We start from the raw sequence: 57,072 nt of genomic DNA, 5'->3' as shown, positions 1-57,072 counted from the left end.
GAACATGACCGCCGTCGAGATGACCCGCATGGCCGGGCCAATTGGCGAACCTATGCAGATGGGCGGACCAGTCGTCTGGTCCCTGCCCTACACCATCCTGATATTCCTCATGTGGTGGGTCATGATGATCGCGATGATGACGCCCAGCGCCGCCCCAACCGTGCTATTGTACGCCGCCATCAAGCGTATGGGGCCGGATAAGAAGCGCACGACATGGCTCAGCCTGGTTTTTCTAAGCGGCTACCTCGTCGCTTGGGCTGTGTTCAGCGCGCTTGCGACTGGTGGGCAATGGGGGCTGGAGCAGATTGGTTTGTCGGACGGTCCTATGATGACGATCCGGTCCAAGGTGTTTGCCGGGTGTGTTTTGCTGGCAGCGGGTCTGTATCAATTGTCCGGTCTGAAGTCCGCATGTCTTCGACACTGCCGCAGCCCGGCCCAGTTTCTGGCCGAGCACAACCGACCCGGCGCAACGGGTGCCTTTCGCGTGGGCGCAGTGCACGGGGCATATTGTCTGGGCTGCTGCTGGGCGTTGATGCTGCTGCTGTTCGTCGGAGGCGTGATGAACCTCTACTGGATTGTCGGTATTGCTATTTATGTGGGGCTGGAAAAGCTCCTGCCGCGTGCGCGATGGCTAGGCCCCGCAACCGGGATTGCCCTGATCGTTGCGGGTCTGTGGCTGATTGGAAGCGCAATTGCTGTGGGGACTTAAAGGAAGAATACGCGCGGAGGGCCTGTAAGCCGGATCTTGTTCCAGGGTTGCCCCCTTCGATGACCATTCCTCTAGGCCGTGCATTGCTGCGCGGCTCAAGCTGCCAACCCGGTCCCTCTCGGCCAAGACGCGCTTAGCGGCGGTATCGGCTTGCGCCGACCGGCCCGCGCGGGGACCCTATTTGGCATTGCTCCCGGTGGGGCTTGCCGTGCCGCCCCTGTTACCAGGGGCGCGGTGGGCTCTTACCCCACCGTTTCACCCTTACCTTTGACCGAAGCCGCAGGCGGTCTGATTTCTGTGGCGCTTTCCGTCGGGTTGCCCCGCCCGGGCGTTACCCGGCACCGTTGTCTTGTGGAGTCCGGACTTTCCTCTCGGGCCTAGGCCCCAGCGGCCATCCGGCCCTCCGCGCAGTGCGGTGGGTATGCTTTGGGTTGGGTGGCGTCAAGGGGTTAGGACGTGAAGGGGCCAGCCCCTTCTTGGCCTGCGGCCAATTCAACCCCGGGATATTTTTGGCCAGATGAAGAGCGGATCAGCTTGATCCGGTCTTCTCTATTAGCGGAGTGAGGTCGTCGGGTGTCAGAGGTCCCCTGGCCCAAGGTCGATATCGAAGGCGAACTGTATTTAGAAGTTTCTCATCGTCGACGTTTGCGGTGAAACCAGCCGCGCGCGCCGAGCTTATGAACTCTTGCATTTCAGCGATCTGTGGGGGCTGACCTTTACCGCGCGGCTTTGCTAGCCCCTGATGCTCGAGGCGTTGCCAGTCAAATCGGGAACCCGGGTCCAGCTTGCGGCCGGGCGCCATATCAGAATGGCCGATGACGCCATTGGGGGGGATCTTCCATCTATGTAAAAGAGCGGTCAGAAGACGCTCAAGAACCATCATCTGCGGCTCAGCGAACGGATGGTCGCCGCGATTATCGAGTTCGATGCCGATTGACCGAGAGTTGATGTCGGACTGACCATGCCATTCTCCTGCTCCGGCGTGCCAGGCGCGATCCTTTTCGCGCACCATCTGCCAGAGTTTACCGTCTGAACCGATCAGGAAATGGGCGGAAACTTCGTGTTGCGGATCGCATAGGCGCTTTAAGGCGTCCTGCGCGCTGTCCATTGCGGTGTAGTGGATAACCACCATCGACGGCTTCAAACCGCCCCGGCGTTCCCCGAAATTGGGTGACGGGTGCCAGATTGGGTTAAGGTCAGTTTTTGACGGCACTGCGGAACGCGCTTGGGTCCCAACCACATGCGTAGCCGTCCCCGTCCGGGTCCAGCCCTTTGCGATCGCGCTGGGGGCCGCCGCTTGCGAGGAATTCGATCTGTGCCTGATCTGACGACGGATACCGGGCGCAATTACGTTGTGCCTTGGCCTGCAAGTTAAACCCCGCGCGGCTGTAAAGCTGTGTGCCAACCGGGTTCGAAGTATTCAGAGCGTATTGCACGATATTGGGCTGACCATCCGTGCCCCGTTGCGGCACGGCGGTCGGTGCCACAACTTCGTAGGTTTGGCGATTTTGCTCGATCCGGGCCGCGTCGGATTCAATGGTACGGCGCCCGGACACGGCCTCAAAATCCTGCTCGTCCGAAATCGCGTTATTGCTTGCGACTGGCGTCGTCGCAGGAACCGAGGTGTTGGCCAGGGCCACAGCAGTTGCCGACGCGATATCCGCGTTCTCTCCGGTTGGTGGAAGCGGATCGCCGGGGGCGCCAAGCTGTTGTTCGGTCACATCAACCGGTCCCAGCAAGGGGTTACCGGTCAGCCCTTGCCCAGCCAATTCAGCCTCGCGCTGCGCCTGATATTGCGGCGTATTGAAGCTTGTGCTCTGTATCGGGGCCACCGTATTGCAGGCGGCCACCAAGCCAATGGCGGGAATCAGAAGCGTAATGCGCATTCGGCTGCTCCGTTTTAAGTCGTCTTGCCTGAACCGAGATTTACCACCATTTGCCCGGCTTGGCTACAAAACCCGCCGCGTTTTCCAGCGCGTAAGCCGTGTTCAGCAGATCGCCTTCGTCCCATGGACGACCGATCAGCTGAAGGCCAAGCGGCAAGCCCTGCGCATCCAGACCCGCAGGTACCGAAATGCCCGGAAGACCAGCCAAGTTTACGGTCACGGTAAAGACGTCGTTAAGATACATCTGCACCGGATCGGCCTCGGTCATCTCACCAAGACCAAACGAGGCCGACGGGGTGGCCGGGGTCAGTATCGCGTCGACACCTGCGGCAAAGACGTCTTCGAAGTCTTTTTTGATCAGGGTGCGAACACGGCGGGCGCGGTTGTAATATGCGTCGTAGAAACCTGCCGACAGTACGTAGGTGCCAACCATCACGCGGCGCTGGACCTCGTGGCCGAAACCTTCGGCGCGGGTTTTCTCGTACATCTCGGTGATGCCGTCGCCCTGCGCCAGCGTCGCGCGGCGGCCATAGCGGACACCGTCATAGCGCGCGAGGTTCGAGGACGCCTCGGCCGGGGCAATCACGTAGTAGGCTGGCAGCGCGTATTTGGTGTGCGGCAGCGAGATATCGACGATCTCAGCCCCCGCGTCCTTGAGCATTGCCGCGCCGTCGGACCAGAGCTTTTCGATCTCGGCAGGCATACCGTCCATGCGGTATTCTTTCGGGATACCGATTTTCTTGCCCTTGATATCGCCGGTCAGCATCGCCTCAAAGTTCGGCACGGCCAGCTCGGCGCTGGTGGAATCCTTTGGGTCGTGGCCGCACATGGTTTCCAGCATGATTGCCGCGTCGCGCACGTTCTTTGTCATCGGACCAGCCTGATCCAGCGAGGACGCAAAGGCCACGATGCCCCAGCGTGAGCAGCGCCCGTAGGTGGGCTTGATGCCGGTAATCCCTGTGAAGGCCGCAGGCTGACGGATCGAACCGCCGGTATCTGTACCGGTCGCGGCCAGACACAGATCAGCGGCCACAGCCGAGGCCGACCCACCGGACGAGCCGCCCGGTGTCAATTGCGCATCGTCATTGCCGCGTCGCCACGGGCTGACGGCATTGCCGTAGACCGAGGTTTCGTTGGACGAGCCCATGGCGAATTCATCCATGTTCAGCTTGCCCAGCATCACAGCGCCCGCATTGGCCAATTGCTGTGAAACAGTTGATTCATACTCGGGCTTAAAGCCTTCCAGAATCTTCGACGCCGCCTGCGAAGGAACACCCTTGGTGCAGAACAGATCCTTGATGCCGATCGGCAGACCGCACATGGCATTCGCGTCGCCTTCTTTGATTCGGGCATCCGCAGCCTTGGCGCGCTCCAGAGCAATCTCAGGTGTTTTGTGGACGAAGGCGTTCAGCGCGTCTGCGTCATCAATGGCCTTCAGGCAGGATTCGGTCAGCTCGACCGAGGTCACATCACCCTTGCGCAGCGCGTCGCGGGCCTCGGCCAGACCCAGTTTATTCAGATCGCTCATGTCTTACTCCACCACTTTGGGGACTGCGAAAAAGCCCTCGCGCGCGTCGGGGGCGTTGGCCAGAACTTTGTCCTGCTGATTTCCGTCGGTGACCACATCCTCACGACGTTTCAGGCGCATCGGCTCGACCGAGACCATCGGCTCTACGCCTTCGACATCCACTTCGTTAAGCTGTTCGATAAACCCAAGGATGGTGTTGAATTCGGATGCCAGCGCAGGCAGCGCATCATCCTCGACCTTGATCCGGGCCAGTTTAGCCACCTTTGCGGCAGTGCTTTGGTCAATCGACATCGGAAAACCTCATATGCGTTAGGGGGCGTTTACCTGTCTGATGCTTCGGTCGCAAGGGCACCGCTTAGCTGATCTGAGACTACGGCGCAGAGTTTTCCAGGGTGATCATTCATTTTTGCATATCGGGTATGTGAAAAAGTGAACCGATTAGTTCACTTTTGATCTTGAACAAGTAAACTGAACTGTTCATTTCAATAACACGACACAGCCATCACCGGAGTAAGACGATGAAAACCCTCATGACTGCCTTTGTATTGGCAACCACGGTTCTTGCCGCGCAAGCCCATGCGTTTGGGCCAACAATGGACAGCATGTTTCCAGATCTGAGCTTCCCCGATCAGGTCTCGGAACCGGTATCACAAGATAAGGCGAAGCCTGCCAGCTAATTTGCCCGCTTCGTCCGGGCCGGGTACTCCTCTCCCCGGCCCGAAAATTCATTTGGCTGCTGCACGCAACGCGGCAACTCGATAGGGTAGCTTTGGATATACGGCCAGACATGACCGTTGAACCGGCACAACAACGGAGCACCCAATGAGCCCCCGCAAGCAAGCAGTACTGGACGCAATAGATGCGGCCAACGCCAAGGACCCCAATCTGGAAGACGGCCAGCCCGCCGCCCTGCTCTATGGTCAGCGCATGAGTGCCGAGCTGGACCGGTTATTTCCGGACGCCTCGGATGCGCTGACAATTGCCGCACGCGGTCAGCACGTTGAACGCTGGAAACTGGCGCGTACCGAATTCCCGGAAGGGCGTGCAGGATATTTGGCCTGGCGAAAAGCGCAGGGCGTGCATCATGCCGAGACTGTCATGGGCCTGATGGAGCTGAGCGAATATGGCGCCGAAGATACCGAAGCGGCCGGTCGGATGCTGCGCAAACAGGGACTCAAGCGCGATGACGAGGTTCAGGCACTTGAGGATGTGATCTGCGTCGTTTTCCTAAAATGGTATTTTGCCCCTTTCGCTGCCAAACATTCGGCTGAAAAAATTCAAAGCATTGTCGAAAAGACAGCCCGCAAGATGTCAGCCGAAGGCCGCTCACGTGTGCTGGAAGAATTTGACCTGCCCCCAAACTTTGCCACTGCTTTTCAGGCCTGAGACGTTCGTTTCAGGTGCCTGCGATATACTTCGATCATCCAGCCCAACATGGTCGCGTTCAAGATGTGCCACATGAAATGCGTTCCAGTTTCGAATTGAACGCAGATCGGTTCATCCAGTGCGCGGAACGTAATTGAGGCAATCAGGATCACAGCACCAAACGCCAGCCCTGCTGCCGTCTCGGGAAACCTACGGCGCAGGAAAACTGCGTAGATCAGGATCAGCAGCGGAACCGGCGCGTAAGCCGCCGACCCGCCCAGACCGGGCACCAGTTGAAAGACCGGGATTGTCGCAGTGGAATAGGGTACAAACAGCGCGGTGGCGACACCGGCATAAAGCGGACGCATTTGCCAGACGTCGCGATTGATCGCGTATATATAGACCAGAATATACAGCAGGATTGGCGCCACGTCCGCCAGTGCTGCCCAAACCTGCGCATGGGTGTGAAACAGGTAGCTGCCCAATCCGATCGCGGCCAGAATAACCACCAATGCCACTGCCAGCGGCATCCCCTGCCCGCGCACCCGCCTCCACATGATGAAAGCGGCGACGATAAATGCGGCGTTTGTTACGGCATTGACCGGCTCTGCCCAATAGTCGGGCGACAATCTCTCGCAATATCCGTCAATTTCCTGAAACCAATCCATGAAATTTTACATAGCCGATGCTAGGTTAATGCCAACAGTCTGTTTCGGAGGATTTTTTCATGAATATCATTTGGCTGGGCCACGGCAGTTTCCGCATCGAGACCGGAGGGCAAGTGCTGCTGATCGACCCTTGGCTGACCGGCAACCCCGTTCTGCCCGAGGATCAGCACGACGCGGCCCTTGACGGCGCGACGCATATCCTTCTGACACATACGCATTTCGACCACGTGGCCGATGTAGTCTCGCTGGCCAAACACCTCAAGGTTCCGGTTGTGGGTCAGTACGACCTGATGGGGTACTGGAGCGAGTCCGAGGGGATTGAGACCGTAGGCTTCAACAAAGGCGGCACTGTGAACTTGAACGGGGTGATGGTGTCGATGGTTCCAGCCTCGCACAGTTCGACCTTTTCCACACCCGACGGACTGCGTACCGGCGGCAGCGAGGTCGGGTTCATGATCGCGGGGGATGGTCACATGCTCTATGTGTCAGGCGACACAGATATCATGGCCGACATGGACTGGATGGGGGATTATTACAAACCCGACATCGGCATTCTGTCGGCAGGCGGACACTTTACCATGGACATGAAGGGCGCAACTTACGCCGCCAGGCGCTATTTCAACTTCAAGACCGTGATCCCCTGCCACTACAAGACTTTCCCGATTCTGGAACAATCGGCGCGGCCTTTGGTCGAGGGCTTGCCCGGCATCGATGTAATCGAGCCCGAAGTGATGCAGCCCATCAAGTTATAAAAAAACCTATAGGCCGGGCTTCAGCCCGGCACATCCCCCCGACGCGCCGCGAAGAATGCCTTTAGCAGTTCGGCAGCTTCCTGCGCTGCGATACCATCATAGACTTCGGGCACATGGTGCGCCTGCGAATGGGTGAAAACCCGCGCGCCATGGGCCACGCCACCCGATTTCGGGTCAGCCGCGCCGTAGTAGATCCGCCGGATACGCGCCGCAGCTAAAGCCGCCGCACACATCGCACAAGGCTCCAGCGTGACGTACAGGTCATGATCCGGCAAACGCTCAGACCCAACAGCGGCGCAGGCCGCGCGCAAGGCAAGGATTTCGGCGTGTGCAGTCGGATCATTCATCTCGCGCGTGCGGTTGCCTGCAGCGGCCACGACGCGATCGCCTGCGACAATCACGGCCCCCACCGGAACCTCGCCCCGGTCTGCTGCGGCGCGCGCCTCTTGCAGCGCGATATTCATGAACGATCTGAACTCCATGCCTTTGACTGCATCAGAAACGCGTCTTTCGCAAGGCAACGGGATGCGCTATGGGCTGCGGATGAGTAAAACCCCTCCTCCCGGCGACCGTATCGCCAAAGTGCTTGCCCGCGCGGGCGTTGCCTCGCGCCGTGAAGCCGAACGCATGATCGAAGCCGGTCGTGTGAGCGTGAATGGCAAGACCATCACCAGCCCCGCCCTGAACGTCACCGGCAAACACAAGATTACCGTGGACGGCAAGCCGGTGTCCGAACCCGAGCCGTCGCGCCTGTGGCTTTATCATAAACCACCGGGTCTGGTGACGACGACACGGGACGAAAAGGGCCGCGCGACGATCTTCGACAACCTGCCTGAGGACATGCCCCGCGTCATGAGTGTCGGACGGCTGGACCTGAATTCAGAAGGGTTGCTGCTGCTGACGAATGACGGCGGCATCAAGCGTAAGCTGGAGCTGCCCTCGACCGGCTGGCTGCGCAAATACCGCGTGCGGGTGAATGGTCGCCCCAAGGACGAAGACTTCGCCCCCCTGCGCAAGGGTCTGGTGATCGACGGCGAACGGTTTCTGCCGATGGATGTCTCGCTGGACCGTCAACAGGGCGCAAACGCATGGCTGACAATCGGTCTTCGTGAAGGCAAAAACCGCGAAATTCGCCGCGCGATGGAGGATATCGGCTATGCCGTGAACCGGCTGTTGCGCGTATCTTATGGCCCATTCCAACTGGGCAATCTAAAGCCCGGCGAAGTCGAAGAAATCCGACGCCGCGTGATGCACGACCAACTTGGTTTAGACGCTGATCCCGCAACTCCGGCCAAACGCCCCGCGCGGCCGCAAAGAAAACGTGCGCCCATCGGCAAGAAACCTCGCAAGTGACGCCAGTTAAACAACCTTCCCCCTAGCTTCGCAGGGTCTCTTGCCCTAGATTTTCCAGTAGGAAAGTCTTTGGGGGGCGTCATGTCCGGGACCGGAGTACAAAAACTGGCCTATGTGGTCCTACTTGTACTGCTCTTCGGTGTTTGCACCGGCGTACTTGGGGGCTTGTGAGCAGATGGCCAAACGCTATGGCGGAAAATTTAGTCCTCAGGGCGACGCTTCTCAGCCAGACCAACCCGCGCGCGGTCAATTCGACGGCGCGCGCGTAGAACCTGCGGGCGCGCGCGCAAACCTGCTTTTCCTGCCTGCCGTGCCGCTGGTGTTTCTGTCGCTCAACGATGGCGCGGTTGGAATGACGATCGGATTGATCGCGGCGGGCGTTCTGACTGCGGCAGCGTTCCTTTTGCGTGAAGGCTTGCGCGCCGAAGCCGCGTATAACGCGCGCCGCGTTGCGCGAAAGCCCGCATTTCCACGAAAAATTTTCGCAAGTATTCTCACTGGCCTCGGCACAGTGCTGGCCTCCTATCGTTCCGAATTTCTGGACGCGGCCTCTGCGTCTGAGGTCAGCTTGATCGCGCCAATCCTGTTTGGCTGTGTGGCGACGGTATTGCATTCGGCTTCCTTCGGGTTTGATCCGCTTTCAGACAAAGGGATGGAAGGCGTCGACACATTCCAGCAAGACCGCGTTGCGCGGGTTGTAGAAGATGCCGAACAGCACCTGACTGAGATGACAGACGCCATTAAGCGCGCTGGCGACCGAAGGATCGAGGCCCGCGTGGAACAGTTTCAGGACACCGCCCGAGATTTGTTTCGAACCGTCGAAGAAGACCCCCGCGATCTGGCCGGGGCGCGCAAATACATGACTGTATATTTACAGGGCGCGCGGGATGCGACGATTAAGTTTGCTGATGTGTATGCACGTACCCGCGACGCGCAGGCATTGGCTGACTATTCGGCCCTTTTGGATGATCTTGAACAGAATTTCGCGGCGCGAACCCGTAAATTGCTTTTGGATGACCGCAGCGACCTGACTGTTGAAATTGACGTGCTGCGCGAAAGGTTGCAGCGCGAAGGGGTTCGGTTGGATTGACCGGCCATTTTTTGAGAAAGGATTTCAAATGTCCAATGAGATCAAGAACAAGGCGGTAGAAGCAGAAACGCTTGTGCAGGAAGTAACGGCCGTCGCGCTGCCCGAACCCGCAGCCGAAGTGGTTTCGCTGGAAGAAGCGGATGAACCCGTCAGCGCGGAAATTCGCAAACGCATGGACGAGATTGACATGGACAACACGAATTCGATTGTCGCGTTTGGTTCATCCGCCCAGGCCGAGTTGCAGGAAATCAGCCAGGCGATGCTGGCAGACGTACGAAACAAGGACGTCGGCCCAGCCGGAGACAGCCTGCGCAATATCGTCACCACGATCCGGGGATTCTCGGTTAGTGAATTGGATGTGCGCCGTGAAAGAAGCTGGTGGGAAAAGCTGATCGGAAAAGCGGCCCCATTTGCAAAGTTCACCGCGCAATACGAAGAGGTCCAGGGCCAAATCGACAAGATCACCGACGACTTGCTGGGGCATGAACACACGTTGCTCAAGGACATCAAGTCGCTGGATTTACTGTATGAAAAGACGCTTAGTTTCTATGACGAACTTGCGCTTTACATCGCCGCTGGCGAAGAAAAGCTGACCGAGCTGGACAGCCATGACATTCCTGAAAAGGAAGCCGAAGTTAACGCCGCGCCCGAAGAAGAACAGGTGATGAAGGCGCAGGAATTGCGCGACATGCGCGCTGCCCGTGACGATCTGGAGCGCCGGGTCCACGACCTTAAGCTGACGCGGCAGGTGACGATGCAATCTCTGCCCTCGATCCGGTTGGTGCAGGAAAACGACAAGTCGCTTGTAACCAAGATCAACTCGACATTGGTAAACACCGTCCCGCTGTGGGAAACTCAACTGGCGCAGGCCGTCACCATCCAGCGCAGCGCGGAAGCTGCCTCGGCTGTGCGGGATGCGAATGATCTGACCAACGAGTTGCTGACATCCAACGCGGCCAACCTGCGGCAATCGAACAAGATGATCCGCGAGGAAATGGAACGTGGCGTATTTGATATCGAAGCGGTCAAACAGGCCAATGCCGACCTGATCGGGACGATTAACGAAAGCCTGGCAATTGCAGACGAAGGCAAAGCGCGACGCGCAGCCGCGGAACAAGAATTGCAAAAGATGGAGGCCGAGTTGCGCGATACTTTGGCCTCGGCCAAAGCACGCAAGGACGGCACTGGCGACAACGCCGGCAACGCTGTGCCGGGATAACCGAATGCGGAGACCGGGATTTCCAAAAGCTGTTCTGGGCATTGTTTCGCTGTTGGCGCTGGCCAATTGTGATGAGACACTGACGTCTTCCGTCGTCCCAGAAACGCGGCCTGCGCCCCCAGCACCTGCGGCGAATGCCTATGTCGCTCCGTCTGCCGCAAGCCAGGACCTTGCGCGTTTTTATGAACGGGTTGAGCGTGATCTGCTGACACGCGGTTTGCTGCGCACAGATGGCGGCGGGCCGGACACCCCGTTCGATGCAGACGACTTGGCGCGGAACTTTGAAGCTATCGCTTTCTACAGCGAATATCCCGATCACGCGGTCGCAGCATCGTCCCGGCAGACCGACGGGCAACTCAGTCGCTGGTCGGGGCCTGTGAGGGTACAGACAGAGTTCGGTCCCTCGGTCTTGCCTGCCACACGCACGCAAGATGCAACCGAGGTTGAATCCTTTACCGCACGGCTGGCAAAACTGACCGGGCACCCGATCTTGGTCGTGAATCGCCGCGCAAACTTTCACGTCTTTTTCGCAGGCAAGGATGACAGCGCCTACGTCGTGACCCGTCTGAAAGAACTGATCCCGAATATCAGTCAGGCCTCGCTGGAACTGGTTGCCAATCCGCGCGCGAATATCGACTGTTTCGTCTTTGCCTCAGCCACAAGTTCTTCACCATATAAATACGTGCGTGCCGTCACCTTGATCCGATCCGAGTTGCCGGAATTGCTGCGTCGTAGCTGCATCCACGAAGAAATTGCACAAGGGTTGGGATTGTCGAACGACAGCCCTGCAGCGCGGCCTTCGATTTTCAACGATGATGATGAATTTGCGCTGTTGACCAGCCATGACGAAAAGCTTCTGAGCATGTTGTATGATCCGCGCCTCGAACCCGGCGTGACGGTAGATAGCGCGCGCCCGGTGGTCCGGATTATTGCACGCGAATTAATGGGCCAGCCGCTCTGAACCCCCTGAAAGGAGACCCCAAATGGGTATTTTCGATTTTCTGACCGGCGAATTTATTGACGTCATTCACTGGGTCGATGACACCCGCGACACAATGGTTTGGCGGTTCGAGCGTGAAGGTCATGAGATCAAATACGGGGCCAAACTGACCGTGCGCGAAGGTCAGGCCGCCGTGTTCGTGCATGAAGGACAATTGGCGGATGTGTTCACGCCGGGCCTTTATATGCTTGAGACCAACAACATGCCGATCCTGACAACCCTGCAGCATTGGGATCACGGGTTCCAGTCACCGTTCAAGTCCGAGATCTATTTCGTCAACACCACCCGGTTCAACGACCTGAAATGGGGCACCAAAAACCCTATCATGCTGCGCGACCCCGAATTCGGACCAACCCGCATCCGCGCGTTCGGAACCTATACGATCCGCGTCAAGGATCCGGCGAAGTTCATGGTCGAGATTGTCGGCACAGATGGCGAATTCACGATGGATGAGATCAGCTTTCAAATCCGCAACATCATCGTGCAGGAATTCAGCCGCGTGATCGCCGGATCGGGAATTCCGGTCCTGGACATGGCCGCCAACACCGCTGATCTGGGCAAGCTGATCGCAGCCGAAGTCTCACCGGTATTGGACAGCTACGGGCTGGAGATGCCCGAGTTTTACATTGAAAACATCTCGCTTCCGCCTGCGGTCGAGGCGGCGCTGGATAAGCGCACGTCAATGGGGCTGGCGGGCGATCTGGGTAAGTTCACGCAATATTCAGCGGCCGAGGCAATGACAGCGGCTGCCAACAATCCCGGTCAGGGCGGCGGTATGGGCGCAGGTCTTGGAATGGGCGTGGGAATGGCGATGGCCCAGCAGATGTCGAACATGGCAGCGGGTCAACAGAGCGGCCCGTGGGGAAGCCCCGCCCCCGCTGCCCCGCAACCGTCGGCGCACGCGGCACCGCCGCCCCCGCCACCCGTCGAACATGTCTGGCATATCGCCGTGGATGGGCAGACCAGCGGACCATTTTCGAAAGCTAAGATGGGACGCATGGCCGCCGAGGGTGAAGTCACACGCGACACCCACGTTTGGACAGCAGGTCAGGATGGGTGGAAAAAGGCCGGCGATGTTCAGGAGCTTGCTCAGTTGTTCACCATCCTGCCACCACCTCCGCCGGGGACCTGATCCGGTCCGCGTTTGTTTTTGATGAACGAGGGGGCAACATGACCAAAGAGCACAGATTTCCCTGCGATCAATGCGGTGCGGACTATCGGTTCAATCCGGGCGACGGAACGCTGACGTGCGATCATTGCGGCCATTCCCAGAGCATCGCCGCCGGTCCTTGGGGCGGCGCAACCCTGAAGGAACTGGATTTCAACGCCGCCCTGTCAGAAAACCTGCCGGAAGGTGAAATCGAAGAAACCCGCGTTCTGACCTGCCCCAATTGCGCAGCCCAAGTCGAGTTTGACCCCGACACCCATGCAGCGGAATGTCCGTTTTGCGCCACCCCAGTGGTCACAGGTACCGGCGTCAGCCGACATATCAAGCCACGCGGTGTTCTGCCCTTTGCATTGGACGAGCGTTCCGCGCACAAAGCGATGGGGGATTGGCTTGGTCGTTTGTGGTTCGCGCCCAATGGTCTCAAGGACTATGCCCGCAAGGGGCGCAAGATGCAGGGTATCTACGTACCCTACTGGACATTCGACGCGGATACGCAATCCTCTTACCGGGGCGAGCGCGGGACGGTTTATTACGAAACCCACACGGTGATGCGCGACGGAAAGCGGGTGCAGCAGCAGGTCGCCAAGATCCGCTGGTCACCAAAATCGGGGCGGGTCGCGCGCTTTTTCGATGACGTTCTGGTCCTGGCTTCTCGATCCCTGCCCAAAAGCTATACCGATGCGTTGGAACCGTGGGACCTACCTGCGCTGGAACCTTATCAACCCGAGTATCTGGCGGGCTTTCGTGCTGAGGCTTACACCGTTGAACTGAACGAAGGTTACACTGAGGCTCGGGGGTATATGGCTCGAGTGATTGAGCGTGATGTTCGGTTCGATATTGGTGGTGATCGCCAACGCATTCATTCGGTCGATACGGACGTTCGGGATGTGACCTTCAAGCATATTCTGCTGCCGGTCTGGATGGCCGCCTACAAGTACCGTGGCCAGACCTATCGGTTTGTTGTCAACGGACGTACCGGTCGGGTTCAAGGTGAGCGTCCATGGTCGGCGATCAAGATCACGATCGCGGTTGTTGTCGGCCTGCTGGTCGCGGCAGGGGTTGGGTATCTGCTGGCGACTGGGCAACAGTGATCGGGCGAACGGCATCAGGACCGGTTTCGCCGTTTAAGCGCTTGAACATCCTCAAACCACACGCCATCCTCGCCCCGTCGACGCCGATGGGGAGGCCAGTGTGACGTTATCGGACCTGAACACGCTATTGGCTGCGCGCCACTCCTGTCGGGCATTCCGCCCCGATCCGGTTCCACGGGAACACATCGAGCAAATCCTGATCAGCACAGGGCGTGTGCCCAGTTGGTGCAATGCACAACCTTGGAATGTCGTCGTCACCAGCGGCACTGAAACCGAGCGTTTTCGCAATGCCCTGCGAGAGGAGGCAATGTCCGGCGCGCCAGCCCCTGACATGCCCTTCCCCACATCCTATTCGGGCGTCTACAGGGATCGCCGCCGCGAATGCGGGTGGGCCCTTTATGAAGCCGTCGGCGTGGAACGTGGCGACCGCGCGGCTTCGGCACGACAAATGATGGCGAACTTCACTCTGTTTGATGCGCCGCACTGTGCGATCTTGTCTAGCCCGGCTGAGCTTGGGCCTTATGGGGCGATGGATTGCGGCGGGTTCGTCACCGCCTTTACGCTTGCGGCCCAAAGCCTTGGCGTGGCCACCATTCCGCAAGCGGCAGTTGCAAGTTATGGCCCGTTCCTGCACCGCTATTTTGACATCCCGGAAGACCGTCTGATCCTGTGCGCGATATCCTTTGGCTATGCCGACAAAGACCACCCGGCTAACGGTTTTCGTACGGATCGCGCCAGCCCGGACGCTTTTGTCGACTGGCTCGGCTAAGAACATTTTGGAGAAACAGATTGCGCGCAGTATTACAACGGGTCTCTCACGCCAAGGTTTCGGTGGATGGCGACGTGATTGGTCGAACTGGCCCCGGCCTCATGGTGCTTGTTTGTGCAATGCAGGAAGATGACGAGGCGTCTGCACAGCGGCTTGCGACCAAAATCTCCAAGCTACGCATATTCAAGGATGATGCAGGCAAGATGAACCGGTCCGTTCTGGATATTAGCGGATCCGCTCTTGTGATCAGTCAGTTCACGCTGGCCGCTGACACATCGCGCGGAAATCGCCCCGGGTTCTCAGAAGCTGCCTCGCCTGAGCCTGGTAAGCATCTGTACGAGGTGTTCGCTGCACAGTTGAGTAGTCTCGGGATTCCTACGGAAACAGGGCAGTTCGGGGCGGATATGGCAGTGGAGCTGGTCAATGATGGCCCCGTCACGATTTGGGTAGAAAGCTGATGGATCAAAAACAACGTGCAATTCGCATCTGGCAAGCCGGTGTGGATGCAGTCGGCGGGCACGCGGCGACCACAGCAGTCTTGGACAGCATTGCGGCACCCGATCAAATTCTCGCCGTTGGGAAACCCGCCGCAGCGATGGCGCGAGCCGCGCTGGAACATTTTGGGCCTAAACCGACATTGGTTGTCACCAAAGATGATCACGGACGCTATCTGCCTGACCATGTGACGATTATAGAAGCCGCACACCCCGTGCCGAATTCTCGCAGCCTTGACGGGGGCCGCGCCCTACGTGAGGCGGTAGAAGCGATGGGCCCTGCCTCGCATTTGCTGCTGTTGGTGTCAGGCGGCGCATCCTCGCTTGCCGAGGATCTTGTTCCCGGCAAAACGCTGGCTGATTTGGAGCAGTTGAACCAAAAGCTGCTGTCTGAAGGGCTGGACATAACGGCCATGAACGCCGAGCGTCGCAAGCTGTCGCGCATCAAGGGCGGTGGGCTTCTCTCGCATTTTCGCGGCGACACGGCGACTGTACTTGCGATTTCTGACGTGCCCGGCGATGACCTGAATGTCATCGGGTCGGGAATTGGTGCATTGCCCGACGCACCAAAGTTTCAAGCCTCGACTCAGATCGTGGCCTCTAACGCCATTGCCCGGGCTGCTGCGGTTGCTGCCGCAAAGTCAGAATGCTGCGATGTGATTACGAATGAAGAATGCTTGCACGATGACTATCTGAGCGTCGCAAGTCAGTTGGGACAACGTCTGCGCGACATGCCGAAAGGCGTCATGGTCTTTGGCGGAGAACCAACGGTTGTTCTGCCCAAAAAACCCGGACGCGGTGGGCGCAATCAGGCGCTGGCGCTGGCCTTGGCCAAAGAGGTTTCGGGCATTCCTGGCATAACGATAGTGGTTGGTGGCACTGATGGAACGGACGGCCCGACAAACGCAGCGGGAGCCGTGATTGATGGGGCCACCTGGAATCCAACAGCGGAAGAATTTCTGAAAAACGCCGATAGCGGCAGCTATCTGGATCAGGTTGGGGCCTTGCTGGTTACGGGTCCGACCGGGACAAACGTAATGGACTTGCTTGTCGCAATCCGCACGTAGTTTGACGATTTTCAATGGACCGAAAAAATCAAAGACGCTGAGACTGAGACAATGACGCCCAATCCCAACACGCTGTACGATATTAAGGATCTGCCGGATGTTGGCATTCACATGCCGGACGGTTGCCGCCTTTCGGCGCGAATCTGGATGCCCGAAAAAGCTACCGAGACCCCCGTTCCCGCCATTCTGGAATTTTTACCGTATCGCAAACGCGACGGGACCGCGACACGCGACGCGCTGACCCATCCCTGGTTTGCCAAACGCGGTTACGCCTGTATTCGTGTCGACACGCGCGGCAATGGCGACAGCGAAGGGCTGATGGAAGATGAATATACCCAGCAGGAACTGGACGATGCAGTCGCGACGATCGAATGGTTGACGAAACAGCCTTGGTGCACGGGCAGCGTCGGCATGATGGGTATCAGTTGGGGCGGCTTCAACGCGCTACAGGTCGCGGCCATGCAGCCCGAGGCGCTGAAGGCGATCATCACGCTCTGTTCGACGGCTGATCGCTATGCGGATGACATCCATTACAAGGGTGGTTGCCTGCTGAATGAAAACCTCGGATGGGGCGCGACAATGTGGTCCTATTCTTCGCGCGCGCCAGATCCGGCCTTGCGTCCGAATTGGCGTGAACTGTGGCTGGACCGGCTTGAGAATGAACCGTTCCTGCCCTCGGTCTGGCTCCGCCATCAGACACGGGATGCGTATTGGCAGCATGGCTCGGTTTGCGAGGATTTCAGCGCGATCCAAGCTGCGACTTTGGCCGTCGGGGGCTGGGGCGACGCGTACAAAAACACGGTTCCCTTGCTCGTTGAGCAGTTGAAGGCCCCGGCCAAAGGCATTGTTGGGCCTTGGGTTCACAAGTACCCGCATTTCGCCGTGCCCGAACCCCGGATCGGGTTTCTACAAGAAGCGTTGCGCTGGTGGGACCACTGGCTGAAAGATGCAGATACCGGGGTTGAGAGCGACCCGGATTACCGCGCATATCTGATGGACGGGGTTCGCCCGCAACGCTGGTACAACGACCGCCCCGGGCGCTGGATCGCTGAGAATGAAGGCGCCACATCCCATTTGCCGACGCAAGATTGGCACCTGACCGATTCCGGAATGGGCGCGTCGGGTCCTATGGATGTCAGGGTCCGTTCGCCTCAGACATGCGGCATGGAAAGCGGTGAGTATTGCGCCATCTGGCTTGGTCCGGACATGCCAGGTGACCAGCGTACAGACGATGCCATGTCCGCCTGTTTTGACGGCGAACCATTTAGTGCGGATCTTGATATCGTCGGTGCACCCCGCATTCGGTTGCGGATCAGCGCAGACCGACCTCAGGCGCAGGTTGCCATACGTCTGAATCACCTGCACCCGGACGGGGCCTCTACGCGCATCACATATGGCGTGTTAAATCTGTCCCATCGCGACAGCCATGCCCAACCTGCCCCCTTGTCCCCCGGCGTCGCGTATGATGTCACGCTGGATCTGGACCACATCGCCTATCGGGTTCCGAAAGGTCACCGCCTACGCGTGGCTGTTTCAAGTGCCTATTGGCCCTTGATCTGGCCGTCGCCGGAGCCGGTTGAACTACATCTGACTAAGGGCGAAGTCTCGATCCCTGTTCGTCCGACAGAAACAGATGAATATGTTTTCCCGCCCCCCGAATCCGAGGCGCCGCGTGACGCCACCATCCTACGCAAGGCCCAAAACAACAGACGTGTCGAAACGGATATGAACACCGGTGAGACCCGCCTGATCATCGAAGATGACTTTGGCCTGACAAAGGACAATCACCACGGCCTGACAAATGGCGGAACCGCTTACGAATGCTGGTCGATCCACCCGGATGACCCTCTTTCAGCCAAAGGGCATTGCCTCTGGACGCAGGAATTGCAGCGGGACGGTATTGAATTGCGAACCGAAACATCCTGTCAAATGTGGTCAGATCACACTAGTTTCTTCCTCAGGGCGAAATTGACAGCCTATGAGGGGGAGGTTGAGGTGTTTTCGAAGGAACTGGAGGATACCATACCGCGCAACCAGATGTGATTTTTCGGGCTGAAAAGGTAAGACATTTATCCTTGCTCAGAAGCGCGAATTGCGCCTAACTTGACTCATGCGTCAATAAAAGCCCGCAAAGGGCCAAAAATATCCAACCAATTGGGAGATCATTGGATGAACGAACAACTCACTCACATGACCAAAGAGGTCACAGCGGGCAAGCTGACCCGCCGCGAATTCATGGGGAAAGCTGCGGCCTTGGGTGTATCGACAGCGATGGCCAGCACACTGTTCGCAGATGCTGCACGCGCGGCAGGCCCGAAAAAAGGCGGTGATCTGAAATTTGGTCTGCAAGGCGGCGAATCGACCAACTCGCTTGATCCGGCAACCTATGCAAGCTCGGTTCCGTTCCAAAACGGCAAGCAATTCGGCGACCAACTGGTCGAAGTTGCGCCTGACGGCTCGATCGAACCGCGCCTTGCTGAAAGCGTTGAAGGCAGCGCCGACGCTAAGGTCTGGACCTTCAAGCTGCGTCAGGGCGTGGAATTCCACAACGGCAAAACCATGACCAGCGAAGACGTGCTGAAGACCATGGAGCGCCATTCGAACGAGGACTCCAAGTCCGGTGCTTTGGGCATCATGAAGGGCATCGAGTCGATGAAGGCCGATGGCGACAACTTCCAGGTCACGCTGACCGAACCGAACGCCGACCTTCCTTACCTGATGGCCGATTATCACCTGATCGTTCAGCCCGATGGCGGCATGGACAACCCAGGCGCGGGTATCGGCACCGGCCCCTACCAGTTGGAAGTCGACGAGCCCGGCGTACGCCATGTGTTCAAAAAATTCGCCAACCACTGGAACCCGGATTTCGGCAATTTCGATAGCGTCGAAGTGGTCGTCATCAACGATGCCACCGCGCGTACCGCTGCGTTGCAATCCGGTCAGGTTCACGCGATCAACCGCGTCGAGCCCAAAGTCGCAGACCTGCTGGGTCGTGCGCCCAACCTGACCGTACACTCGACGGCCGGTCGTGGGCACTATGTGTTCATCATGCATTGCGACACTGCACCGTTCGACCAGAATGAGCTGCGCCTGGCACTTAAGCACGCAATCAATCGTCAGGAACTGGTGGACAAAGTTCTGCGTGGCTATGGCACCATCGGGAACGACATGCCAATCAACGCGGCCTATCCGCTGTTCGATGGTTCGATCCCGCAGCGTGAATTCAGCCTCGAAAAAGCGGCCGAGCACTACAAGAAGTCCGGCCATGACGGCTCGCCGATCATTCTGCGTGTTGCAGACGGCGCCTTCCCCGGTGCTGTCGACGCGGCGGCGCTGTTCCAGCAGACCGCAGCGCAAGCTGGTATCCCGCTGGAAATCAAGCGCGAGCCCAATGACGGCTATTGGTCCGAAGTCTGGAACGTACAGCCTTTCTGCGCATCGTACTGGGGTGGCCGTCCGGTGCAGGATCAGATGTACGCAACCGCGTATCTGTCGACAGCGGATTGGAACGACACGCGCTTCAAGGTCCCGGCCTTTGACGAGATGCTGTTCCAGGCCCGTGCGGAACTGGACAACGACAAGCGTAAGGACATCTACAGCCAGATGGGTCAGATGGTCCGCGACGAAGGCGGCCTGATCTGCCCGATGTTCAACGACTTTGTCGAAGGCATCAGCAACCAGCTTGCCGGGTGGGATTCCGATCCGACCCAAGAGATGATGAACGGCAACGTTTCTCGTAAGATGTGGTTCGCCTGATACGGGTCACGGATTTATGCATCCTATATTGAAACTGGTTTCCCAGCGCCTGGCGCTGGGACTCCTTTTGCTGCTCGGCGCTTCGGCCCTGATTTTTGGCATGACCGAAGCCCTTCCCGGAGACGCCGCGCAAGCCGTCCTGGGGCAGTCCGCAACCCCAGAAGCCCTTGAAAACCTACGCGAAGAGATGGGCCTGAACCGGCCTGCGCTGACCCGCTATTTCGAATGGCTGGGGGGCCTTGTTCAAGGTGATCTGGGACAATCCCTGACCAACAAGCTCGACATTGCCGAATCCGTCGGTGGCCGTCTGAGCAATACCCTGTTTCTTGCATTCTGGGCGGCGGTTATTTCCGTCCCGCTTGCTATCTTTCTGGGCCTGCTGGCCGTGCGCTACCGCAACCGCTGGCCCGACAAGCTGATCTCGGCGGTCACCCTAACCACGATCTCGATCCCCGAATTCCTGATCGGCTACGTTCTGGTCTATTTCGTGGCTGTGAAGCTGGGCATGTTCTCACCGCTTGCGATGATCAATGACAGCATGACACTTGGTCAAAAGCTGAACTCGATCGCATTGCCTGTTATCGTTCTGACGCTGGTGGTCCTTGCGCATATGATGCGAATGACACGCGCAGCGATCCTGAACGTGATGCAGTCGGCCTATGTCGAGACTGCTGAACTGAAGGGGTTGACCAACTTCAAGATCATCTACCGCCACGCGCTGCCCAACGCGGTTGCGCCAATTGTCAACGTGGTGATGCTGAACCTGGCCTATCTGGTGGTCGGCGTCGTCGTGGTCGAGGTGGTGTTCGTCTATCCCGGCATGGGACAGTACCTTGTAGACCACGTGACCAAGCGTGATGTTCCGGTGGTTCTGGCCTGCGGCGTGATCTTTGCCGCGATCTATATCGGGTTGAACATGGTTGCCGACATCGTTGCCATTCTTGCCAACCCAAGGCTGAGGCATCCGAAATGAAGAACATCCCAATCTCTGCAATGATCGGGCTGGCCTTCACAGCCCTCTACTTCATCATCGCTCTACTTGCGCCCCTGTTGGCCCCTTATGGCATGGCCGAGGTCGTGGGCGACGTGTGGGAGCCTTCGAGTTCTCAGTTCTGGCTTGGCACCGACAATATCGGGCGCGACCTTCTCAGCCGCATGATCTATGGCGGGCGGACGACGATCTTTATCGCTACGGCTGCGACGATCCTCAGCTTTGTAACCGGCTCAATCCTTGGGTTTCTGGCCGCCGTACTGGGTGGCTGGGCCGATCAGGTCATGTCGCGGACCGTCGATCTGATCATGTCGATCCCGACGTTGATCAGCGCGCTGGTCGTTCTGGCGATGGTCCCCGTGACCATCCCGGTTCTGATCCTGGTTATGGGGCTGCTGGATTCCACCCGCGTCTATCGTCTGGCCCGTGCGGTCGCGGTAGATATCGCTGTGATGGACTATGTCGAGGCCGCAAAACTGCGCGGTGAAGGCCAATCGTGGATCATCTTCCGCGAAATCCTACCCAACGCTTTGTCACCGCTGGTTGCGGAACTAGGTCTGCGCTTTATCTTTGCGGTTCTCTTTGTGTCGACACTGTCGTTCCTTGGCTTGGGTGTTCAACCACCCTTGGCCGATTGGGGCGGGATCGTGAAGGAAAACAAGGACGGTATCGTCTATGGCATCGGCGCGGCGCTATACCCGGCTGTGGCCATCGCAACGCTGGCGATCTCGGTCAACCTGGTGGCTGACTGGGTCTTGAACCGCACCACATCGCTGAAAGGAGGCCGGGGATGAGTGATACCCTTCTCAAGGTCCGCGACCTCAAGATCGGCGCGACCGTTTATCCGCCGGGTGAAAAACCCCATGACATCGAGATCGTGCACGGGGTCAGCTTTGACCTCGAACGCGGCAAGGTGCTGGGGCTGATCGGAGAATCCGGCGCTGGTAAGTCAACCATCGGTCTGGCCTCGATGGCCTATGGCCGGGGCGGTGTGCAGATCACAGGCGGTGAGGTTTGGGTCAACGGGCGTGACATCCTGAAGACCTCATACGGCGATATCCGAAAGCTGCGCGGGGGTGAGGTTACTTACGTGTCTCAATCTGCAGCGGCGTCCTTCAACCCCGCCAAGAAGATCATGGATCAGGTGGTCGAAGCTGCGGTGGAACAGAAGAAGTTCAGCCGCAAAGAAGCCGAAAAACGCGCGCGCGAGCTGTTCGCCAAGCTGGGTCTGCCCGACCCCGACAATATCGGTGAGCGTTATCCGCACCAAGTATCCGGCGGTCAGCTACAGCGCTGTATGACCGCTTTGGCGCTGTGTCCCGAACCCGATCTGGTGGTGTTTGATGAACCCACCACGGCGTTGGACGTGACCACCCAGATCGACGTTCTGATGGCCATCAAAGAAGCCATCGCGGATACCGGTGTTGCCGCGCTTTATATCACGCACGACCTTGCCGTGGTCGCGCAGGTCAGCGACGACATCATGGTTCTGCGCATGGGCAATACGGTCGAGTACGGCAATACCGACCAGATCATCAACAACCCGCAGGAAGAGTATACCAAGGCTCTGGTCTCGGTCCGCTCGATCGAACACGAAGAGAAAAAACCCACACCTGAACCGGTGCTGAGCGTTAACGGCATCACCGCGCGCTATAAGGGGCTGAATTTCGACGTGCTGCACAACGTCAATGTCGAGCTTCACCCGGGGCAGACGCTGGCGGTTGTGGGTGAATCCGGCTCGGGCAAGTCGACGCTGGCGCGGGTGATCACCGGCCTTCTGCCGCCGCGCGATGGTGAGATCACCTTTGCCGGGCGCAAGCTGTCGGCAGACCTTAAGGGTCGCACCCGCGAGGACCTGCGCGAGTTGCAGATGATCTACCAGATGGCCGACGTTGCGATGAATCCGCGTCAGACTGTCGGGACCATCATCGGTCGCCCGCTGGAGTTCTATTTCAACATGCGCGGCGCGGAAAAGCGCAAGCGGATCATCGAACTGCTGGATGAGATCGAGTTGGGCGAAAAGTTCATCGACCGTTATCCGGCGGAACTGTCGGGTGGGCAGAAACAGCGTGTCTGTATCGCCCGGTCTCTGGCGGCCAAGCCCAAGATGATCATCTGTGATGAGGTGACCTCGGCACTGGACCCGCTGGTGGCAGATGGCATCCTGAAACTGCTTCTGGACCTGCAAAAGATCGAGGATGTGGCCTTTCTGTTCATCACGCACGATCTGGCGACGGTCCGCGCGATCAGCGACAGTATCGCGGTGATGTATCAGGGCCGTGTGGTCCGTTACGGCCCTAAGTCACAAGTGTTGAGCCCACCGTTCGACGACTATACCGACCTTCTGCTCAGCTCGGTCCCCGAGATGCATCTGGGCTGGTTGGAAGAGGTTGTCGCCCACCGCAAAATGGAAAGCGCGGGGAACTGATCCCGCAAAAAACACTCATGAAATCCCGGCACGTGTCACAAACAGGTGTCGGGATTTTGCTATTTGGGACGGGAATGGGCGGCTTATCCGGGGCGAATCCCCTAGGCTCACCCAAAGAACTAACGAAAAGGCCGGACCATGGACCGCAAACTCCTCCTCATCATTCTTGACGGTGTACCGTGGCGCAATTTCCGCCGCTTGTTCGGCAATCTTGAGGGCTGGGTCGAGAGTGGTGAGTCGCGGGTCTGGAAGCTGCGTTCGGTGCTGCCATCGACCTCGGCCAGTTGCTATGCCTCGATCCACACGGGCGTCACTCCACAGGAACATGGGTGCACCGGCAACGGCAATGTCTTCCGCCTGAGTCACAAGGACGTGTTCAGTCAGGTGCGCGAGGCCGGGGGCATCACCGGGGCCGTCACCCACAGCTATTGGTCGCAATTCTTCAACCGCCACCCGTTCGATTACGTGCGCGACGTTGAATATGATGAACCGGACAGCAAGACGATCAATCATGGTCGGTTTCACACCATGACCGGCTATGGCAAGGCCAACCAGATGACGCCCTGCGACGTAGACCTATTTGCCCAGCTCACCAACATGTGCCTGCGCTTCGGGCTGGATTACGGCATCCTGCACACCTGCACGCTGGACAGCATGGGACATCGCTTTTTCCATGAAAGCGAGGAAATGGACCACGCCTGTTTTGTCATGGACGAGATGCTGGCCCCTTTCATCCTCCGTTGGCGGCAACTGGGATACGAGGTGATCGTCACGGCCGACCATGGCCAAGATGAACGTGGCCACCACGGAGGCCGCAGCCCATTGCAGCAGGAAACGGCGCTGTATTATTTCGGCGATGCAGAAGGCCCCGAGGCGGATGTGGTCATCGACCAGCTTCAACTTGCCCCTACGATCCTGACCCGGATGGGCGCGCCCGTGGCCGAGACCATGAAGGCGCAGCCATTCCTCAAGTAATCAGTCATAAGGCCATATCTGCTGACCCAGCGCTTCGATCGCCACGGATATCCGCTCAAAACTGTCCACGGCACGCTTGACCGAAGTTCGCGCCCGTAGATAGCCGTGCACCAGCCCCGCTTCGTTGATGCAGTGTGCTTTGCCGCCGGCCTCGGTGATCCGGGCGCAATAGTCTGGCCCGTCATCGCGCAACGGATCGCAGTCTGCCGTTACGACCACAGTCGGCGGCAGGTTTGAGAAATCGCTATCGTGCAACGGAGCATAGGTCGGATCATCCTGCGGCGCTGGTCCGCCGCACCGCACCTTTTCATAGAAGACTATATCCTCCAGCGTCAAAAGCGGCGCATGGGCATGTTCAAGATACGACCCCTTCGACCGGTCCCCGCCCAGACCGGGATAGATCAGCACCTGCCCCAGAATCATATCCAAACGTCCGCGCGCATAATGAGCGACAGCCGCTGCCAGATTCCCTCCGGCGCTGTCTCCGGCCAGTACCAGCGCATCCCCGAATTCCGTTGCAGCCCAATTCATTGCAGTCCAGGCGTCCTGAAATTGGGCGGGATGAACATGTTCCGGGCACAGCCGGTAATCCACTGAGACAACCCGATAACCAGTTTGCGCGCAAATCTCGGCGCAAACATCATCGTGGCTGTCCAAGCCGCCTACGACAAAGCCGCCCCCATGCAGGTATACTACCGTTCGTGTGGGATCGCCTGCAGCATAGACGCGAACAGGCACGCCGTCGGCATGCCTGTCTTCTGTTTCTACCCCCGCGGGACGCGGTTGGCGAAAGTCCTGACACATCGCGTCATAGACGCGGCGCTGGTCGTCAATCGACAGCTCGACCGCGTCATCGGGATAGCTTTCGGCGGTACGTCTTATGAACGCCCAGGTTTCTTCGTCAATCAGGCGTTCATAATCCATGTCCCCTCCGCGATCAGACAGCCCATTCCCATGGCTGGGTGAAAGAGCCCAGCACTTTGCTGACATCGTCGTCCGAGGAACCGTTCGCGTCAAGCTGTGCAACCAGCCCCCGCTTTTTGTCGTCAATCACCGAGACAACGCGGGCATCGACGCCTGCTTTTTCCAGCGCGCCGTTATAGATACGTGTGATTGCCTGTTTGCGCAGTTCGGGTTTGAACACCTTGCCAACTGCGGTCTTGGGAAGCTCGTCCAGAATGGTCATGTGCTTGGGCTGCGCCGCACGTTCGTGAACATGGACGTCGCAATATTCCAACAGCTCCTTTTCGGTAACCGAGGCGCCCTCGACTAGTTCGACAAAGGCACAGGGTACCTCTCCCGCATAGGCATCGGGCTGTCCAATGGCACCGGCAAAGGCAACGGCATCATGTCCCAGCAGCGCCTCTTCGATTTCGGCGGGGTCGATATTGTGACCGCCACGGATGATCAGGTCCTTGGCGCGGCCTGTGATCCACAGATAACCGTCCTCGTCGAAACGACCCAGATCGCCGGTGCGCAGATATGTGTCAAAGTGGTAAAGATCCACGTTCTTGTCGGCTTCGGTATAGGTGTTGCCGGCATAGACACCTGGGTTCGAGATACAGATCTCACCGATCTCGTTAGGGGCGGCTTCCGCTGGCCCATCCTGTCCATCGTTCAGGATTTTGACATCCGTATAGGGGAACGGAATCCCGATCGAACCGATCTTCTTCTCTCCATCTGTCGGGTTACAGGACACCAGACAAGTCGCCTCGGTCAGGCCATAACCTTCGATGATGGTCACACCGGTCGCTTCCTCGAAGCGGCGGAACAGCTCTACTGGCAGCGGGGCCGAGCCCGAGAACGCAGTTTTCACGGTCGAGATATCGGCATCCACCGGGCGCTGCATCTTTGCGGCAATCGCGGTGGGCACGGTAATGATGAACGTGACTTTCCAACGCTCGATCAGTTTCCAGAAATTGTCGAACACGCCGTCGCCGCGATATCCGGCAGGTGTCGGGAACACCACATGCGCACCCGAAGACACAGCGGACATCATGATCACGTGAACCGCAAACACGTGGAACATCGGCAATGGACACATCACCACGTCCTTGTCCGTAAACAGCAGCGTGCCGCCCAGCCAGCCATTGTAAATCAGGCCAGAATACTTGTGCTGCGCCACCTTCGGCATACCCGTGGTTCCGCCGGTGTGGAAATAGCAGGCGACGCGGTCTTCCTTGCTGTCCTCGAAGGTCAGGGTCGTGGGCTGCTTTGCCAACTCTTTGTTGAAATTTTTATAGTTCGCGTGGGCCAGATGTTCCTTGTCGCCCATCTTGGGGCGCAGGAACGGAACCAGCCATGATTTGGGAGGCGTCAGATAACGGTTCAGGTCAATTTCAAGAATGGTGTTGACCTTGGGCGCATGGCGCACGGCCTCTTCGACCTTTTGCGCCACATCCGTCTTGGGAAAAGACTTCAGCGTGACAACAACCTTGGCACCGGTTTCGCGCAAAATGGCCGCGATCTGTTCGGGTTCCAACAGCGGGTTGATCGGGTTCACGATCCCTGCCACTGCACCACCCATCATGGTGATCAGCGTCTCGTTACAATTGGGCAGGATATAGGCCACCACATCCTTTTCACCCACACCCAACGAGCGGAACAGGTTCGCCGCCTGATTGACCTTTCCAAGCAATTCAGACCACGTCAGCGTTTCGGCCTTGTCCGTAGGACCGGACATAAGTTGAAAACTGATCGCGTTGTTATTGGGAAACTTACCCGCAGTCCGGGACAGCAGTTGGTGGAATGTGACCGGAACGTCCCGATCCTCCCACGGCATTTCCTGCTCCAGTTTTAGCTTGTCTTCCACTCCGACAAAGGCCATGCGGCACCTCCCTGATTGCTTCCCGCGTCACGCACGGGTTTTAAGTCCACCGTAGGATGGAAGCAAAACCGTGTACGCGCAAGCAGGCGCATAGCCAAAAAATGTGCAATTAAGCAGCGTGACGCAGCGGAGTGTTCAATACTGCCCCGACGTCATTTTATTCTGCGGCGACTCCATCAGTAAACTGCAGCCGCGCCAAACGCGCGTAAAGCCCGTCCTGGGCGACCAGATCATCATGGGTACCCTGCGCCACGATCTGCCCAGCTTCCATCACAATGATCCGATCTGCCTTTTTGACCGTTGCCAAGCGGTGGGCCACGATCAACGTCGTCCGACCCGCGCGCATCTGATCGACCGCCCCCTGAACCGCACGCTCACTTTCGGCATCCAGCGCCGAGGTTGCCTCGTCCAGCAACAGAACTGGCGCATCTCGCAGGATTGCCCGCGCGATGGCAATACGCTGTTTCTGCCCCCCTGACAGCATCACACCCCGTTCGCCAACGAAACTGTCATATCCTTCCGGGAGGGCCGAGATGAAGTCATGCGCAGCGGCAGCACGGGCAGCAGATTCCACTTCCGCGTCAGAAGCGTCCAGACGCCCAAAGCGAATGTTTTCCCGCGCTGATGCCGCGAAAATGATCGGGTCTTGCGGCACAAGGGCCATGTGACTGCGAAAATCACTCCTGTCCAGATCGCGCAAGTCGACACCATCAAGGCTGACACGGCCCGAATCCGGATCGTAAAAACGCTGGATCATTTGAATGACCGTCGTCTTCCCAGCACCCGACGGCCCCACGAACGCAACAGTTTCACCGGGTTTGACCGAAAGGGACAGGCGATCCAGCGCGACGACATCGGGTCGCGCAGGATAGTGGAATGTAACCTGATCAAAGTTGATCTCGCCCTGCACAGGCGTCGGCAAGTGAGAGGCGGATATGGGGTCGGTCACGGTGTCCTGCGCGTTCAGCAATTCAACCAAACGCTCGGTCGCACCAGCCGCGCGCTGCAATTCGCTCCAGATCTCGGATAGGGCGGCGACCGAACCCGCCATTATGATCGAGTAGATAACGAACTGAATCAGAACGCCTTCCGTCATCACACCATTACGAACGTCATTCGCCCCCATCCACAACACCCCGACAATGCCGGAGAACACCAGAAAGATCACAATCACGGTCAGCACGGCGCGCGTGCGAATACGGCGCAGCGACACGACATATGAGGTCTCAGTCATTTCACCAAACTGCTGGCGACTGGCCTGTTCATAGGTGAAGGCCTGCACGGTCTGAACAGCCGTCAGTGCCTCGCCTGCATTACCGGATGAGGCGGCGATCCAATCCTGATTTTCGCGGCTTATCACCCGCAGACGACGGCCCAGCACCAGAATCGGAACCACGACCAGCGGGATCAACAGCAACACCATTCCCGTCAGCTTGGCCGAGGTCAAAAGCATCAGGACCAGCCCACCGAAAAACATCAGCATGTTCCGCAGAGCGATGGAAACCGATGAACCGATTACGGACTGAATCAGCGTCGTGTCCGTCGTAATTCGGCTTAGGACTTCCCCCGTCATGATACGTTCATAGAACTCGGGGCTCATCCCGATTACCCGGTCGAAAACCGCCTTGCGAATATCCGCCACCACGCGTTCGCCCAACTTGGTAACCAGCGCATAGCGGATGCCCGTCCCGACAGCCAGAACAGCGGCAATTGCAAGCGCGGCAAGAAAATACCAGTCAAGCAGCTCGCCATCTTCGATCCGAAAATTGTCAACTACACGACGCACCGCCAGGGGCAAGGTCAAGGTCATGCTGGCCGTCAAAACCAAAGCAAGCCCTGCCCCGGCCATGAGCAATCGGTAGGGTTTCATAAAGGGCCACAAAGACCCAAGAACGCCTATCTTCCGTGAGCGCGCACGCTCTTCAGTCGCGCTGGGGGCGGAATTTCCTGCGGGCTTGGCGGCGTCGGATCTTGCCATGTCTGGGCCTTATATCGTGTTCGCACTTGGGTGAACGCTTCTTGACCGCAGGAAGAGTTGGGGTCAAGCAAAGCACCAGATTTTGGGCCTTCACAGGGCCTTTTGACGCAGAGATTTGGGCTGATTTGGAGCGGGCGGCGGGAATCGAACCCGCTTCATCAGCTTGGAAGGCTGAGGTAATAGCCAGTATACGACGCCCGCTCAGCGGAGGTCGGTTTAAGCGATGCGCAAGGTGCCGTCAAGCGCAGTTCTTGGGCTGATTTCGATTTCATCCGATATAGGTTCAATCGGGTCATCCATGCCGGGGTGGGCCCGGAAATCGGACTGGGCCGGGCGATGTTGATCAATCCCGCTGCGGCAGCCAATCACAAGAATCCAGCGTGGCCGAGATACGGATCATCGACGCATACCGAAGCTGCTGCGCACCAGAATGCGCGATCAATTGCGATGGATAGGACGTCGCCGCAGCCAAAGCTTGCGGCAAGGGTACACCAACCTGCGTGACCAAAACGCGAATGGCCGTCGTCAAATCCAAGTCTGCACCGGCCAATGTGCCATCCTCAAGCGTGAGTTTCCCGTTTGTCCGCGTGATCCTGCGGCCCTCCAACTCGAACGCGGTCAGGTCGGTGCCCGCAACAGCCATCGCGTCACTGACAAGGAATATCTGCCCCGGAGACGTCTTGGCTGCCCATGCAGCCCGCATGACTTCGGGATGCACGTGAATTCCATCAGCGATCAAACCGGCGGAAAGCCCGCCATTTGCCAGCGCAGCCCCCACCAGACCGGGTTCGCGGTTTCCAAGCTGGCTCATGGCGTTGAACAAATGCGTCACGCACCGCGCACCAGCCGCCGCATAACGCTGACACGTCGCGAAATCCGCATCGCTATGACCCAGAGATACCAGCACCCCAGCGTCATGGAGCACGGCGACTTGCCGCTCGGTCACGGCCTCGGGCGCAACCGTGACCATCAGACAGGGCAGCGCGTCTGCCGCGGCGATCAGCGCGGCCAAATCCGTGTCGTCCATTGGCCGGATCAGATCCGCGTCATGGGCGCCTTTGCGCGCTACCGACAAGTGAGGCCCCTCCAGATGCAGCCCGGCCACACCCGATACACCTTCGCGAACCGCCTGCACGGTCGCTGCAATTGCTGCCTGCGTTTTCTCTGCCGTATCCGTAATCAATGTGGGCAACAGCGACACAACGCCCAAACGCCGGTGAGCCGCCGCAATGCGTTGAACAGTCTGGACCGAGGGGTTGTCATTGAACATGATCCCATCGCCGCCATTGACTTGCAGGTCGCAATAGCCGGGGCTTAGAATATCGCCATTCAGGTCGACAACTTCACCACCAACGGCATCAGACTCGGGCCGGATTTCACCTTCCTCCCCATCCCGGAAGGTGATCGCGTGGTCATACAGCAAACGGTTACCGTCGAAGATGGGACCGTTACGGAAGGTTACCGTGTTATTTGTCATACCGTCTCAGTCACTTTCTTCAGATGCCGCGGCGCATCGGGGTCAATCCCGCGGGCGCTGGCCACGGATTCAACCATGCCATAGAAAGCGGTGATCGCGGTGATCGGGTCGGTGATCCAATGGCCGGTCTTGACGACCGGAAGCGGGCCGGCCTGCGTGACTTTTTCCGTAGTTGCAAAGACAGCCGCGCCCTTCCCTGCCAATGCATCGGCGGCTTCAGCCGTTGCTTGCTCGGCCGCGTCACTTGCGGCGAACACGATAGCTGGGAAACCTTCCTCTACGATCGAGACCGGCCCATGCAGAACTTCGGCCACCGAATAGCTTTCGGCGTGGATCTGACAAGTTTCCTTGATCTTCAACGCTGCCTCGCTGGAGATTGCAAAAGAAGGGCCCCGCCCAAGGGTAAACAACGATCTACCCGTGATGGTGTCAGCCGCGGCAGACCAATCGCAACGAGCGGCCTTTTCAAGCAACGGCGGCAAGGCATGTATGGCCTTCAAAAGATCTGCATCACGCTTGACCTCTGCCAGCAGCCAAAGCCCGGCAACCAGCGACGTCACGAAGGTTTTGGTGGCCGCTACACTCAACTCGGGCCCGGCGTGCAGGGGAAGGACCGCACCGGCGACCTCGGCCAAACGAGAGTTGATGTTGTTGGTGATCGCGACCGTAGCAGCACCTGACCTACCCAACGAGCGCGCAAGGTCCACAATATCCGGGCTTTGCCCGGACTGCGAAACGGACAGGCAGACCGCGCCTTTTGCCTGCAACTCAACCCCGTAGATCGAACTGACCGATGGCCCGACCGAAGCGACGGGAAGGTTCAGCAACAGCTCGCTGGCATATTTGATGTAGCTGCACGCGTGATCAGACGATCCGCGCGCCACCGTGATCAGAAAGCGCGGATCAGCCTCGCGGAAAACCTGAGCGGCATTCAGGATGTCCTGCGCGCCTTGGGACAGTAACCTGTCAACCGCTGCGGGGATTTCCAGAATCTCTTGGCGCATTTTCGAAGTAGTTTCTGACATGAACTTCCGGTCCTTCCGGTTACAACCGTAGCTCGGCCACAAAGTCGTAGGCGTCACCGCGATACAACGACCGGGTCAGTTCTGCGACCCGCCCGTTCTTGAGAAATGAGATGCGCTCGATATTCAAACCGGCAGCACCTTCGGGAACTTCCAGCAACTCAGCCTCGCGCGCAGCAAGGTTGAGTGCCGAGATTTTTTGAACCGCCCGCACCGGACGACGCCCCAGACCTTCGAGAACTTCGTAGAGTGAAGTTGTCACCTCAATCGGATTAGGCAGGATATCCAAAGGCAACGCCGCGCGTTCAAGCGCAAGGGGGCGACCATCGGCCTCTCGCAATCGGTAGATGCGGGCAATTTGTTCACCCTCCGACAGGTTCAGCGCACTGATTTCTTCGGCAGTCGGTGCGAAAACTCCGCGCTCAAGCCATTTGGACGCGGTTTTCATACCACGGGTCGACATATCCTCGGTGAACGATGTTAGGTGGGTCAAAGATTGTTCGACCTTTGGAACGCGTTCGCGAATAAAAGAACCCGACCCCTGTCGCTGCTCAATAACGCCTTCCTGCACAAGCTCTTGAATCGCCTTGCGCACAGTGACCCGAGACAAGTCGGTGATTTCCACCAATTCACGTTCGGACGGCAACGACGAATTGGGGGCAAGCACACCCTTGTCGATCCCTTCCTGCAACCTGCGTCGCAGTTGAACGTATCGCGGGCCGTTTTCGGGCGAAAGCCACAGGTCTGCACGCAGGAAATCAGTTATGCTCATGCTGAATCTCCTTCGCCAATTCCAATGCTCCGACCAAAGGTTCCGCCAAAGGGGCAAGCACGGCAGACTGCATCTCCGGTGGCAAGTAATCTGCGTAATGCGACGCGATCCCTCCTGTGAGGCAAAACGCCTGATCCGGACGCCAGCCCAATTTCGCTGCCATCGACGCTATGTAATCGCCCCCTGCCTGCATGATCCGCTTGGCGATCGCATCGTTTCCACGCGCAGCCGCAGTCACCTCGGGCGCGAGCGCGCCGAATTGGTCAGGCGTTGCAGTCCCGGCAAAGCCGACAATACCGGCCGTACCGTCGAAGCGATCCAACAGCTTGCGCGTCAAGCCGGTTTCCTCCTCGACCCCGTCCATCACATTCAATGTCTCGGCCAGGGCGCGGCGACCAACCCACTGAGCCGAGGCTTCGTCACCCAAAACAGGCCCCCACCCCCCCGCAAACCGCATTTCTCCATCCATCTGCGCCGCAAGAAACGATCCCGTGCCGCAATGTGCAATCAAACCGTCCTGCGCGCCCAAGGCACCGCGCAGGGCCGCAGGTCGGTCGTCCTTAATTCGTGCCTGCGCCAATCCCAAAGACACGCGCAATCGGGACGCTATCCCGGCGTCCGTCACGCCGGCCAGCCCAACGAAGGACGGCCAGTGCAGCATGTCATCCGTTCTGCAGCCCACACTTTTGGCCAACCGTTCAAATCCGATGTTGATCTGCTTAATCGCGCCCTCAAAATCGCTCGAAACATTGGCTGGTCCGGTTTCTACCGAATGGACGGCACCATCCATGTCACAGGCAACACGGCACCGCGTTCCACCCCCATCAACCGCCAAAACGGCACTATTTCGAGACTCAGTCATAACAATACCATTATAATACCTATTGCCGTCAGGAAAGACAAAAATAGGCCAATTTGAACCAATTCTCATTTTCCTTTGTAGATTTTCCCATTTTTCCGAGCGTGGGAAGAAAATTATAGACAAGTGGTATTAAATAGGTATTGTAAGGAAAACCAATGGGGGATTCTCTTGACGCTGCCGTCGACTGAACAACTGCATCAAGAAGCTACGCGGCTTGACCGCAGCGACCTGACGCGGTCTGCCCGCCTTTTGGCTTCGGGGCAGGTTGCTGCTGCAAGCACCGCGCTTGAGGCGGTGGACGCCATAGCAGGCGGAGCGGAATCAATGGCAAATACCATTCGTTCTGGCGGCGTGATCCATTACATCGCTGCGGGCTCTTCTGGCCTGATGGCCGCTGCCGACGCGCAAGAGCTTGGGGGCACCTTCTCGATCCCTGCAAGCCAGTTGCGGATTCACATGGCGGGTGGCTTGCCGACCGGCGTGGAAATGCCCGGCGCTGCAGAAGATGAAGACGAAGGCCTCAGAAATGACCTGCAAGACCTTCAGGCCAAAGACACAGTTATCGCGGTGTCAGCCAGCGGTTCCACGCCTTACACATTAGCGGCCTGTGAAATCGCCAGGGAAAAAGGGGCCACCGTCATCGGCATCGCCAACAATGCGCAAAGTCCGCTGCTGGAAGGCGCCGACGTCCCGATCCTTTTGGCTACACCGCCAGAGCTGATTTCCGGATCAACCCGCATGGGTGCAGGAACGGCGCAGAAGATCGCCTTGAACATGCTGTCTTCGCTGATGGCGCTGGAACTTGGTCACGTTTATCGGGGCATGATGGTCAACCTGCGTGCTGATAATGACAAGCTGCGCGCTCGGGCCGCTGGCATCGTTACACGGATCGCCGAAGTGGATACGGACACGGCACAATCCGCTTTGGAAACGGCTGACGGCGACGTTAAACCCGCCATTCTGATCGCAGCGCGCGGCCTGTCTCTGGCAGAAGCAACAGAACGACTGAACGCGACAAACGGCATCCTGAGCACCGCATTGGAAATATAAAACAACTGCTAACCAACTGGGAGAATACAATGAAACGCAAAAGCCTGAAACTTGCCCTATTGGGCACAACGCTTATGGCCACTTCGGCCTTGGCCGAGGACGTGACGCTGACCATCGAAAGCTGGCGCAACGACGACCTGACGCTGTGGCAGGAAAAGATCATCCCGGCATTCGAAGCCGCCAATCCGGGCATCAAGGTGAACTTCACGCCCTCTGCCCCCGCGGAATACAACGCGGTTCTGAACGCAAAACTGGAAGCTGGCTCTGCGGGCGATCTCATTACCTGCCGCCCCTTCGACACGTCGCTTTTGCTGTTTGAAAACGGAAACCTGGCGGATCTGAGCGATCTGGGTGCGATGGACAACTTTTCGGATGTAGCGAAATCCGCATGGCAGAATGATGACGGCTCCGCCACGTTCTGCGTGCCGATGGCTTCGGTGATCCACGGGTTCATCTACAACAAAGACGCTTTTGCCGAGTTGGGTGTCGACGTTCCCACGACGGAAGACGAGTTCTTTGCCGCTTTGGACAAGTTCAAGGAAGACGGCACCTATATTCCGATGGCGATGGGGACCAACGACCAGTGGGAAGCCGCCACGATGGGCTACCAGAATATCGGCCCTAACTACTGGAAGGGCGAAGAAGGTCGTCTGGCGCTGATATCGGGCGAGCAGTCCTTGACCGATCCGCAGTGGGTCGAGCCGTATGAGACCATTGCGCGCTGGAAAGACTATCTGGGCGACGGGTTTGAGGCACAGACCTACCCCGACAGCCAAAACATCTTTACCCTTGGACGCGCCGCGATTTATCCGGCCGGTTCGTGGGAGATTTCGGGCTTCAACGCACAGGCCGATTTCGAAATGGGCGCGTTCAAGCCCCCGGTCCGTAATGCGGGCGACGAATGCTACATCTCCGACCACACGGACATTGCGATGGGTCTCAACGCAGCGTCGGAGAATGCCGAAGCAGCGCGCACCTTCCTTGACTGGATGGGCACGTCGGAATTCGCCACGATCTATGCCAACGCTCTGCCGGGCTTCTTCTCACTGTCGAGCCACGACATCGCGATGGAAGATCCGCTGGCGCAGGAATTTGTAAGCTGGCGGAATGACTGCGGCTCGACAATCCGGTCTACCTATCAGATCCTGTCGCGCGGCACGCCGAACCTTGAGAACGAAACCTGGAACGCTGCGGCTCAGGTCGTCAAAGGCGCGGAAAGCCCCGCCGATGCAGGCGCACGGCTGCAAGAGGGTCTGGCCTCGTGGTACGCACCGCATCAGTAAGCTGACACATACCCGGGCGGAACTGTTCGCCCGGGTACACCCTTTACTCCTTTGAAAGCTGATCCATGAACCGCCCCCGCTTCCGCTGGCATATCGTTGTATTTCTGGCACCTGCCGTGCTGGTTTATACGGCGGTGATGATCTTCCCACTGTTCAACACGCTGCGTCTGGCGCTGTATACAGAGATTGATCAAAGCCGTGTGTTCGTTGGATTGCAGAACTTTCAAACCCTGTTTTTCGACCCCATCTGGTCCGAGCAGTTCTGGAACGCCTTAGGCAACAATTTCTGGTTCTTCCTGATCCATATGTTGGTCCAGAACCCCATCGGGATCGCACTGGCCGCGCTGCTTAGCCACCCGCGCCTGCGCTTCTCGGCGCTGTACCGGTCGGCAATTTTCATCCCGACGATCCTGAGCTTTGTGATCGTTGGCTTTGCGTGGAAGCTGATCCTGTCGCCCATCTGGGGCATCGCACCTTCGATGCTGGATGCCGTGGGCCTGAAATCCCTGTTCGCACCGTGGTTGGGGAAAGAGGAATACGCCCTGACCACACTGGCGCTGATCTCGGTCTGGCAATTTGTGGGCATCCCGATGATGCTGATCTATGCTGCCCTGCTGACCATCCCCGAAGAAATTCTTGAGGCCGGAGAGATTGACGGCATCACCGGCGCCTCGGCCTTTTGGAAAATCAAGCTGCCGCTGATCCTGCCGTCGATCGGGATCATCTCGATCCTGACTTTCGTAGGCAACTTCAACGCGTTCGATCTGATCTATGCCGCGCAGGGCGCGCTGGCCGGGCCGGATTTCTCGACCGATATTCTGGGTACCTTCATGTACCGCACCTTCTTTGGCTTCCAGTTGCAACTGGGCGACCCGCATATGGGGTCGGCCATCGCCGGGGCCATGTTCGCGATCATCCTTGTGGGCGTCTGTATTTACCTCTTCGGCATCCAGACCCGGATGCGCCGATACCAGATGTGAGGGGGCTGAAATGAACAAAGCACGCCATAACCCGATCAACACCGCCGCAATGCACGGGGCGCTGATCCTCTATACGCTGATCGCCCTGTTCCCGGTCTTTGTAATCCTGATCAACAGCTTCAAATCCCGCCGCGCAATCTTCCGGGAACCACTGGCGCTGCCGAATGCCGATAGTTTTTCGATGATCGGGTATGAGACAGTAATGAAACAGGGGGATTTCTTCCTCTATTTCCAGAATTCGATGATCGTCACCGTGGCGTCGCTGTTCTTTATTCTGCTGTTCGGCGCAATGGCGGCTTATGCGCTGTCGGAATACCAATTCAAGGGCAATTTGGTGATGGGGCTGTATCTGGCGCTGGGGATCATGATCCCGATCCGCATCGGCACCGTGGCAATCCTTGAGATGATGGTGGCGACCGGGTTGGTGAACACGTTGTGGGCGCTGATACTGGTCTACACGGCACAAGGGTTACCGCTGGCGGTGTTCATCCTGTCCGAGTTCATGCGACAGGTCAGTGATGATCTGAAAAACGCAGGGCGCATCGACGGGCTGTCGGAATACACGATCTTTTTCCGGCTGGTGCTGCCTTTGGTCCGGCCCGCGATGGCGACCGTGGCTGTGTTCAACATGATCCCGATCTGGAATGATCTGTGGTTCCCGCTGATCCTTGCCCCGGCCGAAGAGACCAAGACGCTCACACTGGGCAGTCAGGTCTTCATCGGCCAGTTCGTTACGGACTGGAACGCGGTTCTGTCGGCGCTGTCCATGGCGATCCTGCCGGTACTGATCCTCTATGTCATTTTCTCGCGCCAATTGATCCGCGGCATCACTTCAGGAGCTGTCAAATGACCAAAGTTCTGATCGCTGGCCTTGGGAATATGGGCCTGAGCCACGCGCTGGCCCATCATAACCACCCCGACGCACAGATCGTGGGGCTGGTGAATCGGTCGGGCCATGTGGATCACCCCGAACTGGGCCACTACCCCGCCTATTCGGATTTCCAGACCGCGCTGGCCGAGACCAAACCCGATCTGGTGGTCGTCGCCACCTATTCCGACAGCCACGCCGATTTCGCCTGCGCCGCGATGGAGGCAGGCGCGCATGTCTTTGTAGAAAAACCGCTGGCCACCAATGTCGCCGATGCGCGGCGCGTGGTGGAAACCGCCACACGGCTGAACCGAAAGCTGGTCGTGGGCTATATCCTCCGCCATCACCCCTCGTGGATGCGCCTGATCTCCGAAGCGCGCGATTTGGGCGGGCCTTACGTGTTCCGCCTGAACCTGAACCAGCAATCCTCGGGTTCCGAGTGGGAGACGCATAAGGCGCTGATGCAGACCACCTCGCCCATCGTGGATTGCGGTGTGCATTATGTGGATGTGATGTGCCAGATCACTGATGCACAGCCGGTCCGTGTGCATGGCATGGGCCTGCGCCTGTCTGATGAGATCGCCGAGGACATGTATAACTACGGCCAGTTTCAGGTGATCTTCGACGACGGATCGGTCGGCTGGTACGAGGCCGGATGGGGCCCGATGATGTCCGAGACTGCGTTTTTCGTAAAAGACATTGTCTCGCCCAACGGCTCGGTCTCGATCACCGACGGCAACAAGGGCGCTTCGGCGGATGTCGACGGGCACACCAAGGTTGGTGGCCTGCTAATCCACACGCCGGGCGGCGACCGTACCGTCGACATGCCGGATGAGCCCGGCCACCAGGAACTGTGTGACGCCGAACAAGCCTTTATGCTGCGCGCTATCGCTGACGATATCGACCTGACGCGCCATATGAATGACGCCGTCCAATCCCTTGCCATTTGTCTGGCCGCCGATGAAAGCATCCGCACCGGCCGGCCCGTTTCGCTCAAGGAGCCTACGACATGACCGCTCTGACCCTGACTAATGTGAACAAGTCCTTTGGCGAGGTTCATGTCCTGAAAGACATCTCGCTTGAGGTGGAGGAAGGCGAGTTCGTCGTTTTCGTCGGCCCCTCGGGCTGCGGCAAGTCCACCCTGCTGCGCGTGATTGCGGGGTTGGAAGATGCATCCTCGGGCGAGATCAATATCGACGGGCAAACCGTCAATCTGGTGCCGCCGTCGAAACGCGGGATCGCGATGGTTTTTCAAAGCTATGCGCTCTACCCCCATCTGAACGTGCGTGGAAACATGACGCTGGCTTTGAAGCAAGAGAAGCAATCCAAAGCGGTGATTGAGGAACGTGTCGCCACTGCCAGCCGGATGCTGAACCTTGAGGAATATCTGGATCGCTACCCCTCGGAACTGTCCGGCGGTCAAAGGCAACGCGTAGCCATCGGGCGCGCTATTGTGCGCGAGCCGAAACTGTTCCTGTTCGATGAACCGCTGTCCAATCTGGACGCCGCCCTACGGATGAACACCCGGATCGAGATCGCAAACCTGCACCGCGCGCTTGATGCTTCGATGATCTATGTCACCCACGACCAGACCGAGGCGATGACGCTGGCCGACAAGATCGTCGTGCTGCGTGACGGGCGGGTTGAGCAGATCGGCACTCCGATGGACTTGTACAACAACCCCGCCAACCAGTTCGTCGCCGGGTTCCTTGGGTCGCCGTCAATGAATTTCTTGCCCGAGGGGTTGTTAGGCGAAGGTCAAAACACCATCGGCATTCGGCCAGAAGACCTGTTTCTGTCGGATGACGGCCCGCTGAAAGCGCGCGTCAGCCATGTCGAAAAGCTGGGCGGCGATACAAACGTTATCGCCAAGGTCAACGACCATTCCGTCACCGTCCGCTTGTTCGGCCAGCACGCGATCAGCGAAGGCGAGGAACTGCGATTCGCTTATACCGCCGACAAAGCTTATCGGTTTGACACCAATGGGCAGCGTTTGCGTTAGGCGCGCCCATTAACACCCCAAAACCTGAAGCGCCTGAACAAGCACCAAAGCTCCAAATTGCGGCGTTTTGGTTGGAATTACGGTGTGGTGGGACATAAATTTCCGGCAATGTCGGCCTGACAGAAGACTGGGCAGACACATTTGCAGGGCCGTTATTCAACTGTCACAATGGGGCTCTAAGTCCATTTCATAGCTATTCATTTACAGCCAGGAGCCACCCCATGAAAGACGCTGATCGCATGCCCCTCTCTGCAGACGATTGGGACGAACTGCACTTTCCGCGCCCCGAGGAAAACGAATTTGACCGAGTCGTCGAAAGCGCCATTTCTCGCCGAGGGTTTCTGGGTGGCGTTCTGGCGTTCGGCTCGGGCGCGGCGGCGATGGGCGCCGGTCTAATGGGGTCGACATCGGCGCAGGCGGTCGAGGCCTCGCGCTTTGCCTTCACCCCTATTCCCGCGCAAACCGACGGGACCGTACATGTGCCCGAAGGGTATGACTGGAAGGTGCTGATGCGCTGGGGCGACCCGCTGTTTTCGGACGCGGATGGCTATGACATCGCCGACGGTGGCCCGGTTGAAAAATCCGACCGTATCTTTGGCGAAAACACCGACGGGATGGAGAGCTTTTCATATCAGGGTCACGAACTGATCGCGATCAACCATGAGTTCCCAAATAACGGCATCAACCTTCCCTCTGCGCAAGAAGGTGTTCCCGCCAACGCAGGCGACGTTCTGAAAATGCAGAACATTCAGGGCGTTACGGTGATGGAGGTCAAGGAGGCTGCTGACGGATGGTCTGTGGTAAAGGACAGCCCGTTCAATCGCCGCATCCACCACAATACGCCTATGAAAATCGTGGGTCCCGCTGCTGGTCACGACCTGTTGAAAACCAAGGCTGACCCTACTGGCACGACGTCGCTGGGCACCATGAACAATTGTGGTGCAGGCAAAACGCCTTGGGGCACCTACCTGACCTGCGAAGAGAATTTTAACGGCTATTTCGGATCGTCCGATGAAACCGCCGTTTACGATAAACCGGTCGCGGACGGATATGCACGCTATGGCGTCAAAGCCAAAAGCTGGAACGGCTACGAACTGTTTGACCCGCGTTTCGACACGTCGAAAAACCCGAATGAACCCCACCGCGTAGGCTGGATCGTGGAAATCGACCCGACCAAACCCGACAGCACACCTGTCAAGCATACCTGTTTGGGCCGCTTCAAGCACGAAAACGCCGAGGTAACTCTGGCCGCGGATGGTCGTGTGGTCGTCTACATGGGCGACGATGAGCGGGGCGAGTACCTGTACAAGTTCGTCTCGAACGGCACCTATCAGCCGGGCGGCGAGACCGAGAGCCTGCTGAACGACGGCACCTTATACGCAGCCAAGTTCGACGACGACCTGTCGGGCGAATGGCTGCCTTTGACGCCCGAAACAACAGACATGGACGCCGCAGAGATTTCGATCTTCACGCGTCTCGCGGCCTCGAAAGTGGGTGCCACGACCATGGACCGCCCCGAATGGGTTGCCTCCAGCCCGGTTGCGGTCGAGGCATATTGCTGCCTGACCAACAACAAGAACCGAGGTATCAAGCCAAACGCCGGTGGTGACGATACGTCGGTCAATGGACCTAACCCGCGTGAGGCCAACAAATACGGTCAGATCGTGCGTTGGCGCCCAAGCAACGACGACCACGCAGCAGATACGTTCGACTGGGATCTCTACGTCATGGCCGGCAACCCAACCGTGCATACGGATGCCTATGCCGGGTCGCCCAATGTCAATGAAGGCAACCTGTTCAATTCGCCGGATGGTATGGTCATCGACACAACCGGATTGATCTGGATTCAGACAGACGGCAATGACAACAACGCCGAGGACTTTGCCGGAAACGGGAACAACCAGATGCTGGTAGGTGATCCGATCACCGGAGAGATCGCGCGCTTTATGACGGGTCCGAATGGGTGCGAAGTCACTGGGCTCGCGTGGTCAACCGACCTGCGGACAATGTTCGTCGGAATTCAACACCCCGGCAGCAATTGGCCCGATGGCGGAACGCCACGGTCTTCGATCATCGCTATCAAGCGGAATGACAACGGCTTGGTCGGCTAATACATCTTTTGGTGGTGCCCTCTTCCGAATACGGGTGAGGGCGCTGTCAGATATCCTCGCCCGGCAAAGCCAACGGCCCGCCGGGGGCCATCAGGTGACGCTCTGACAGCCACGGGTTCAATTCCAAAGCCTGCTGCAGAGCTTTGCGCGCTTCGTCCGTTCGCTGAAGACCAAGTAATGTCAGCGCACGACCGCTGATCGCGGCGACGTGGTTCGGTGACAGCTCAATAGCCCGGTCCAGGTCGGGCAATGCCGCCTGAAAATCCTGCCTCAGATAATGGGCAAAGGCGCGCTGGTTATATCCCTCGGCGTAGGACGGGCAGTACTCGATCAGCTTGTCGAAATCCTCGATCGCGCCCAACAAATCCCATGCATTCCGACGCGTCATACCCCGGTCCAGAACGGCCTGAGCCGTTTCGTCCGGTGCATCCGTCCAGAACTCCCACAATTGATTGGACAGCGCGCGGGCGGCCTGTTCGTTTTCGGCCTGTTGTATCTGCGAGATCAACCCGGTCACTCCAGCAGAATGATCCGGTGCCATGGGGCAATCATCGGCAAAGGCAGCACCCGAGGTTGCGGCAACAAAGGCAGAGGCAAGGAAAAGCTGTTTCATACAGCAATGGTGACGCTTGCTCGGCTTTCGTCAACCCGGCCTTCAGAACGCGCCCGAGACGCCGGTTTCCTTCACCGCCTCCATCGCAACAAAGGTCGACGTGCTGGCCACATGGGGTAACGACGAAATTTTCTCGGCCAGAACGGCGCGATATTCGGACATCGAACCGGTGCGAATTTTCAGAAGATAGTCGAAATTCGATGCAATCATATGGGCTTGCTCAATCTCGGCCACTTTGCGCACCGCCGCATTGAACTCGGCCAATGCCTTTTCGCGAGTATCTGTCAGACGCACCTCGACAAAGGCCACGTGGTCCAGACCAAGGCGGATCGGGTCAAGCAAGGCGCGATATCCGGTGATGATGCCATCGGCCTCAAGTCTCTTCACACGTGCTTGAGTGGGCGATTTCGACAACCCAATCCGCCGCGCAAGGTCAGCGATGGGGATGCGCCCATCCTCAGACAGAATCGTCAGAATTGACTGATCGAACCGATCAAGACCGGGAAAGTCTTTTTGCACTGTGTTCTCCCAAAACTTCAGTCCATTCGCCTTAGTTTGGAAAGAAATAAGGCAATCCTCCTGTCAAATCGACCCTATATTTATCAAAAGCCCCGGAGGATACATGTCACACAGCCTGCGCGCCCATATCGACGGTCAGACCTATGCCGATCAGTCAGCCATACTGGACCACCTGATTGCACAGTCTGATCTGACCCAAGCCGATCGTCAGTCCATATGCGCCTCTGCCGCTCAGTTGGTGCGCGATATTCGTTCCAGCACGTCGCCCGGCATGATGGAGGTATTTCTGGCCGAATACGGCCTGTCCACTGACGAAGGCGTGGCCTTGATGTGCCTGGCCGAAGCACTGTTGCGTGTCCCCGATGCCGACACGATCGACGCGCTGATCGAGGATAAGATTGCGCCATCCGATTGGGGTAAACATCTGGGGCAGTCCTCGTCCTCGCTGGTCAATGCCTCAACCTGGGCCTTGATGTTGACGGGCAAGGTTCTGGATGAAGGCAAATTGTCTCCGGTCGGTGCCCTGCGCGGCGCAATCAAGCGATTGGGTGAGCCGGTGATCCGCACGGCCGTAGGCCGGGCCATGAAAGAAATGGGCCGTCAGTTCGTACTGGGCGAAACCATCCAAGCCGCAATGGACCGCGCCAAGGGGATGGAAGCCAAGGGCTATACCTATTCCTACGACATGCTGGGCGAGGCCGCCCGGACCGAAGCCGACGCCGCCCGCTATCACCTATCCTATTCGCGCGCGATTGCGGCCATTGCCGATGCTTGCACCCATGACGACATACGCGCCAATCCGGGAATTTCGGTGAAGCTGTCGGCGCTGTACCCGCGTTATGAACTGGCGCAGGAACAGCGCGTGATGGATGAGCTTGTGCCCCGCCTGCGTGCGCTCTGCCTGCTGGCCAAGGCCGCCGGGATGGGCCTGAACGTAGATGCCGAAGAAGCCGACCGCCTGTCCCTGTCGCTGCAGGTCATAGAAGAGGTCATGTCCGAGCCCGCCCTGACCGGATGGGACGGGTTCGGGGTCGTGGTTCAGGCATATGGCCCACGCGCCGGGATCGTTTTGGACACACTTTATGACATGGCCCAACGCCACGATCGCAAGTTGATGGTCCGGTTGGTCAAAGGGGCCTATTGGGATACCGAGATCAAGCGTGCGCAGGTCGAAGGCGTCGATGGCTTTCCTGTCTTCACTCGCAAGGCGGCGACCGATATTTCCTACATCGCCAATGCGCGCAAATTGCTGGGTATGACCGACCGGATCTATCCGCAATTCGCCACCCACAACGCGCATACCGTCAGCGCGATCCTGCATATGGCCAAGGATCAACCCTATGAATTCCAGCGCCTGCACGGGATGGGCGAAACGCTGCACGGGTTGGTCAAAGATCAGAACTCTACCCGCTGCCGTATCTACGCTCCGGTCGGTGCGCATCGCGACCTATTGGCGTATCTGGTGCGCCGACTGTTGGAGAACGGTGCGAATTCATCTTTCGTGAATCAGATCGTGGATGAGACTGTGCCGCCGGAAGAAGTCGCCGCCGACCCGTTCAACGAGATCCGCGAACCGGCACGGCCACTTCCCACCGGACCTGAACTGTTTCAGCCCGAGCGCCCGAACTCGCGCGGGTTTGACTTGCAACATACGCCCACACTGGATCGGATCGACGCCGCCCGCGACGGGTTCCGAGCACATCACTGGTACGCGCGGCCACTTTTGTCCGGGGATGCCACGCCCGAGGACGACCAGCCTGTCATCAATCCGGCCCAACCTCAGGACCGGCCCGGCGCTGTCGCCCCAGCAAGCGCCGAGGACGTCGAACTGGCGCTGGCCTCTGCGGCACCATGGCAATCGCCAGCGACCGAGCGGTCCCGCATCCTGAACGCCGCCGCTGACCTGTACGAAGACCATTACGGCGAGCTTTTTGCGCTGTTGTCCCGTGAGGCTGGGAAATCGCTTCCGGATGCAGTTGCTGAACTGCGTGAAGCCGTTGATTTCCTGCGGTACTATGCTGCGAATATTCCTGATCTTGCGCCTGCTGGAACCTTCACCTGCATCAGCCCGTGGAACTTTCCGCTGGCCATTTTCACCGGTCAGATTGCGGCGGCGCTTGCCACTGGTAACGCTGTACTGGCCAAACCCGCCCCGCAAACACCCCTGATCGCGCATCGCGCCGTGCAGTTGATGCATGAAGCAGGTGTGCCACTGGATGTTCTGCAGTTGCTGCCGGGTGGTCCTATGGTGGGTGCGGCACTGACCTCGGATGCGCGGGTTTCGGGCGTGGCTTTTACAGGCTCGACCGCGACGGCGCTGAAAATCCGCGAGGCAATGGCAGAAAACCTGCGGCCCGGCACCCCGTTGATCGCGGAAACCGGCGGGCTGAATGCCATGATAGTGGACAGCACTGCTCTGCCCGAACAAGCCGTACAATCCATCATCGAAAGCGCGTTTCAATCGGCGGGTCAGCGCTGCTCGGCCCTTCGGTGCCTTTATGTGCAAGAGGACATTGCGGACGACCTGCTGACGATGCTGAAGGGCGCCATGGAGGCCCTGCAGGTTGGCGACCCGTGGTTGATTTCAACCGATTGCGGCCCCGTTATCGACAACGATGCACGGCAGGTCATCACGGATCACGTTGCAACGGCCCGTCGGGACGGGCGCATCCTAAAAGAGATGCCAACGCCGCCCGACGGCACATTCGTCGCTCCAACGCTTATTGAAATCCCTGGCATTGCCGCGCTAGAACGCGAGGTTTTCGGCCCGGTTCTGCATGTCGTGCGGTTCAAGGCGTCCGAGATTGATCAGGTGATCGCTGACATCAATGCCACGGGGTACGGCCTGACCTTTGGCTTGCACACGCGCATTGACGACCGTGTTCAGCACATCACCGAAGCCGTTCACGCAGGCAATATCTATGTGAACCGTAACCAGATTGGAGCGATTGTCGGATCGCAACCTTTTGGTGGTGAAGGGCTTTCCGGGACTGGCCCCAAGGCCGGTGGCCCAAACTACATGACCCGTTTCTGCGCACCCGACCGCCAGAACAGCGCCGGGACGTGGGACGCAACAATGGGCGGCTTGCCTGCCCCGGACGGCGAACCGGCATCAGTTCAAACCCGTTCCCTGCCCGGCCCCACCGGAGAATCCAACCGCCTCAGCGAGTTCCCCCGCCCGCCTCTATTGTGTATGGGGCCGGGTGAGGCTGCAGTTCAGGCACAAGCGGTGGCCGTGCAGGAATTGGGCGGTTCAGCAATCCGCGCCACAGGTACAATCGACCTGCACCGGCTTGAAAATGCGACAGGTATCTCTGGCGTTTTGTGGTGGGGGGATGAAGCCACGGCCCGAGACGTTGAACGTCATCTGGCCCGCCGCACTGGTCCGATCCTGCCCCTGATCCCCGGCTTGCCGGACAAAGCCCGAGTACTAGCCGAGCGCCACGTCTGCGTCGACACAACCGCCGCAGGGGGTAACGCGGCGTTGCTGGGTGGTGCGGCCTAAACAGACCTTGACGCTGGGCTAAGGAAAGCCCAGCGTCGCGCCATGTTTCCGATCCGCGATCATAACCCTTCGGGGCGCACTCCGTTCGTCGTTTACCTGCTAATGGCGGCGAATATTCTGATCTTTATCAGCTATGCAGGCGCCATGGACGACGCGCGGCTGATCAACCAGATTTACTATGATTACGCCGTTATTCCGGCTCGGATCACTGACGGATTTGCGTTCGATACTTTGGTGACATCAATGTTCCTGCACGGGGGCTGGATGCACCTGATCGGCAACATGCTGTTTCTGTGGATCTTTGGCGACAACCTCGAAGATGAGATGGGCCACCTGCCCTTCCTTCTGTTCTATCTGGCCGCCGGGATCGGCGCTGGCCTGATTCACGTCCTGACAGCCCCCGGCTCATTGGTTCCCACAATCGGTGCATCGGGCGCGATTGCCGGAGTGATGGGCGGCTATTTGCTGCTGTTCCCCAAGGCGCAGGTCGATATCCTGTTGATCCTGATCGTTTATATTCGCGTCTTCACCATTCCGGCTTTTGTCATGCTTGGGGTCTGGCTTGGCATGCAGTTTCTGGGCAGCCTCTCCAGCAACCCCGACGAAGGGGGGATTGCATATTGGGCGCATACAGGCGGATTCTTCGTCGGGCTGGTGTTGAGTATTCCGTTATGGTTGCAACGCGGTGGCGTCAAATTCTGGAACCAGACACACGGTCATCCACCCCACCCAGAGCAGACCTACAAGTTCTCGCAATCACGCATCCCCCGCATTCCGCGCAGGTAGACGCCCACCGCTTAGTTCAGTGATTTCCCGTGCAGCGGCCATAACCAACCCGCCCAAGTCCGGCGCGCGGTCCGTTTTGAATCGCACAGTCGGGCCGGACACGGATATCCCGGCACAGGGCTCGGCACGGTCATTGAATATCGCCGCGCCAATGCAGGACATGCCTTCATAGCGCTCTTCCCGATCATGCGACCAGCCCCGCTTTCGCGTCAGCGCCAAGTCCGACTGCAACTTTGACCCGGGCAGCAGGGTACTCTCGGTAAAGGCAACCGGTTCCCCCAAGCCTAGCGCTTTGGTCAACCCGGCCCCGCCCAGTTCGGCCAGGATCGCCTTGCCAGTTCCCGATGCATACATCGGGGTCCGGGCCCCCGGCGGAAAAAACGCCCGGATGGGGTTCCCGGTTTCGACCTGCCCAACAAACACAACCTCGAACCCATCGGGAACCGCAAGATTGGCTGTCTCACCGCTGTCCTGCATCAAGCGCCGCAGGATGGGTCGTCCGATCTCGATCACGCTGTTTCTACGCAGGAAAGACGCGCCGGTTCTGTATGCCTCGATGCCAATCACCCACTCCTGACGCTCTTCGTCAAAGCTGACGAAGCCGTGTTTTTGCAACGTGACCAGAATACGGTGCGTAGTGGCTGTGGGGACCCCGATCTCTCTGGACAGATCACTCAGCGCGGCCCGCTCCATGCGCGCAACCGTGGTCATAACGCCCAACGCGCGATCCAAAGACTGCATGGTCCCGGCCGAGCTTTCCTTGAACATGGATTTCGGTCGACCTCGTGGTCTTTTTTGCGGCTCTTGTCCCAATTTCCCTTCCTCCTTTGCCCGATATTTTTTGTCGCGGTTGAAATTCGCCATCAAAATGAAAAACGGAAATCTTCACGAATTTCGCCGGTTACAGATTTTTTGGCAAAAATGAAAATATTTTTCAAGAAAATTGCATGACGCCACATAATCCCGGAAAATGTCCTCCAAAGCGGAGGAATAGAAGATGTCCAATCAAAACCCGGTCTTCATACCAGGGCCGACAAATATCCCCGACCGGCTGCGGCTGGCCATGCAGGTTCAAACGCAAGACCACCGCGCACCGGATTTTGTCGACACGTTCGCCCCTGTTCTCGAAGAGACAAAGCGTGTCTTCAGCACTCAAACCGGTCAGATCGTGACATTCCCTGCCTCGGGCACCGGCGGGTGGGAAGCGGCGATCACCAATACCCTCAGCCCCGGAGACAAGGTTCTGGTGGCCCGTTATGGCGTTTTCAGCCATCGCTGGATCGACCTGTGCCAACGGCACGGGTTGGACGTGCAGATTATTGATTGCCCTTGGGGGACAGGTGCACCAGCAAACCTGTTTCAGGCAGCCCTTGCCAAGGACACGTCGCACGACATCCGCGCCGTTCTGGTGACCCATAACGAAACTGCCACCGGCGTGCTTTCGGATATCGGTGCTGTGCGTCAGGCCATGGACTCCGCAAACCATCCCGCGATGCTGTTTGTGGATTGCGTAAGCTCGCTGGCCTCTGTGCCATTTCAGTTTGACACATGGGGCGTCGATATCGCCGTGTCGGGGTCGCAAAAAGGATTCATGCTGGCGACCGGGATGGCGATCCTGTGTGTCAGCGAAAAGGCGCAAGAGGCGATGGCGTCCGCCAAGCTGCCCCGCACCTTTTTTGATTTCCGCGACATGATGGCTGCGAATACATCGGGCGGGTTTCCCTATACCCCGCCGCTGCAACTGATCTACGGGATGCGCGAAAGCCTTAAGATGCTGTTTGAGGAAGGTTTGGACAACGTCTATGCCCGCCACCACCGGCTGGCCGAAGGGGTTCGCCGTGCCACCGACGCGTGGGGCTTGAAGCTGGTTGCACAGTCGCCCGACCTTTATTCCGATACGGTCAGCGCAATCTATGTCCCCGATGGGTTCGACAGCAACGCCCTGACAGATCACGCGTTCAACGCATATGGCGTGTCCTTCGGGATCGGCCTTGGGCAACTGAACGGCAAGGCGTTTCGCATCGGTCATCTGGGCAGCCTGACGGACGTGATGGTCCTGTCTGGCCTCAGCACGATCGAAATGGCGATGGCGGACCTGAATTACCCGATCTCACTGGGCAGCGGGGTCGCGGCCGCGCAGGAATTCTATCGTTCCGGCTCGTCCGGCAACGCAATGGCGGCAGCCTGAGGAGATTGATCATGCTGGATCACACCCCCGCCGCGAAGCTGACAATCGACGACATGCGAGCGGCGCATGAACGGATCAAACCATATATCCGCCGAACCCCGGTCATGGTGTCCGACTACTTGAATGACCTGACCGGCGCCGATCTGTTTTTCAAGTGCGAGAACTTTCAAGAGGCCGGCGCCTTCAAGGTTCGCGGAGCAAGCAACGCCGTGTTTGGCCTAAGCGATGAGATGTCGGCAAAGGGTGTCTGCACCCATTCCAGCGGCAACCACGCGCTTTCGCTGTCGTATGCGGCCGGGCGGCGGGGCATTCCCTGCCACGTGGTCATGCCGCGCACGGCGCCACAGGCCAAGAAAGATGCGGTCCGGCGCTTTGGCGGAACGATTACCGAGTGCGAGCCGTCGACCACCTCGCGCGAAGCGACGTTTGCCGAAGTGCAGGCCAAAACGGGCGGCGAATTCGTCCACCCCTATAACGACCCCCGCGTGATCGCTGGGCAGGCGACATGTTCGGCGGAATTGCTGGAACAAACCGACGGTGTGGATGCGGTCATTGCGCCGATTGGCGGCGGCGGTATGGTGTCCGGAACCTGTTTAACAGTGTCAAACCTGGCTCCCGGTACAGCGATCTATGCCGCGGAGCCGGAACAGGCGGATGACGCTTATCGTTCGTTCAAGGCGGGTCGCATTATCGCGGACGACGCGCCCAAAACGGTTGCCGATGGTCTGCTGGTGCCGCTCAAGGAAAACACGTGGCACTTTGTGTCCAACCACGTGACCGACATCTTCACCGCCTCGGAGGATGAGATCATCGAGGCGATGAAACTAACGTGGAAATACTTGCGCGTGGTGATGGAGCCGTCCTCGGCGGTGCCTCTGGCAACCATTCTCAAAAATCCGGACGTGTTTCGCGGAAAACGCGTCGGCGTAATCATCACCGGCGGCAACGTGGATTTGGACAAGCTGCCCTGGCTCAAAGGGTAAGGAGGAATAACATGAACAAACCTGTGAAATTTGACGACCTCGAAGTCGGCTTCGACATCCCCGCCTCAATCGGTATGGACGAAAAAGACATTCAAACACCGTGCCTGATACTCGATCTGGACGCGCTGGAGCGGAATATCAGGAAGATGGGCGACTATGCCAAGGCACATGGCATGCGCCACCGCGTACACGGCAAGATGCACAAGTCCGTTGATGTCGCCAAACTTCAGGAAAAGCTGGGCGGCGCGGTGGGTGTCTGCTGTCAGAAAGTCTCGGAAGCAGAAGTTTTTGCGCGCGGCGGCATCAAGGATATCCTTGTATCAAATCAGGTGCGTGACCCGGCCAAGATCGACCGCCTGGCGCGACTGCCCAAGACCGGTGCGCGCACCATCGTCTGTGTGGACGACGTCAATAACGTCGCGGACCTGTCCGCTGCGGCAGTCAGCAACGGCACCGAATTAGAGGTTCTGGTCGAAATCGACTGCGGCGCGGGGCGGTGCGGCGTGACCACAACTCCGGCTGTAATCGAGATCGCCGAGGCGGTCGTGGCAGCCCCAAACCTGAAATTCGCAGGCATTCAGGCGTATCAGGGCGCAATGCAGCATCTCGACACGTACGAGGCCCGAAAAGAGAAACTGGATGCTGCAATCGCGATGGTAGAAGACGCAGTTGACGGGTTGAAGGCCGCAGGAATCGACTGCGAGCTGGTCTCGGGCGGCGGCACCGGGTCGTATTATTTCGAAAGCAATTCAGGTGTTTACAACGAGCTGCAATGCGGCTCCTACGCCTTCATGGATGCCGACTATGGCCGTATTCTGGACAAGGATGGCAAGCGGATCGACCAGGGTGAGTGGGAAAATGCGTTGTTTATCCTAACAAGCGTCATGAGCCACGCCAAAGCAGATAAGGCGATCTGTGATGCAGGTCTAAAGGCGCAGTCCGTCGATAGCGGCTTGCCGTTCATCTTTGGGCGCGATGATGTCGAATACCTCAAATGCTCGGATGAACACGGCGTGATCGGTGATCCCGGCAATGTTCTCAAGGTCAACGACAAGCTGCGTCTGGTTCCCGGTCATTGTGACCCAACCTGCAACGTCCATGACTGGTATGTGGGTGTGCGGGGCGGCAAGGTTGAAACGCTCTGGCCTGTTTCGGCCCGTGGAAAGGCGTTCTGAGCAATGAGGGATATCATGACTTCTCAAGACGGTCTGCTGATCGTAGGCGAAGATCTTTGCAAGCAACTGGTCGGCCGCCAGCAAGCCTTTGACGCGGTTCAGTCGGTCTTTGGCGCAATGGCCAACGGCGGGGCGTGGAATTTTCCTGTTGTGCGCGAGGCGCTGGGTTACGCGGACGCATTGTACGGCTTCAAGTCAGGGTTCGACAGGGAAGGACAGGTGCTGGGTGTAAAGTCGGGCGGATATTGGCCCGGCAATGCCGAAAAAAATCTGACCAACCACCAATCCACCGTCTTTCTGTTCGATCCTAACACCGGACAGCTCTCTGCGCTTGTCGGGGGCAATTACCTGACGGCGGTGCGCACGGCGGCCTCGTCAGCGGTCTCGATTGCACATCTGGCGCGAAAAGATTCGAAGGTTCTGGGGGTGGTTGGTGCAGGTCATCAGTCCGCCTTTCAACTGCGTGCGGCAGCCGAACAGCGCGCGTTCGAGAAGGTCGTCGCCTGGAACCCCCACCCGGACATGCTGCCGCGTCTGGCTGCCGTGGCCGAGGAAATCGGGTTGGAGTTCGAGGCCGTCAGCCAGCAGGAACTGGGCGCGCAGGCGGATGTGATCATCACGATCTCCTCAGCCTTTGAACCGCTATTGATGAATGACTGGATCAAACCCGGCACGCACCTTGCCTGCATGGGCACCGACACGAAAGGCAAGCAAGAGGTCGACCCCGCGCTTTTGGCCGCAGCAACCGTCTTCACAGACGAGGTCGCCCAATCCGTTACGATCGGCGAAGCCCAGCACGCTGTAAACTCGGGGGCGCTGAAGCAGGATCAGATCACACCAATTGGTGCCGTGATCAACGGGGATCACCCCGGCCGGACCAACGAAGACGAGATCACCCTGTTCGACGGAACCGGGGTCGGTTTGCAGGATTTGGCAGTTGCGTCGGTCGCCGCGCGATTGGCGGATGAGGCAGGCTTGGCGCAGCGCGCGGCCCTATGAAACGAAAAAGCGCGCCTCGTTCGGGGCGCGCAACTTCGATCGTGGCGATCAGGTCTTAGCCCCGGATCACCTTTGCAAACTGGTCAAAAATCGGTTCGTTCGAACAGATCACCTCGCCATCTTCCAAGACACTGCCTTCGGGGTTTAGGGCCTGCACAAAGCCACCGGCCTCTTTCACGATGATGATCCCGGCCGCCACGTCCCATGCGTGCAGGCGGCGTTCCCAGAACCCTTCGTACCGACCTGCGGCCACGTATGCCAAGTCAAGCGCAGCCGAGCCCCAGCGGCGCACACCGGCGCAGGTCGGCATCAAACGCGCCAGATCCTGCAGCGTTGCTGGCAAGTCCGAACGGCCACCAAAGGGCAGGCCCGTCGAAAAGATAGACTCGATCATACGATGACGACTTGAGACGCGAATGCGGGTGTCATTCATCCACGCACCTTCACCTTTTTCGGCAAAGAACATCTCGTCCTTGGCCGGGTCGTAGATCACGCCAGCGACGATCTTGCCCTTGTGTTCCAACGCGATTGAAATCGCCCAGTGCGGCAGGCCGTGCAGGAAATTCGTTGTCCCATCCAGCGGGTCCACGATCCAGCGGCGGGTGGGATCTTCGCCGGGGATTTCGCCGCCCTCTTCGGCCAGCCAACCATAGGTCGGGCGCGCGCCCAGCAGTTCCTCTTTCAGGATCGCCTCTGCGGCGATATCCGCCTTTGAGACAAAATCGCCTGCGCCTTTCATCGACACCTGAAGGTTCTCGACTTCGCGAAAATCTTTGACCAAAGACCGCCCCGCCTTGCGCGCGGCTTTAATCATGATGTTGAGGTTTGCACTGCCAACCATTGTCCAAAGGCTCCTGTTCGGTCAAACCGCGCGTATACTGATGCAAAGCGCCCTTGCCAAGAGGAATGATACGCATAGCAGACCCGCGTCTTGCGCCTATTGCTGTTGCAACTTGCGGGCCTCGGTGCCGGCCAGTTGAATCAACTCCTGCACATAGGGCTTTTCAAGGTCTTCCGTGCGGACGGCCGCGTACAGCCTGCGGGTAATTCCGTCCTCGGTCAGCGGGCGGGTCACATAGTCCGAATTGTACTTAACCTCGCGCACGACCCAGTCGGGCAACACCGAAATCCCGCGGTTCGAGGCAACCAAAAGCAGGATGACCGCCGTCAGTTCCACCTGTCGGATCGCGGCCGGCTCCACCCGCGCAGGGATCAGCAACTGGCTGAACACATCTAGTCGCGTGCGCTCGACAGGATAAGTGATCAAGGTCTGCCCCCGGAAATCTTCGGCTTCGATATAGTCCTTTTGCGCCAAAGGGTGCACCGACGCAGCGACAAATACGGCGTCATAGTCGAAAAGCTCGATGAACTCGACACCCGGCAGGTCTTCGGGGTCGGACGACACGACAAGATCGACCTCTTCTTTTTGCAGCGCTGGCAAAGCGTCGAACGCAAGACCTGGTTTGATATCTACATCGACATCCCCCCACGACTTGCGGAAGGTTTCCAGCACGGGAAACAACCACTCGAAACAGGCGTGGCACTCGATAGCGATATGCATCCGACCGGTACGACCATCACGCAGGGACGAGAATTCGTGCTGGGTCGCTTCGACCTGCGGCAGGATTTGCTCGGCCAACCGCAACAGGCGCAGACCAGCCGCCGATAATTTCATCGGCTTGGACCGACGTAGGAAGAGTTCAACACCCGCCTGATCTTCCAGCCCCTTGATCTGATGGCTCAGCGCAGACTGCGTGATGTTCAACTGGTCCGCAGCGCGGGCAAGCCCACCACATTCATGGATCGCCTTGATTGTGCGCAGGTGCCGGAATTCGATGTGCATTTCAGATTCGCTCATGTTGTTCTTGAACAATATGAGTTTGTCTCACATAGCAGAAACTGGCACAAGACCCGGGACCGCAGCAAATGAGGCCAAGATGACCAAGCCAGAAATTTCATTCGAGTTCTTCCCGCCGCAATCGCTGGAAGCCTCTTTTCGGTTGTGGGACACTGTTCAGACTCTGGCCCCACTTGATCCTCGGTTTGTGTCCGTCACTTACGGTGCAGGCGGGACCACGCGGGAACTGACCCGCGATGCGGTGGCAACTTTGCACAAATCTTCTGGCCTGCCTGTCGCGGCCCACCTGACCTGTGTGGATGCGACGCGCGAGGAAACATTGGCCATTGCCGACAGTTTTGCCAAGTCAGGCGTCCAGGATATCGTCGCGTTGCGCGGTGACCCACCAAAAGGTCAGGACAGTTTTGTTCCGCACCCTGACGGCTTTCAGAACTCGGTCGAACTGATTGCGGCGCTGGCTGAAACAGGCAAGTTCAACATTCGCGTCGGCGCCTACCCCGATATCCACCCCGAGGCGCAAAATGCGCGCACAGACGTGGACTGGCTCAAGGCCAAATTGGACGCCGGTGCCGACGAAGCCCTGACGCAGTTCTTCTTTGAGGCCGAAACATTCTTCCGCTTTCGCGACGACTGCGCCAAAGCGGGGATCGACAAGCCCATCGTTCCGGGAATTTTGCCGATCGAAAACTGGAAAGGGGCGCGCAACTTTGCCCGCCGCTGTGGAACGCGCATCCCGGCATGGGTTGAACAGGCGTTTGACAAGGCCGTTCGCGACGACCGCGAAGACCTGCTGGCCACGGCCCTATGCACCGAGCTGTGTTCCGACCTGATCGAAGGCGGTGTCGACAAGCTGCATTTCTATACGCTGAACCGCCCGGAACTTACCCGTGATGTCTGTTTTGCATTGGGCATCACACCCAAAACCGAGCTTCAGAACGTCGCCTGATCCAAAGGTCCGAACACACGATATTGTCGAGCCAAACCCGGGGACAATCCATTCGCAAACACCCCTATTGTTCCCTCTTCATATTCAATTTTTTGCCTTATTTGACAAAAATTCACCCGTCCTGACACTGGTTCTCGTAGTTGTTTAACGAGTGATTTGTTATGGAACCTGTTGATAGAATCAGGGCGCGTGCTGAGGCACTTCATGCCCTTGGATTGAACCAGCAAGCTGGTTCTGCGGACATCAGGAACGCGTGGCGACAGATCGCGTTTCACGCACATCCCGATTGTTCCTCGTCTGATGCGGCAGACTTCACACGCGCCAAGGAAGCTTACGATCTTTTGCGCGAAGAAGGGTTGGCTGGGAAAGCTGCTGATGCCGGAAAACCAAAGCGTCCCAGGTTGCGCAAACGCGTAATCACGCTGGAAGATGCGGATATCGATGCCTGTCGTTCATTGCTCGACAAAGCGCTTGCGCATGTTTCGGAAGAACAGGAAGCCAATCAGACCGAAGCGACGGTCGATTTGCGGGCCGACTCGGATCATATCCCCGAGGCTGTCGGCTGCTATGGCCGCAACCTGACGTATTTCGTGCCATCTCCGGTTTGTGAAGGTGCAAACCGTATCGCGCTTCCTACGTCGATTTTGGCTGGGACTCGCCGCACCGAGACTGAGGTCCTCAGTTTTCAGTGCAAAGAGGCCGGTGCTGGCGAGGTGGTTGTCCCCGAGACAATCCTGAACCGCAAGTTCCCCGGCGCAAAAAGCGTCCGCATCCGGTTCGAGGCGGATCAGAAAACTCAGGATGAGTTTTGGCTGGCCAGTTGACTTCGTCACAGGAAAACCCGGCTGAATCAGCCGGGTTTCCGTTAGAAATTCCAGTTATCAGTTTGAAACCGGAGCGTCCGAGGTGAATTTCGGAATGACAGCGGTTGATGCTGCGTCGGCCTCGATCCCCGGCCAGTTCCCTTCGGCAAGGTTGATGTTGCCGGGAATGTCTTCCTCAAAGAAACCTACGACCACATCCGTGATATTGAGATACAGCTTGTCGTCCACGATCCGCCAAAGGTTGGGATTTGCCGGAACCTTGCCGCCGCGCGAAACGCCATAAGCGCAATGGCCATCGTATTGGGGCGCGTAAAAGGCGGGGTTCTCAAGGAACTTGTCACGGTTTTCTTCCGTCGAAAACGCCCAGGTTGCACCATTGTATTCAGCGGTGATATCCGCCCGGCCGCGCACTCCTTCGGGCTGCGCCTGACCGACCGGAGACTGATCGAGGCTGCGATAGGCTACGACGTCATAACCAGAAACCGCAAAACCAGTGCCATCAACATACTGATCTCCGGCAAATGCGGGTAGCGACAGCGCAAGAGTAGCGGCTAGGGTCAGGGCAAAGCGTTTCATGTGTTCAGTCCTCATGTCCGAGGAGCGGTTCATCGCTCCGGTTTCCGGGTTCGGTCTGAGGATAGGTGATTTGTGTGCTCTGCGCAGTGCCGCTCGCGCCGCTGTGACATCGCACGTGAAAACGTGAAGGTTTCGCCCCGTTTGTTACAAAAACGACCCAACTTCCGGGGTTGGACTCTGAAGTCTGCAATATTAGCTGTTGTGACGGACGGACAATTTACATGAAATCTTCTGGGAAAGACGGACAATGACCGAACAAACGACCTATACGCCCCCCAAGGTCTGGACATGGGACAGTCAGAATGGCGGCCAGTTCGCCAATATCAACCGGCCGATTGCCGGGGCCACACATGACAAGGACCTGCCGATCGGGCGTCACCGGCTGCAGTTGTACTCCTTGGCGACCCCGAACGGGGTAAAGGTAACCGTCATGCTCGAAGAGCTGTTGGCGCTGGGGCACGAAGGCGCCGAGTATAACGCGTGGCTCGTCAATATTGGTGACGGTGACCAGTTTGGATCAGGTTTTGTCGAAGCCAATCCAAATTCGAAGATTCCTGCC

Annotated in this window: 54 protein-coding genes, 1 tRNA gene and 1 other RNA gene (2 of these 56 running past the window's edge); 35 read left to right on the top strand and 21 right to left on the bottom strand. The window is 58.3% G+C overall.

Going from position 1 to position 57,072, the window contains the following annotated elements; all coding sequences use genetic code 11:
- Positions 1-709, top strand: partial view of a DUF2182 domain-containing protein gene (locus tag GOX73_RS00580; protein ID WP_171122369.1) — the 3' portion only. Its footprint begins 134 nt before the window's first position; 709 of the gene's 843 nt are visible here — the last part of the coding sequence; the start codon falls outside the window, past its left edge; its stop codon occupies positions 707-709.
- 9 nt (positions 710-718) lie between these two features.
- On the opposite strand, the gene rnpB is transcribed toward GOX73_RS00580, so the two are convergent.
- The 5 genes from rnpB to gatC form a co-directional block, all read right to left on the bottom strand.
- An RNA gene (gene rnpB / locus GOX73_RS00575) (RNase P RNA component class A) lies at positions 719-1,116 on the bottom strand.
- A gap of 122 nt (positions 1,117-1,238) precedes the next feature.
- The gene (locus GOX73_RS00570) at positions 1,239-1,922 is read right to left on the bottom strand and encodes an N-acetylmuramoyl-L-alanine amidase (protein WP_371808555.1); all 684 of its coding nucleotides are present in this window, start codon (positions 1,920-1,922) and stop codon (positions 1,239-1,241) included.
- Complete coding sequence (locus GOX73_RS00565) at positions 1,906-2,595, bottom strand: hypothetical protein (RefSeq protein WP_171122367.1); 690 nt, start codon at positions 2,593-2,595, stop codon at positions 1,906-1,908. Before GOX73_RS00565 ends, GOX73_RS00570 begins: the two co-directional genes overlap by 17 nt.
- Before the next feature lie 40 nt (positions 2,596-2,635).
- A complete protein-coding gene (gatA, locus tag GOX73_RS00560; protein WP_171122366.1) occupies positions 2,636-4,123 on the bottom strand; it encodes an Asp-tRNA(Asn)/Glu-tRNA(Gln) amidotransferase subunit GatA in 1,488 nt (495 codons plus the stop codon).
- Positions 4,124-4,126: 3 nt separating this feature from the next.
- Positions 4,127-4,414 (bottom strand): Asp-tRNA(Asn)/Glu-tRNA(Gln) amidotransferase subunit GatC, encoded by a 288-nt coding sequence (gatC, locus tag GOX73_RS00555; RefSeq protein ID WP_170325838.1) that lies wholly within the window; start codon positions 4,412-4,414, stop codon positions 4,127-4,129.
- Positions 4,415-4,641: 227 nt separating this feature from the next.
- Here gatC and GOX73_RS00550 point away from each other — a divergent pair, with 227 nt between their 5' ends.
- Together GOX73_RS00550 and GOX73_RS00545 are read left to right on the top strand one after the other, a co-directional pair.
- Positions 4,642-4,800: a hypothetical protein gene (locus GOX73_RS00550; RefSeq protein WP_171120441.1), complete on the top strand. Its 159-nt coding sequence runs from the start codon at positions 4,642-4,644 to the stop codon at positions 4,798-4,800.
- A 145-nt stretch (positions 4,801-4,945) separates the two neighbouring features.
- The gene (locus GOX73_RS00545; RefSeq protein WP_171122364.1) at positions 4,946-5,509 is read left to right on the top strand and encodes a DUF4202 domain-containing protein; all 564 of its coding nucleotides are present in this window, start codon (positions 4,946-4,948) and stop codon (positions 5,507-5,509) included.
- Here GOX73_RS00545 and GOX73_RS00540 read toward each other — a convergent pair.
- The gene (locus GOX73_RS00540) at positions 5,500-6,156 is read right to left on the bottom strand and encodes a ceramidase domain-containing protein (RefSeq protein ID WP_171134750.1); all 657 of its coding nucleotides are present in this window, start codon (positions 6,154-6,156) and stop codon (positions 5,500-5,502) included. The two genes, GOX73_RS00545 and GOX73_RS00540, sit on opposite strands and share 10 nt — an antisense overlap.
- Positions 6,157-6,215: 59 nt before the next feature.
- On the opposite strand from GOX73_RS00540, the gene GOX73_RS00535 reads away from it, so the two are divergent.
- Positions 6,216-6,908 (top strand): metal-dependent hydrolase, encoded by a 693-nt coding sequence (locus tag GOX73_RS00535; RefSeq protein WP_171122360.1) that lies wholly within the window; start codon positions 6,216-6,218, stop codon positions 6,906-6,908.
- Positions 6,909-6,928: 20 nt separating this feature from the next.
- On the opposite strand, the gene GOX73_RS00530 is transcribed toward GOX73_RS00535, so the two are convergent.
- Positions 6,929-7,390: a nucleoside deaminase gene (locus GOX73_RS00530; RefSeq protein WP_171120433.1), complete on the bottom strand. Its 462-nt coding sequence runs from the start codon at positions 7,388-7,390 to the stop codon at positions 6,929-6,931.
- Between GOX73_RS00530 and GOX73_RS00525 the strand changes: the two genes are divergently transcribed.
- The 15 genes from GOX73_RS00525 to GOX73_RS00455 all read left to right on the top strand — a co-directional run bounded on the left by GOX73_RS00525 (position 7,371) and on the right by GOX73_RS00455 (position 24,309).
- Positions 7,371-8,261, top strand: coding sequence for a pseudouridine synthase (locus tag GOX73_RS00525; protein WP_254429093.1), 891 nt, complete (start codon positions 7,371-7,373; stop codon positions 8,259-8,261). The two genes, GOX73_RS00530 and GOX73_RS00525, sit on opposite strands and share 20 nt — an antisense overlap.
- A 175-nt stretch (positions 8,262-8,436) precedes the next feature.
- Positions 8,437-9,351 carry a 5-bromo-4-chloroindolyl phosphate hydrolysis family protein gene (locus GOX73_RS00520; RefSeq protein ID WP_171122358.1) on the top strand — a complete coding sequence of 305 codons (915 nt, stop codon included), beginning with the start codon at positions 8,437-8,439 and terminating at the stop codon, positions 9,349-9,351.
- 28 nt (positions 9,352-9,379) lie between these two features.
- On the top strand, positions 9,380-10,570 hold the full coding sequence (locus GOX73_RS00515) for a toxic anion resistance protein (protein ID WP_171120429.1): 1,191 nt from the start codon (positions 9,380-9,382) through the stop codon (positions 10,568-10,570).
- 4 nt (positions 10,571-10,574) lie between these two features.
- Positions 10,575-11,531: a DUF2927 domain-containing protein gene (locus GOX73_RS00510; RefSeq protein WP_171122357.1), complete on the top strand. Its 957-nt coding sequence runs from the start codon at positions 10,575-10,577 to the stop codon at positions 11,529-11,531.
- A gap of 22 nt (positions 11,532-11,553) precedes the next feature.
- Positions 11,554-12,702: an SPFH domain-containing protein gene (locus GOX73_RS00505; RefSeq protein WP_171122355.1), complete on the top strand. Its 1,149-nt coding sequence runs from the start codon at positions 11,554-11,556 to the stop codon at positions 12,700-12,702.
- A 38-nt stretch (positions 12,703-12,740) separates the two neighbouring features.
- Positions 12,741-13,829, top strand: coding sequence for a TFIIB-type zinc finger domain-containing protein (locus GOX73_RS00500; protein ID WP_171122353.1), 1,089 nt, complete (start codon positions 12,741-12,743; stop codon positions 13,827-13,829).
- Positions 13,830-13,929: 100 nt separating this feature from the next.
- The gene (locus GOX73_RS00495; RefSeq protein ID WP_171122351.1) at positions 13,930-14,598 is read left to right on the top strand and encodes a nitroreductase; all 669 of its coding nucleotides are present in this window, start codon (positions 13,930-13,932) and stop codon (positions 14,596-14,598) included.
- Between the two features lie 20 nt (positions 14,599-14,618).
- On the top strand, positions 14,619-15,056 hold the full coding sequence (gene dtd / locus GOX73_RS00490) for a D-aminoacyl-tRNA deacylase (protein ID WP_171122349.1): 438 nt from the start codon (positions 14,619-14,621) through the stop codon (positions 15,054-15,056).
- Positions 15,056-16,159: a DUF4147 domain-containing protein gene (locus GOX73_RS00485; RefSeq protein WP_171122346.1), complete on the top strand. Its 1,104-nt coding sequence runs from the start codon at positions 15,056-15,058 to the stop codon at positions 16,157-16,159. Before dtd ends, GOX73_RS00485 begins: the two co-directional genes overlap by 1 nt.
- Positions 16,160-16,210: 51 nt before the next feature.
- The gene (locus GOX73_RS00480; RefSeq protein WP_171134749.1) at positions 16,211-18,202 is read left to right on the top strand and encodes a CocE/NonD family hydrolase; all 1,992 of its coding nucleotides are present in this window, start codon (positions 16,211-16,213) and stop codon (positions 18,200-18,202) included.
- Positions 18,203-18,328: 126 nt separating this feature from the next.
- The gene (locus tag GOX73_RS00475) at positions 18,329-19,915 is read left to right on the top strand and encodes an ABC transporter substrate-binding protein (protein ID WP_171122342.1); all 1,587 of its coding nucleotides are present in this window, start codon (positions 18,329-18,331) and stop codon (positions 19,913-19,915) included.
- 16 nt (positions 19,916-19,931) lie between these two features.
- Positions 19,932-20,888, top strand: coding sequence for an ABC transporter permease (locus GOX73_RS00470; protein WP_171120413.1), 957 nt, complete (start codon positions 19,932-19,934; stop codon positions 20,886-20,888).
- Positions 20,885-21,700, top strand: a complete 816-nt coding sequence (locus GOX73_RS00465) for an ABC transporter permease (RefSeq protein WP_171120411.1) — start codon at positions 20,885-20,887, stop codon at positions 21,698-21,700. The genes GOX73_RS00470 and GOX73_RS00465 overlap by 4 nt, the downstream gene beginning before the upstream one ends.
- Entirely contained in the window at positions 21,697-23,334 is a 1,638-nt protein-coding gene (locus tag GOX73_RS00460) for an ABC transporter ATP-binding protein (RefSeq protein WP_171134748.1), read from the top strand. Before GOX73_RS00465 ends, GOX73_RS00460 begins: the two co-directional genes overlap by 4 nt.
- A 138-nt stretch (positions 23,335-23,472) precedes the next feature.
- Positions 23,473-24,309 (top strand): alkaline phosphatase family protein, encoded by an 837-nt coding sequence (locus GOX73_RS00455; RefSeq protein ID WP_171122338.1) that lies wholly within the window; start codon positions 23,473-23,475, stop codon positions 24,307-24,309.
- Here the strand turns inward: GOX73_RS00455 and GOX73_RS00450 are convergent, their stop codons facing one another.
- From GOX73_RS00450 to GOX73_RS00415, 8 genes are all read right to left on the bottom strand, one after another.
- Positions 24,310-25,233 carry an alpha/beta hydrolase gene (locus GOX73_RS00450; protein WP_171122336.1) on the bottom strand — a complete coding sequence of 308 codons (924 nt, stop codon included), beginning with the start codon at positions 25,231-25,233 and terminating at the stop codon, positions 24,310-24,312.
- Positions 25,234-25,246: 13 nt separating this feature from the next.
- On the bottom strand, positions 25,247-27,136 hold the full coding sequence (locus GOX73_RS00445) for an acyl-CoA synthetase (protein WP_171120403.1): 1,890 nt from the start codon (positions 27,134-27,136) through the stop codon (positions 25,247-25,249).
- 157 nt (positions 27,137-27,293) lie between these two features.
- The gene (locus GOX73_RS00440; RefSeq protein WP_171122334.1) at positions 27,294-29,114 is read right to left on the bottom strand and encodes an ABC transporter transmembrane domain-containing protein; all 1,821 of its coding nucleotides are present in this window, start codon (positions 29,112-29,114) and stop codon (positions 27,294-27,296) included.
- Positions 29,115-29,240: 126 nt separating this feature from the next.
- A tRNA-Gly gene (locus GOX73_RS00435) sits at positions 29,241-29,315 on the bottom strand.
- 142 nt (positions 29,316-29,457) lie between these two features.
- The gene (gene nagA, locus GOX73_RS00430) at positions 29,458-30,591 is read right to left on the bottom strand and encodes an N-acetylglucosamine-6-phosphate deacetylase (protein ID WP_171122332.1); all 1,134 of its coding nucleotides are present in this window, start codon (positions 30,589-30,591) and stop codon (positions 29,458-29,460) included.
- Positions 30,588-31,616: an SIS domain-containing protein gene (locus GOX73_RS00425; RefSeq protein WP_171122330.1), complete on the bottom strand. Its 1,029-nt coding sequence runs from the start codon at positions 31,614-31,616 to the stop codon at positions 30,588-30,590. Before GOX73_RS00425 ends, nagA begins: the two co-directional genes overlap by 4 nt.
- A 19-nt stretch (positions 31,617-31,635) precedes the next feature.
- On the bottom strand, positions 31,636-32,385 hold the full coding sequence (locus tag GOX73_RS00420; protein WP_171120395.1) for a GntR family transcriptional regulator: 750 nt from the start codon (positions 32,383-32,385) through the stop codon (positions 31,636-31,638).
- Positions 32,372-33,247, bottom strand: coding sequence for a BadF/BadG/BcrA/BcrD ATPase family protein (locus GOX73_RS00415; RefSeq protein ID WP_171122328.1), 876 nt, complete (start codon positions 33,245-33,247; stop codon positions 32,372-32,374). Before GOX73_RS00415 ends, GOX73_RS00420 begins: the two co-directional genes overlap by 14 nt.
- Before the next feature lie 168 nt (positions 33,248-33,415).
- Between GOX73_RS00415 and GOX73_RS00410 the strand changes: the two genes are divergently transcribed.
- From GOX73_RS00410 to GOX73_RS00380, 7 genes are all read left to right on the top strand, one after another.
- Positions 33,416-34,297, top strand: coding sequence for an N-acetylmuramic acid 6-phosphate etherase (locus tag GOX73_RS00410; RefSeq protein WP_171122326.1), 882 nt, complete (start codon positions 33,416-33,418; stop codon positions 34,295-34,297).
- A gap of 29 nt (positions 34,298-34,326) precedes the next feature.
- Positions 34,327-35,580, top strand: coding sequence for an ABC transporter substrate-binding protein (locus GOX73_RS00405; protein ID WP_171122324.1), 1,254 nt, complete (start codon positions 34,327-34,329; stop codon positions 35,578-35,580).
- A 65-nt stretch (positions 35,581-35,645) separates the two neighbouring features.
- Positions 35,646-36,560, top strand: coding sequence for a carbohydrate ABC transporter permease (locus GOX73_RS00400; RefSeq protein ID WP_171120388.1), 915 nt, complete (start codon positions 35,646-35,648; stop codon positions 36,558-36,560).
- A gap of 10 nt (positions 36,561-36,570) precedes the next feature.
- Positions 36,571-37,410: a carbohydrate ABC transporter permease gene (locus GOX73_RS00395; protein ID WP_170384640.1), complete on the top strand. Its 840-nt coding sequence runs from the start codon at positions 36,571-36,573 to the stop codon at positions 37,408-37,410.
- Entirely contained in the window at positions 37,407-38,441 is a 1,035-nt protein-coding gene (locus GOX73_RS00390) for a Gfo/Idh/MocA family protein (protein WP_171122322.1), read from the top strand. Before GOX73_RS00395 ends, GOX73_RS00390 begins: the two co-directional genes overlap by 4 nt.
- Positions 38,438-39,430, top strand: a complete 993-nt coding sequence (locus GOX73_RS00385) for an ABC transporter ATP-binding protein (RefSeq protein WP_171122320.1) — start codon at positions 38,438-38,440, stop codon at positions 39,428-39,430. The genes GOX73_RS00390 and GOX73_RS00385 overlap by 4 nt, the downstream gene beginning before the upstream one ends.
- A 221-nt stretch (positions 39,431-39,651) precedes the next feature.
- The gene (locus tag GOX73_RS00380) at positions 39,652-41,541 is read left to right on the top strand and encodes a PhoX family phosphatase (protein WP_171122318.1); all 1,890 of its coding nucleotides are present in this window, start codon (positions 39,652-39,654) and stop codon (positions 41,539-41,541) included.
- A gap of 46 nt (positions 41,542-41,587) precedes the next feature.
- On the opposite strand, the gene GOX73_RS00375 is transcribed toward GOX73_RS00380, so the two are convergent.
- On the bottom strand, positions 41,588-42,154 hold the full coding sequence (locus GOX73_RS00375) for a tetratricopeptide repeat protein (protein WP_171122316.1): 567 nt from the start codon (positions 42,152-42,154) through the stop codon (positions 41,588-41,590).
- A gap of 42 nt (positions 42,155-42,196) precedes the next feature.
- Positions 42,197-42,673: an Lrp/AsnC ligand binding domain-containing protein gene (locus tag GOX73_RS00370; RefSeq protein WP_170411303.1), complete on the bottom strand. Its 477-nt coding sequence runs from the start codon at positions 42,671-42,673 to the stop codon at positions 42,197-42,199.
- 103 nt (positions 42,674-42,776) lie between these two features.
- Here GOX73_RS00370 and putA point away from each other — a divergent pair, with 103 nt between their 5' ends.
- Both putA and GOX73_RS00360 read left to right on the top strand, forming a co-directional pair.
- On the top strand, positions 42,777-46,178 hold the full coding sequence (putA, locus tag GOX73_RS00365) for a bifunctional proline dehydrogenase/L-glutamate gamma-semialdehyde dehydrogenase PutA (protein ID WP_171122315.1): 3,402 nt from the start codon (positions 42,777-42,779) through the stop codon (positions 46,176-46,178).
- 42 nt (positions 46,179-46,220) lie between these two features.
- On the top strand, positions 46,221-46,964 hold the full coding sequence (locus tag GOX73_RS00360; protein ID WP_171122313.1) for a rhomboid family intramembrane serine protease: 744 nt from the start codon (positions 46,221-46,223) through the stop codon (positions 46,962-46,964).
- Here GOX73_RS00360 and GOX73_RS00355 read toward each other — a convergent pair.
- Complete coding sequence (locus GOX73_RS00355; protein WP_254429092.1) at positions 46,935-47,732, bottom strand: IclR family transcriptional regulator; 798 nt, start codon at positions 47,730-47,732, stop codon at positions 46,935-46,937. The genes GOX73_RS00360 and GOX73_RS00355 overlap by 30 nt on opposite strands.
- A gap of 229 nt (positions 47,733-47,961) precedes the next feature.
- On the opposite strand from GOX73_RS00355, the gene bhcA reads away from it, so the two are divergent.
- Genes bhcA through bhcD form a run of 4 tightly spaced genes read left to right on the top strand, consistent with a single transcriptional unit; the run spans position 47,962 to position 52,309 of the window.
- Positions 47,962-49,152: an L-aspartate--glyoxylate aminotransferase BhcA gene (gene bhcA, locus GOX73_RS00350; protein ID WP_171122309.1), complete on the top strand. Its 1,191-nt coding sequence runs from the start codon at positions 47,962-47,964 to the stop codon at positions 49,150-49,152.
- A gap of 11 nt (positions 49,153-49,163) precedes the next feature.
- A complete protein-coding gene (bhcB, locus tag GOX73_RS00345) occupies positions 49,164-50,135 on the top strand; it encodes a beta-hydroxyaspartate dehydratase BhcB (protein ID WP_171122306.1) in 972 nt (323 codons plus the stop codon).
- 11 nt (positions 50,136-50,146) lie between these two features.
- Entirely contained in the window at positions 50,147-51,310 is a 1,164-nt protein-coding gene (gene bhcC / locus GOX73_RS00340) for a 3-hydroxy-D-aspartate aldolase BhcC (RefSeq protein WP_171122304.1), read from the top strand.
- A 15-nt stretch (positions 51,311-51,325) separates the two neighbouring features.
- Positions 51,326-52,309, top strand: coding sequence for an iminosuccinate reductase BhcD (bhcD, locus tag GOX73_RS00335; protein WP_217350991.1), 984 nt, complete (start codon positions 51,326-51,328; stop codon positions 52,307-52,309).
- A gap of 55 nt (positions 52,310-52,364) precedes the next feature.
- Here bhcD and GOX73_RS00330 read toward each other — a convergent pair whose 3' ends face one another.
- Both GOX73_RS00330 and GOX73_RS00325 read right to left on the bottom strand, forming a co-directional pair.
- Positions 52,365-53,150, bottom strand: a complete 786-nt coding sequence (locus GOX73_RS00330; protein WP_171120360.1) for an inositol monophosphatase family protein — start codon at positions 53,148-53,150, stop codon at positions 52,365-52,367.
- A 96-nt stretch (positions 53,151-53,246) separates the two neighbouring features.
- Complete coding sequence (locus GOX73_RS00325; protein ID WP_171123544.1) at positions 53,247-54,152, bottom strand: LysR family transcriptional regulator; 906 nt, start codon at positions 54,150-54,152, stop codon at positions 53,247-53,249.
- A 94-nt stretch (positions 54,153-54,246) separates the two neighbouring features.
- Here GOX73_RS00325 and metF point away from each other — a divergent pair, with 94 nt between their 5' ends.
- Positions 54,247-55,113, top strand: a complete 867-nt coding sequence (gene metF / locus GOX73_RS00320) for a methylenetetrahydrofolate reductase [NAD(P)H] (protein WP_171120358.1) — start codon at positions 54,247-54,249, stop codon at positions 55,111-55,113.
- Positions 55,114-55,274: 161 nt separating this feature from the next.
- On the top strand, positions 55,275-55,937 hold the full coding sequence (locus GOX73_RS00315; RefSeq protein ID WP_171122300.1) for a DnaJ domain-containing protein: 663 nt from the start codon (positions 55,275-55,277) through the stop codon (positions 55,935-55,937).
- Positions 55,938-55,994: 57 nt separating this feature from the next.
- On the opposite strand, the gene GOX73_RS00310 is transcribed toward GOX73_RS00315, so the two are convergent.
- Positions 55,995-56,513, bottom strand: a complete 519-nt coding sequence (locus GOX73_RS00310) for a YHS domain-containing (seleno)protein (RefSeq protein ID WP_171122298.1) — start codon at positions 56,511-56,513, stop codon at positions 55,995-55,997.
- Between the two features lie 247 nt (positions 56,514-56,760).
- Here GOX73_RS00310 and yghU point away from each other — a divergent pair, with 247 nt between their 5' ends.
- Positions 56,761-57,072, top strand: partial view of a glutathione-dependent disulfide-bond oxidoreductase gene (yghU, locus tag GOX73_RS00305; protein ID WP_171122296.1) — the start only. The gene runs 567 nt beyond the window's last position; only the first 312 of its 879 coding nucleotides appear in the window; the start codon lies at positions 56,761-56,763; its stop codon lies beyond the right edge, outside the window.

It is taken from the genome of Ruegeria sp. HKCCD7221 (assembly GCF_013031225.1).
In the GTDB taxonomy this organism is placed as follows: Bacteria; Pseudomonadota; Alphaproteobacteria; order Rhodobacterales; family Rhodobacteraceae; genus Ruegeria.
Note: the sequence above shows the minus strand (reverse complement) of the source record. Positions and strands in the feature narration are given on the sequence as shown.

Bases quoted from the DNA above. Each gene is read 5' to 3' on its own strand.
- GOX73_RS00565 (WP_171122367.1), bottom strand. From the start codon at position 2,595: ATGCGCATTACGCTTCTGATTCCCGCCATTGGCTTGGTGGCCGCCTGC.
- gatA (WP_171122366.1), bottom strand. From the start codon at position 4,123: ATGAGCGATCTGAATAAACTGGGTCTGGCCGAGGCCCGCGACGCGCTG.
- gatC (WP_170325838.1), bottom strand. From the start codon at position 4,414: ATGTCGATTGACCAAAGCACTGCCGCAAAGGTGGCTAAACTGGCCCGG.
- GOX73_RS00550 (WP_171120441.1), top strand. From the start codon at position 4,642: ATGAAAACCCTCATGACTGCCTTTGTATTGGCAACCACGGTTCTTGCC.
- GOX73_RS00545 (WP_171122364.1), top strand. From the start codon at position 4,946: ATGAGCCCCCGCAAGCAAGCAGTACTGGACGCAATAGATGCGGCCAAC.
- GOX73_RS00540 (WP_171134750.1), bottom strand. From the start codon at position 6,156: ATGGATTGGTTTCAGGAAATTGACGGATATTGCGAGAGATTGTCGCCC.
- GOX73_RS00535 (WP_171122360.1), top strand. From the start codon at position 6,216: ATGAATATCATTTGGCTGGGCCACGGCAGTTTCCGCATCGAGACCGGA.
- GOX73_RS00525 (WP_254429093.1), top strand. From the start codon at position 7,371: ATGAACGATCTGAACTCCATGCCTTTGACTGCATCAGAAACGCGTCTT.
- GOX73_RS00530 (WP_171120433.1), bottom strand. From the start codon at position 7,390: ATGGAGTTCAGATCGTTCATGAATATCGCGCTGCAAGAGGCGCGCGCC.
- GOX73_RS00520 (WP_171122358.1), top strand. From the start codon at position 8,437: ATGGCCAAACGCTATGGCGGAAAATTTAGTCCTCAGGGCGACGCTTCT.
- GOX73_RS00515 (WP_171120429.1), top strand. From the start codon at position 9,380: ATGTCCAATGAGATCAAGAACAAGGCGGTAGAAGCAGAAACGCTTGTG.
- GOX73_RS00510 (WP_171122357.1), top strand. From the start codon at position 10,575: ATGCGGAGACCGGGATTTCCAAAAGCTGTTCTGGGCATTGTTTCGCTG.
- GOX73_RS00505 (WP_171122355.1), top strand. From the start codon at position 11,554: ATGGGTATTTTCGATTTTCTGACCGGCGAATTTATTGACGTCATTCAC.
- GOX73_RS00500 (WP_171122353.1), top strand. From the start codon at position 12,741: ATGACCAAAGAGCACAGATTTCCCTGCGATCAATGCGGTGCGGACTAT.
- GOX73_RS00485 (WP_171122346.1), top strand. From the start codon at position 15,056: ATGGATCAAAAACAACGTGCAATTCGCATCTGGCAAGCCGGTGTGGAT.
- GOX73_RS00480 (WP_171134749.1), top strand. From the start codon at position 16,211: ATGACGCCCAATCCCAACACGCTGTACGATATTAAGGATCTGCCGGAT.
- GOX73_RS00475 (WP_171122342.1), top strand. From the start codon at position 18,329: ATGAACGAACAACTCACTCACATGACCAAAGAGGTCACAGCGGGCAAG.
- GOX73_RS00470 (WP_171120413.1), top strand. From the start codon at position 19,932: ATGCATCCTATATTGAAACTGGTTTCCCAGCGCCTGGCGCTGGGACTC.
- GOX73_RS00465 (WP_171120411.1), top strand. From the start codon at position 20,885: ATGAAGAACATCCCAATCTCTGCAATGATCGGGCTGGCCTTCACAGCC.
- GOX73_RS00460 (WP_171134748.1), top strand. From the start codon at position 21,697: ATGAGTGATACCCTTCTCAAGGTCCGCGACCTCAAGATCGGCGCGACC.
- GOX73_RS00455 (WP_171122338.1), top strand. From the start codon at position 23,473: ATGGACCGCAAACTCCTCCTCATCATTCTTGACGGTGTACCGTGGCGC.
- GOX73_RS00450 (WP_171122336.1), bottom strand. From the start codon at position 25,233: ATGGATTATGAACGCCTGATTGACGAAGAAACCTGGGCGTTCATAAGA.
- GOX73_RS00445 (WP_171120403.1), bottom strand. From the start codon at position 27,136: ATGGCCTTTGTCGGAGTGGAAGACAAGCTAAAACTGGAGCAGGAAATG.
- GOX73_RS00440 (WP_171122334.1), bottom strand. From the start codon at position 29,114: ATGGCAAGATCCGACGCCGCCAAGCCCGCAGGAAATTCCGCCCCCAGC.
- nagA (WP_171122332.1), bottom strand. From the start codon at position 30,591: ATGACAAATAACACGGTAACCTTCCGTAACGGTCCCATCTTCGACGGT.
- GOX73_RS00425 (WP_171122330.1), bottom strand. From the start codon at position 31,616: ATGTCAGAAACTACTTCGAAAATGCGCCAAGAGATTCTGGAAATCCCC.
- GOX73_RS00420 (WP_171120395.1), bottom strand. From the start codon at position 32,385: ATGAGCATAACTGATTTCCTGCGTGCAGACCTGTGGCTTTCGCCCGAA.
- GOX73_RS00415 (WP_171122328.1), bottom strand. From the start codon at position 33,247: ATGACTGAGTCTCGAAATAGTGCCGTTTTGGCGGTTGATGGGGGTGGA.
- GOX73_RS00405 (WP_171122324.1), top strand. From the start codon at position 34,327: ATGAAACGCAAAAGCCTGAAACTTGCCCTATTGGGCACAACGCTTATG.
- GOX73_RS00400 (WP_171120388.1), top strand. From the start codon at position 35,646: ATGAACCGCCCCCGCTTCCGCTGGCATATCGTTGTATTTCTGGCACCT.
- GOX73_RS00395 (WP_170384640.1), top strand. From the start codon at position 36,571: ATGAACAAAGCACGCCATAACCCGATCAACACCGCCGCAATGCACGGG.
- GOX73_RS00390 (WP_171122322.1), top strand. From the start codon at position 37,407: ATGACCAAAGTTCTGATCGCTGGCCTTGGGAATATGGGCCTGAGCCAC.
- GOX73_RS00385 (WP_171122320.1), top strand. From the start codon at position 38,438: ATGACCGCTCTGACCCTGACTAATGTGAACAAGTCCTTTGGCGAGGTT.
- GOX73_RS00380 (WP_171122318.1), top strand. From the start codon at position 39,652: ATGAAAGACGCTGATCGCATGCCCCTCTCTGCAGACGATTGGGACGAA.
- GOX73_RS00375 (WP_171122316.1), bottom strand. From the start codon at position 42,154: ATGAAACAGCTTTTCCTTGCCTCTGCCTTTGTTGCCGCAACCTCGGGT.
- putA (WP_171122315.1), top strand. From the start codon at position 42,777: ATGTCACACAGCCTGCGCGCCCATATCGACGGTCAGACCTATGCCGAT.
- GOX73_RS00360 (WP_171122313.1), top strand. From the start codon at position 46,221: ATGTTTCCGATCCGCGATCATAACCCTTCGGGGCGCACTCCGTTCGTC.
- GOX73_RS00355 (WP_254429092.1), bottom strand. From the start codon at position 47,732: ATGTTCAAGGAAAGCTCGGCCGGGACCATGCAGTCTTTGGATCGCGCG.
- bhcA (WP_171122309.1), top strand. From the start codon at position 47,962: ATGTCCAATCAAAACCCGGTCTTCATACCAGGGCCGACAAATATCCCC.
- bhcB (WP_171122306.1), top strand. From the start codon at position 49,164: ATGCTGGATCACACCCCCGCCGCGAAGCTGACAATCGACGACATGCGA.
- bhcC (WP_171122304.1), top strand. From the start codon at position 50,147: ATGAACAAACCTGTGAAATTTGACGACCTCGAAGTCGGCTTCGACATC.
- bhcD (WP_217350991.1), top strand. From the start codon at position 51,326: ATGACTTCTCAAGACGGTCTGCTGATCGTAGGCGAAGATCTTTGCAAG.
- GOX73_RS00330 (WP_171120360.1), bottom strand. From the start codon at position 53,150: ATGGTTGGCAGTGCAAACCTCAACATCATGATTAAAGCCGCGCGCAAG.
- GOX73_RS00325 (WP_171123544.1), bottom strand. From the start codon at position 54,152: ATGCACATCGAATTCCGGCACCTGCGCACAATCAAGGCGATCCATGAA.
- metF (WP_171120358.1), top strand. From the start codon at position 54,247: ATGACCAAGCCAGAAATTTCATTCGAGTTCTTCCCGCCGCAATCGCTG.
- GOX73_RS00315 (WP_171122300.1), top strand. From the start codon at position 55,275: ATGGAACCTGTTGATAGAATCAGGGCGCGTGCTGAGGCACTTCATGCC.
- GOX73_RS00310 (WP_171122298.1), bottom strand. From the start codon at position 56,513: ATGAAACGCTTTGCCCTGACCCTAGCCGCTACTCTTGCGCTGTCGCTA.